Source organism: Nonomuraea sp. NPDC050310 (assembly GCF_040655795.1).
GTDB lineage: Bacteria > Actinomycetota > Actinomycetes > Streptosporangiales > Streptosporangiaceae > Nonomuraea.
In genome coordinates, this window is record NZ_JBFAKP010000033.1 from 1 (window position 1) to 56,221 (window position 56,221).

53 protein-coding genes (1 of these 53 cut by a window edge) are annotated in these 56,221 nt (G+C 72.3%); 30 read left to right on the forward strand and 23 right to left on the reverse strand.

Going from position 1 to position 56,221, the window contains the following annotated elements:
• The 3 genes from AB0I67_RS40110 to AB0I67_RS40120 all read left to right on the forward strand — a co-directional run.
• Positions 1-486 (forward strand): GntR family transcriptional regulator (locus tag AB0I67_RS40110; RefSeq protein ID WP_357935508.1); only part of this gene is annotated, 486 nt, incomplete at its 5' end.
• On the forward strand, positions 483-1,466 hold the full coding sequence (locus AB0I67_RS40115; protein WP_357935511.1) for a DUF1648 domain-containing protein: 984 nt from the start codon (positions 483-485) through the stop codon (positions 1,464-1,466). The genes AB0I67_RS40110 and AB0I67_RS40115, both read left to right, overlap by 4 nt.
• 817 nt (positions 1,467-2,283) lie before the next feature.
• On the forward strand, positions 2,284-3,036 hold the full coding sequence (locus AB0I67_RS40120) for a CPBP family intramembrane glutamic endopeptidase (protein ID WP_357935514.1): 753 nt from the start codon (positions 2,284-2,286) through the stop codon (positions 3,034-3,036).
• Positions 3,037-3,410: 374 nt separating this feature from the next.
• On the opposite strand, the gene AB0I67_RS40125 is transcribed toward AB0I67_RS40120, so the two are convergent.
• Complete coding sequence (locus AB0I67_RS40125; RefSeq protein ID WP_357935516.1) at positions 3,411-4,400, reverse strand: adenosylcobinamide-GDP ribazoletransferase; 990 nt, start codon at positions 4,398-4,400, stop codon at positions 3,411-3,413.
• A gap of 299 nt (positions 4,401-4,699) precedes the next feature.
• Positions 4,700-6,007 carry an aminoglycoside 3'-phosphotransferase gene (locus tag AB0I67_RS40130; protein WP_357935519.1) on the reverse strand — a complete coding sequence of 436 codons (1,308 nt, stop codon included), beginning with the start codon at positions 6,005-6,007 and terminating at the stop codon, positions 4,700-4,702.
• Positions 6,008-6,031: 24 nt separating this feature from the next.
• On the opposite strand from AB0I67_RS40130, the gene AB0I67_RS40135 reads away from it, so the two are divergent.
• Positions 6,032-6,829, forward strand: a complete 798-nt coding sequence (locus tag AB0I67_RS40135; protein ID WP_357935522.1) for an ATP-binding cassette domain-containing protein — start codon at positions 6,032-6,034, stop codon at positions 6,827-6,829.
• Positions 6,830-7,173: 344 nt separating this feature from the next.
• On the opposite strand, the gene AB0I67_RS40140 is transcribed toward AB0I67_RS40135, so the two are convergent.
• Both AB0I67_RS40140 and AB0I67_RS40145 read right to left on the reverse strand, forming a co-directional pair.
• Positions 7,174-8,121, reverse strand: coding sequence for a bifunctional adenosylcobinamide kinase/adenosylcobinamide-phosphate guanylyltransferase (locus AB0I67_RS40140; RefSeq protein WP_357935525.1), 948 nt, complete (start codon positions 8,119-8,121; stop codon positions 7,174-7,176).
• Positions 8,122-8,573: 452 nt separating this feature from the next.
• A complete protein-coding gene (locus tag AB0I67_RS40145) occupies positions 8,574-9,215 on the reverse strand; it encodes an SCO2322 family protein (protein ID WP_357935528.1) in 642 nt (213 codons plus the stop codon).
• An 82-nt stretch (positions 9,216-9,297) separates the two neighbouring features.
• On the opposite strand from AB0I67_RS40145, the gene AB0I67_RS40150 reads away from it, so the two are divergent.
• Positions 9,298-9,504 (forward strand): hypothetical protein, encoded by a 207-nt coding sequence (locus AB0I67_RS40150; protein ID WP_357935530.1) that lies wholly within the window; start codon positions 9,298-9,300, stop codon positions 9,502-9,504.
• Between the two features lie 52 nt (positions 9,505-9,556).
• Here the strand turns inward: AB0I67_RS40150 and AB0I67_RS40155 are convergent, their stop codons facing one another.
• Both AB0I67_RS40155 and AB0I67_RS40160 read right to left on the reverse strand, forming a co-directional pair.
• Entirely contained in the window at positions 9,557-10,555 is a 999-nt protein-coding gene (locus AB0I67_RS40155; RefSeq protein ID WP_357935533.1) for an aldo/keto reductase family protein, read from the reverse strand.
• A gap of 59 nt (positions 10,556-10,614) precedes the next feature.
• Positions 10,615-10,935: a hypothetical protein gene (locus tag AB0I67_RS40160; RefSeq protein WP_357935536.1), complete on the reverse strand. Its 321-nt coding sequence runs from the start codon at positions 10,933-10,935 to the stop codon at positions 10,615-10,617.
• A gap of 54 nt (positions 10,936-10,989) precedes the next feature.
• On the opposite strand from AB0I67_RS40160, the gene AB0I67_RS40165 reads away from it, so the two are divergent.
• Positions 10,990-11,838 (forward strand): hypothetical protein, encoded by an 849-nt coding sequence (locus tag AB0I67_RS40165; protein WP_357935538.1) that lies wholly within the window; start codon positions 10,990-10,992, stop codon positions 11,836-11,838.
• Positions 11,839-11,910: 72 nt separating this feature from the next.
• On the opposite strand, the gene AB0I67_RS40170 is transcribed toward AB0I67_RS40165, so the two are convergent.
• Positions 11,911-12,522, reverse strand: coding sequence for a DUF3043 domain-containing protein (locus AB0I67_RS40170; protein ID WP_357935541.1), 612 nt, complete (start codon positions 12,520-12,522; stop codon positions 11,911-11,913).
• 126 nt (positions 12,523-12,648) lie between these two features.
• Here AB0I67_RS40170 and AB0I67_RS40175 point away from each other — a divergent pair, with 126 nt between their 5' ends.
• From AB0I67_RS40175 to AB0I67_RS40205, 7 genes are read left to right on the forward strand one after another with little or no spacing between them, the layout of a single operon-like run.
• Positions 12,649-13,458, forward strand: coding sequence for a PspA/IM30 family protein (locus AB0I67_RS40175; RefSeq protein ID WP_357935544.1), 810 nt, complete (start codon positions 12,649-12,651; stop codon positions 13,456-13,458).
• On the forward strand, positions 13,455-13,733 hold the full coding sequence (locus AB0I67_RS40180) for a hypothetical protein (protein WP_357935546.1): 279 nt from the start codon (positions 13,455-13,457) through the stop codon (positions 13,731-13,733). Before AB0I67_RS40175 ends, AB0I67_RS40180 begins: the two co-directional genes overlap by 4 nt.
• Before the next feature lie 10 nt (positions 13,734-13,743).
• Positions 13,744-14,595 carry a M48 family metalloprotease gene (locus AB0I67_RS40185; RefSeq protein WP_357935548.1) on the forward strand — a complete coding sequence of 284 codons (852 nt, stop codon included), beginning with the start codon at positions 13,744-13,746 and terminating at the stop codon, positions 14,593-14,595.
• Positions 14,596-14,610: 15 nt separating this feature from the next.
• Positions 14,611-15,171 carry a hypothetical protein gene (locus AB0I67_RS40190; RefSeq protein WP_357935550.1) on the forward strand — a complete coding sequence of 187 codons (561 nt, stop codon included), beginning with the start codon at positions 14,611-14,613 and terminating at the stop codon, positions 15,169-15,171.
• A gap of 25 nt (positions 15,172-15,196) precedes the next feature.
• Complete coding sequence (locus AB0I67_RS40195; RefSeq protein WP_357935553.1) at positions 15,197-16,561, forward strand: alpha/beta fold hydrolase; 1,365 nt, start codon at positions 15,197-15,199, stop codon at positions 16,559-16,561.
• A gap of 20 nt (positions 16,562-16,581) precedes the next feature.
• A complete protein-coding gene (locus tag AB0I67_RS40200) occupies positions 16,582-18,756 on the forward strand; it encodes a protein kinase (RefSeq protein WP_357935555.1) in 2,175 nt (724 codons plus the stop codon).
• Positions 18,757-18,793: 37 nt separating this feature from the next.
• Positions 18,794-19,411 (forward strand): SIMPL domain-containing protein, encoded by a 618-nt coding sequence (locus AB0I67_RS40205; protein ID WP_357935558.1) that lies wholly within the window; start codon positions 18,794-18,796, stop codon positions 19,409-19,411.
• A 21-nt stretch (positions 19,412-19,432) separates the two neighbouring features.
• On the opposite strand, the gene nadA is transcribed toward AB0I67_RS40205, so the two are convergent.
• Positions 19,433-20,563: a quinolinate synthase NadA gene (gene nadA / locus AB0I67_RS40210; RefSeq protein ID WP_357935561.1), complete on the reverse strand. Its 1,131-nt coding sequence runs from the start codon at positions 20,561-20,563 to the stop codon at positions 19,433-19,435.
• Positions 20,564-20,677: 114 nt separating this feature from the next.
• Here nadA and erpA point away from each other — a divergent pair, with 114 nt between their 5' ends.
• Positions 20,678-21,031, forward strand: coding sequence for an iron-sulfur cluster insertion protein ErpA (gene erpA / locus AB0I67_RS40215; protein ID WP_357935564.1), 354 nt, complete (start codon positions 20,678-20,680; stop codon positions 21,029-21,031).
• Positions 21,032-21,155: 124 nt separating this feature from the next.
• The gene (locus AB0I67_RS40220) at positions 21,156-22,142 is read left to right on the forward strand and encodes a carbohydrate kinase family protein (protein WP_357935567.1); all 987 of its coding nucleotides are present in this window, start codon (positions 21,156-21,158) and stop codon (positions 22,140-22,142) included.
• 11 nt (positions 22,143-22,153) lie between these two features.
• Here AB0I67_RS40220 and AB0I67_RS40225 read toward each other — a convergent pair whose 3' ends face one another.
• Both AB0I67_RS40225 and AB0I67_RS40230 read right to left on the reverse strand, forming a co-directional pair.
• Entirely contained in the window at positions 22,154-23,680 is a 1,527-nt protein-coding gene (locus tag AB0I67_RS40225) for a protein kinase (protein ID WP_357935569.1), read from the reverse strand.
• 64 nt (positions 23,681-23,744) lie between these two features.
• A complete protein-coding gene (locus AB0I67_RS40230) occupies positions 23,745-24,164 on the reverse strand; it encodes a CBS domain-containing protein (protein ID WP_357935572.1) in 420 nt (139 codons plus the stop codon).
• A gap of 130 nt (positions 24,165-24,294) precedes the next feature.
• On the opposite strand from AB0I67_RS40230, the gene AB0I67_RS40235 reads away from it, so the two are divergent.
• Positions 24,295-26,493, forward strand: a complete 2,199-nt coding sequence (locus AB0I67_RS40235) for a tetratricopeptide repeat protein (protein ID WP_357935575.1) — start codon at positions 24,295-24,297, stop codon at positions 26,491-26,493.
• Here the strand turns inward: AB0I67_RS40235 and AB0I67_RS40240 are convergent.
• Positions 26,487-26,732, reverse strand: coding sequence for a sulfurtransferase TusA family protein (locus AB0I67_RS40240; protein WP_357935578.1), 246 nt, complete (start codon positions 26,730-26,732; stop codon positions 26,487-26,489). The two genes, AB0I67_RS40235 and AB0I67_RS40240, sit on opposite strands and share 7 nt — an antisense overlap.
• Complete coding sequence (locus tag AB0I67_RS40245) at positions 26,729-27,835, reverse strand: aminotransferase class V-fold PLP-dependent enzyme (RefSeq protein ID WP_357935581.1); 1,107 nt, start codon at positions 27,833-27,835, stop codon at positions 26,729-26,731. Before AB0I67_RS40245 ends, AB0I67_RS40240 begins: the two co-directional genes overlap by 4 nt.
• Positions 27,836-28,024: 189 nt before the next feature.
• Between AB0I67_RS40245 and coxB the strand changes: the two genes are divergently transcribed.
• The 4 genes from coxB to AB0I67_RS40265 all read left to right on the forward strand — a co-directional run bounded on the left by coxB (position 28,025) and on the right by AB0I67_RS40265 (position 32,212).
• Positions 28,025-28,804, forward strand: a complete 780-nt coding sequence (gene coxB, locus AB0I67_RS40250; RefSeq protein ID WP_357935584.1) for a cytochrome c oxidase subunit II — start codon at positions 28,025-28,027, stop codon at positions 28,802-28,804.
• Positions 28,801-30,471: a cytochrome c oxidase subunit I gene (ctaD, locus tag AB0I67_RS40255; protein WP_357935585.1), complete on the forward strand. Its 1,671-nt coding sequence runs from the start codon at positions 28,801-28,803 to the stop codon at positions 30,469-30,471. Before coxB ends, ctaD begins: the two co-directional genes overlap by 4 nt.
• Positions 30,468-30,884 carry a cytochrome c oxidase subunit 4 gene (locus AB0I67_RS40260; protein WP_357935588.1) on the forward strand — a complete coding sequence of 139 codons (417 nt, stop codon included), beginning with the start codon at positions 30,468-30,470 and terminating at the stop codon, positions 30,882-30,884. The genes ctaD and AB0I67_RS40260 overlap by 4 nt, the downstream gene beginning before the upstream one ends.
• A 137-nt stretch (positions 30,885-31,021) precedes the next feature.
• A complete protein-coding gene (locus tag AB0I67_RS40265; RefSeq protein WP_357935590.1) occupies positions 31,022-32,212 on the forward strand; it encodes an Ig-like domain-containing protein in 1,191 nt (396 codons plus the stop codon).
• A gap of 502 nt (positions 32,213-32,714) precedes the next feature.
• Here AB0I67_RS40265 and trpD read toward each other — a convergent pair.
• Together trpD and AB0I67_RS40275 are read right to left on the reverse strand one after the other, a co-directional pair.
• Positions 32,715-33,758, reverse strand: a complete 1,044-nt coding sequence (gene trpD, locus AB0I67_RS40270) for an anthranilate phosphoribosyltransferase (RefSeq protein ID WP_357935592.1) — start codon at positions 33,756-33,758, stop codon at positions 32,715-32,717.
• 8 nt (positions 33,759-33,766) lie between these two features.
• Positions 33,767-34,165 carry a hypothetical protein gene (locus tag AB0I67_RS40275; RefSeq protein WP_357935664.1) on the reverse strand — a complete coding sequence of 133 codons (399 nt, stop codon included), beginning with the start codon at positions 34,163-34,165 and terminating at the stop codon, positions 33,767-33,769.
• 207 nt (positions 34,166-34,372) lie between these two features.
• Between AB0I67_RS40275 and AB0I67_RS40280 the strand changes: the two genes are divergently transcribed.
• From AB0I67_RS40280 to AB0I67_RS40295, 4 genes are read left to right on the forward strand one after another with little or no spacing between them, the layout of a single operon-like run.
• On the forward strand, positions 34,373-35,017 hold the full coding sequence (locus AB0I67_RS40280) for a heme-copper oxidase subunit III (protein ID WP_357935595.1): 645 nt from the start codon (positions 34,373-34,375) through the stop codon (positions 35,015-35,017).
• Positions 35,018-35,030: 13 nt separating this feature from the next.
• Positions 35,031-35,834, forward strand: a complete 804-nt coding sequence (locus AB0I67_RS40285) for a c-type cytochrome (protein WP_357935598.1) — start codon at positions 35,031-35,033, stop codon at positions 35,832-35,834.
• The gene (locus AB0I67_RS40290) at positions 35,831-36,952 is read left to right on the forward strand and encodes a Rieske 2Fe-2S domain-containing protein (RefSeq protein WP_357935600.1); all 1,122 of its coding nucleotides are present in this window, start codon (positions 35,831-35,833) and stop codon (positions 36,950-36,952) included. The genes AB0I67_RS40285 and AB0I67_RS40290 overlap by 4 nt, the downstream gene beginning before the upstream one ends.
• Positions 36,949-38,616, forward strand: a complete 1,668-nt coding sequence (locus AB0I67_RS40295; RefSeq protein WP_357935603.1) for a ubiquinol-cytochrome c reductase cytochrome b subunit — start codon at positions 36,949-36,951, stop codon at positions 38,614-38,616. The genes AB0I67_RS40290 and AB0I67_RS40295 overlap by 4 nt, the downstream gene beginning before the upstream one ends.
• Positions 38,617-38,890: 274 nt before the next feature.
• Here the strand turns inward: AB0I67_RS40295 and AB0I67_RS40300 are convergent, their stop codons facing one another.
• Together AB0I67_RS40300 and AB0I67_RS40305 are read right to left on the reverse strand one after the other, a co-directional pair.
• Positions 38,891-39,178, reverse strand: coding sequence for an Lrp/AsnC ligand binding domain-containing protein (locus AB0I67_RS40300; RefSeq protein ID WP_357935604.1), 288 nt, complete (start codon positions 39,176-39,178; stop codon positions 38,891-38,893).
• A gap of 31 nt (positions 39,179-39,209) precedes the next feature.
• Positions 39,210-40,940 carry a DEDD exonuclease domain-containing protein gene (locus AB0I67_RS40305; RefSeq protein ID WP_357935605.1) on the reverse strand — a complete coding sequence of 577 codons (1,731 nt, stop codon included), beginning with the start codon at positions 40,938-40,940 and terminating at the stop codon, positions 39,210-39,212.
• 93 nt (positions 40,941-41,033) lie between these two features.
• Here AB0I67_RS40305 and AB0I67_RS40310 point away from each other — a divergent pair, with 93 nt between their 5' ends.
• From AB0I67_RS40310 to AB0I67_RS40320, 3 genes are all read left to right on the forward strand, one after another.
• Complete coding sequence (locus AB0I67_RS40310) at positions 41,034-42,512, forward strand: protein kinase (protein WP_357935608.1); 1,479 nt, start codon at positions 41,034-41,036, stop codon at positions 42,510-42,512.
• Entirely contained in the window at positions 42,502-43,923 is a 1,422-nt protein-coding gene (locus AB0I67_RS40315; RefSeq protein WP_357935610.1) for a serine/threonine-protein kinase, read from the forward strand. The genes AB0I67_RS40310 and AB0I67_RS40315 overlap by 11 nt, the downstream gene beginning before the upstream one ends.
• 64 nt (positions 43,924-43,987) lie before the next feature.
• The gene (locus tag AB0I67_RS40320; protein WP_357935612.1) at positions 43,988-45,481 is read left to right on the forward strand and encodes a hypothetical protein; all 1,494 of its coding nucleotides are present in this window, start codon (positions 43,988-43,990) and stop codon (positions 45,479-45,481) included.
• A 17-nt stretch (positions 45,482-45,498) separates the two neighbouring features.
• Here the strand turns inward: AB0I67_RS40320 and AB0I67_RS40325 are convergent, their stop codons facing one another.
• The 6 genes from AB0I67_RS40325 to AB0I67_RS40350 all read right to left on the reverse strand — a co-directional run bounded on the left by AB0I67_RS40325 (position 45,499) and on the right by AB0I67_RS40350 (position 52,237).
• The gene (locus AB0I67_RS40325) at positions 45,499-48,495 is read right to left on the reverse strand and encodes an FtsX-like permease family protein (RefSeq protein WP_357935615.1); all 2,997 of its coding nucleotides are present in this window, start codon (positions 48,493-48,495) and stop codon (positions 45,499-45,501) included.
• Positions 48,492-49,304, reverse strand: a complete 813-nt coding sequence (locus tag AB0I67_RS40330; protein WP_357935618.1) for an ATP-binding cassette domain-containing protein — start codon at positions 49,302-49,304, stop codon at positions 48,492-48,494. Before AB0I67_RS40330 ends, AB0I67_RS40325 begins: the two co-directional genes overlap by 4 nt.
• On the reverse strand, positions 49,285-49,932 hold the full coding sequence (locus AB0I67_RS40335) for an ATP-binding cassette domain-containing protein (RefSeq protein ID WP_357935621.1): 648 nt from the start codon (positions 49,930-49,932) through the stop codon (positions 49,285-49,287). The genes AB0I67_RS40330 and AB0I67_RS40335 overlap by 20 nt, the downstream gene beginning before the upstream one ends.
• Before the next feature lie 127 nt (positions 49,933-50,059).
• Complete coding sequence (locus AB0I67_RS40340; RefSeq protein ID WP_357935624.1) at positions 50,060-51,556, reverse strand: PH domain-containing protein; 1,497 nt, start codon at positions 51,554-51,556, stop codon at positions 50,060-50,062.
• Entirely contained in the window at positions 51,553-52,038 is a 486-nt protein-coding gene (locus AB0I67_RS40345; protein ID WP_357935626.1) for a PH domain-containing protein, read from the reverse strand. The genes AB0I67_RS40340 and AB0I67_RS40345 overlap by 4 nt, the downstream gene beginning before the upstream one ends.
• Positions 52,025-52,237, reverse strand: coding sequence for a hypothetical protein (locus tag AB0I67_RS40350; protein WP_357935629.1), 213 nt, complete (start codon positions 52,235-52,237; stop codon positions 52,025-52,027). Before AB0I67_RS40350 ends, AB0I67_RS40345 begins: the two co-directional genes overlap by 14 nt.
• A gap of 111 nt (positions 52,238-52,348) precedes the next feature.
• Here AB0I67_RS40350 and AB0I67_RS40355 point away from each other — a divergent pair, with 111 nt between their 5' ends.
• Positions 52,349-53,518 carry a histidine kinase gene (locus AB0I67_RS40355; RefSeq protein ID WP_357935631.1) on the forward strand — a complete coding sequence of 390 codons (1,170 nt, stop codon included), beginning with the start codon at positions 52,349-52,351 and terminating at the stop codon, positions 53,516-53,518.
• A complete protein-coding gene (locus tag AB0I67_RS40360; RefSeq protein WP_357935634.1) occupies positions 53,515-54,159 on the forward strand; it encodes a response regulator transcription factor in 645 nt (214 codons plus the stop codon). The genes AB0I67_RS40355 and AB0I67_RS40360 overlap by 4 nt, the downstream gene beginning before the upstream one ends.
• On the opposite strand, the gene AB0I67_RS40365 is transcribed toward AB0I67_RS40360, so the two are convergent.
• Positions 54,156-55,214: a phosphotransferase family protein gene (locus AB0I67_RS40365; protein ID WP_357935637.1), complete on the reverse strand. Its 1,059-nt coding sequence runs from the start codon at positions 55,212-55,214 to the stop codon at positions 54,156-54,158. The genes AB0I67_RS40360 and AB0I67_RS40365 overlap by 4 nt on opposite strands.
• A 101-nt stretch (positions 55,215-55,315) precedes the next feature.
• Here AB0I67_RS40365 and AB0I67_RS40370 point away from each other — a divergent pair, with 101 nt between their 5' ends.
• A protein-coding gene (locus AB0I67_RS40370) for an NYN domain-containing protein (RefSeq protein WP_357935640.1) crosses the window boundary here: on the forward strand, positions 55,316-56,221 show its 5' portion. The gene runs 408 nt beyond the window's last position; only the first 906 of its 1,314 coding nucleotides appear in the window; it begins with the start codon at positions 55,316-55,318; its stop codon lies beyond the right edge, outside the window.

Consider the following 56,221-nt stretch of genomic DNA (forward strand, 5'->3'; position numbering starts at 1 on the left):
TCCAGAGTGCTGGCCACCGCCGGGACCGGCATCGTGAACCGCCGCCTCACCCCCGCCGGGGCTTCGCGTTCGAGCAAGGCGCTTGGTGCTATCTCGATTAGCACCAAGTGGCCCGATGGTGCTATCGTCATTATCACCATGTTGCTCACCCTCGATCTCAACGATCAACGGCCCCTGCACGAGCAGGTCGCCGGCGCCATCCGGCGCGCCATCGCCGAGGGCTCCTACGCCCCCGGAGATCGCCTCCCGCCGGCCCGAGACCTGGCCGATGCCCTGGGCATCAACGCCAACACCGTCCTCCGCGCCCTGCGCGAGCTCCGCGACGAGGGCGTCCTGGAGTTCCGCCGCGGCCGCGGCGTGAGCGTCGCCAGCCTCGTCGAGGGGCGCCTCGCGATCGTCCTGCGCCTGCGTGAGCTGCTGGAGGAAGCCGGTCGGTACGGCTACAGCCGTGAAGACCTCATCGAAATGTTGAAGGAGTTGCCATGAGCCCGCGCACGCGAGCCCTCACCCTCGGCGGCCTCTGGGCCCCGCTGGTCGTCGCGGCGATCCTCATACCGGCCCTGCTGCTGCGCGACCGCCTGCCCGACCCGCTCGCCACCCACTGGAGCAGCGGCGGCCGGCCCGACTCCTCGATGAGCCTCCCCGTCAGCCTGCTCTTCGCCATCGGCATCTTCCTCGTGCTGTGGGCCGTCTCCATGGGCGTGGCCGTCCACGGCCAGGTCTTCGACCGGCGTCTCAGCCGTGGCTACTGGTGGGCCGTCCTCGCCTGGTCCGGCCTGTTCGCCGCCGGCATGGAGCTCTCCACCGTGCTGGCCAACCTCGACGCCCCTGCCTGGACCCAGGCCCGTAGTCCCGTCTGGGCCGCCGTCACCGTGCTCCTCGTCTCCGTCCTGGGCGCGGTGGCCGCCGGCTTCGCCTTCCGTGGCGCCCCCGACCAGCCCGTCCCCGACGGCGAGGCGCCTCCCGCCCTGCGGCTGCGGGCCGGCGAGCGTTCCGTCTGGGTCAGCCGGGTCCTCAACCCCTGGCTTGCGCTCCTCGCCGCCCTGCCCGCCGTCGTCGCCCTCGTCCTGCTCGTCCTGTGGTTCATCGGCGTCCTGCCCTCCGCCACCCTCTGGGCCAGCCTCGCCGGCACCCTCATCGTCTTCGTGGCCGGCATCCTCACCTACACCGTCTCCGTCCGCGTCAGCCCGGCCGGCGTCGCCGTCGGCTTCGGCCCCTTCGGCTGGCCGGTGCGCCGCATCCCCCTCGCCAAGATCGAAACCGCCTGGGCCGAGGACCGCTTCCCCAGCCAGGTCGGCGGCTGGGGCATCCGCGGCGTCCCGGGCATGGCCGCCATCATGATCCGCGGCGGCGACTGCCTCGTCCTCCGCTACCGCTCCGGCGGCCAGTTGATCATCAGCACCGACGACGCCCGCAACGGCGCCTCCTTGATCAACGCCCTCATAGCCGAAACCCCCACCCCCTAGCCCCACCTACAGCCCGCCCCGCCCCCCACCCCAGCCGCCCCGCCCCCCAACCCAGCCGCCCCGCCCCCCAACCCACCCACCAGCCAACCGCCCAACCTGTCCACCGGCCTAACCCGCTACTAGACCCGCCCATCCGCCTAACCCGCCACTAGACCCGCCCACCACTGTGGCCCACCACTCGGTCCGCCACCCTCGTCCGTCCGTCACCGACCGTCACCGTCCGTCCGCTCGGCACCCTTGTCCGTCCGTCCGTCCGTCGCCGTCCGCTCGTCCGTCAGTCACCCTTGTCCGTCCGCCTCGCCCATCACCCCCGGGCGACACCCTCCCAGCGGACACGCGGACTTCGCGGTGAGCATGCAATCCACGACGCCCGGTCAGCCGTCCGTCCCACCGAGCCGTCCGTCCATCCGGTCAGCCGCCCGCCGAGCCGCCCGGTCAGCCGTCCGCCGAGCCGCCCGGTCAGCCGTTCGCCGAGGCTGCCGTCCGCCGGTTCAACTGCCCGTCCCTCCTAGCCAGCCACCTGCCTAGGTCGCGGCCACCGCCGCAGCCCCACCCACCCCGACCCACGTGCCAACACCCTCGGCCCCCAGACAGCCCGTGCCGCCACCGAGCGCGGCCCCTGCCTCCTCCGGAGCCCCCGATGCCCCCGACTCCCTCCCAGCCCTCATCCCCGCCCCTTCCTCAAAACCCCGCCGCACGGAGACGCGACCTGACCGTCTTCCTAGCGGTCGCCTTCGGCCTGTCCTGGCTCATAGCCCTGCCACTCTGGCTGGGCACCGGCCTGAACTCCCCAACAGCCCCGGTCCACGCCGTCGCCATGATGGCCACCCCAACCATCGCCGTACTGGCCGTCTGGGCCGCGAACCGCCGCACCACCCCCTTCCGTCAAATGGCCACCGAAACCGGCCTCACCCTCGGCCCCAACCGCAAACGCACCCTCCTGATCCTCCTCACCGCCTGGCTGGGCACCCCGGTCCTGATCGTCCTGGCCTTCGGCCTGAGCATCGCCCTGGGCCTCCTCCCCACAGACCTCTCGGGCATGGCCGCCAACCTCCGCACAGCCGGCCTACCCGTCCCCGAGAACCTCCCCCTGGTCCTCACTGCCCAGATCATCGGCTCAGCCCTCATCGGCCCGGTCCTCAACGCCCTGCCCTCCCTCGGCGAAGAGTGGGGCTGGCGTGGCTGGCTCCTGCCCCGCCTCGTCGAAACCCGTGGCGTAGGGCAGGCGGTCCTCATCTCGGGCCTCATCTGGGGCGCCTGGCACGCCCCCCTCACCCTGCTCGGCTACAACTACCCGAGCCTGGGCCCGTGGGCGGCCCTCATGTTCACCGGCGCCACCGTCCTCATCGGCGCCCTCTTCTCCTGGTTGCGCCTCCGCAGCGGCAGTGTGTGGCCCGCCGTCATCGCCCACGGCTCCCTCAACGCCGTCGCCCCGATGATCGCCCTCTTCGCCGCCCCGGACACCCCGCCCAACTACGTCCTGGCCGGCATCACCGGCCTCACAGGCTGGGCCCTCATGGCCCTCACCGCCGCCTGCCTCTTCCGCTTCTGGCCAGTACGGCAGGCGTAACGGACCGTGGAGGCTCGCCAAGCGCGACCAGCACACTGGTCGCGCTTCAGCCGTACCTGCGGGCCGCTGTACGCCGGGCCGTACCCGTGGGTCGAGCTGTACGGCAGGCCCTACCCGCGGGCCGAGCCGTACGGCAGGCCCTACCCGTGGGTCGAGCCGTACGGCAGGCCGTACCCGCGGGCCGAGCTGTACGACAGGCCGTACGCGCGGATGATCCATCGACCCACGCGACGAGACGCGGTGAGACCGGACGGGCGAGGCTGGTGCGCTGAGGCCAACCGCGCCTCATCCCACCTCGCCCGCTCTCAAGTCCTCACGCCCTCAGAACACGCCCCTGTCACGTGTCGCCCGCTCCCACTTAGGGGGCTGAGCCCTCAGGCGAGGACGGCGGTGGTGATGAGGGCGGCGGTGGTGGCGGTTTCGACGAGGGCGCCCAGGACGTCGCCGGTGATGCCGCCCAGGCGCTTGACGGACCGGCGGAGGAGGAGCAGCGCGACCCCGAGCCCGGCGAGGACGGAGATCGGGAGAACGACCACCAACGGCAGGCCGCCGGGCAGGAGCAGGGCGGCGGGAGTCAGGGCTGGTGGGGTGGTGCCACCCAGGACCGGGTTGGGGCCGCCCACGGCCGGGTTGGGGCCGCCCACGGCTGGGGTGGGGTTGCCCACGGTGGAGGTGGGGCCGCCCACGGCTGGGGTGGGGTTGCCCACGGCTGGGGTGGGGTTGCCTGCGGTCGAGGTGGGGTTGCTCACGGCTGGGGTGGTGCCCTCTAGAGCGAGGAAGGTGACGGAGGTCAGGGCAAGCAGGGCGGCGAAGGCAAGGACCAGGAGGGTGACGAGGTAGGGCGTGCTGCGCCGTACTGTGCCCGCGACCATGGCGCCGAGGCCGTCGGGGCGGGCGGAGGGGACACCGGACCGGCAGGCCCAGGTGAGGGTGAGACGGCCGGTGAGGGTGGCGGTGATCAGAGCTGCGACGGAGGCTGCGGGCGGGAGGCCAGCCAGGGCGGCGGTCTGGGCGAGGACGGTGAAAATCAAGGTCGCGACGCCGAAGGGGCCGATGTCGGACCGCTTCAGGATGTCGAGGGCTTGAGGGGCGGGTTTGGCGCTGCCCAGTCCGTCGGCGAGGTCGGCGAGGCCGTCCAGGTGGAGGGCCCGGGTGAGGTAGGCCAGGACGGCCAGCGCCAGGACTGCGCCGAGGAGGCCTGGGGCGAGCAGCAGGGGGATGGCGGCGAACAGGCCCAGGGCGATACCGACGACAGGGGCCAGGGTCATGGCCTGGCCTGCGACTTCTCGGTCGACTCGGGTTACGCGGACGCGGAAGATGCTGAGCGTTCCCACCGCGAACTTGGCGCCGTCGACCCATGACATATCGGTTGATCGTATGGGGTGGCCGCGGGTGGGGCTGGGGCGGCTGGCCGGTCGGGGTGGGGGAGTGGCCGGGACTGGGTGGCTGGCCGGGCGTGCGGGTCGGAACTGGGCTCGCGGCTGGTGGGCCAGTCGGGGCGACGGCGTGGGGATGGCCTAGGGACGGGTGGCCGGGGTGTCTTGGGCGGCCGAGCGGGCTGTCCTGAAGGGGTGGCCGGGCTGTCTTGAAGGAGTGGCCGGGCTGTCTTGCAAGTGTGGTGGGGCTGTCTTGGAGGTGTGGTCCGGGGCTTGGAGAGGCGGGGTTAGAAGAGTTCGTCGAGCAGGCGGTAGTACTCCAGGAGCCCCGGGTCGGGGGTGGCCAGGCCGTACGCGGTGAAGAAGGCGGTGACGGCGGCAGGGCCGAAGTCCTCGGTGAGGTCGCGGGCGGCCAGGGCGAGGTCGCGGTGGCGGTCGGCCATGCCCAGGCGGGAGACGTCGAGGATGGTGCCGTCGAGCAGGACGTTCGAGGGGGTGAAGTCGCCGTGGGTCACCACGAGGTCCTCCGCGGGAGGGCGGGTGGTGAGGAGGCGGGTGAGGATTTGGTCCGGGGTCTGGCCCTCGTTGTCGGGGTCGAAGTCGTCGGCGTCGACGAGATCTTCCAGGACCTGGCGGCGGGACTCGTCGAGCATGACGTCCAGGCTGCCGTCGAAGGGGCAGGGCGGGAGCATGTGCAGGGCGCGGAGGGTACGGCCCAGGCGGGCGCCGATCTCGGCCCCAGAGAGGGAGGCGGTGGCGAGGCTGGGGGAGGCGGCGTCGGCCAGCACCAGGAGGGCCGGGGTGAGGGCCGGATCGTTGGGCTCGTAGGCGGCGATCTCGGGGGTGGGGAGGCCTCGGGCTGTCAGCCAGGTCAGGCGGGTGTGTTCGGCGGTGGCGGCGGGGCCGTGCTTGATCCAGAACGTGCCGGTGGTGGCTTTGACGCGGGAGACCGAGCCGCTGAGTCCTTCGTGGTCGTCGGACCAGGTGGGGGAGGGGCCGAGGAGAGCGGCGATGGCGGGCGGGAGGGTCTGGCGGAAGTCGGCGCTCGTCAGGGTGGCCAGGTGGTTGAGGGCGGTTTGTTCCAGGGCGGGGGCGTGGTCGCGGGCCAGGGGGAGGGTGCGGGTGAGGAGGGTGGTGGCGGCGTGGAGGTCGCCGCGGAGGTGGTGGAGGGTGGCGAGGTCGAGGCGGGTCGCGACGAGGTCGGCTGGGGTGGAGGCCAGGGCGAGGGCGCGGTCGAGCAGGTCGCGGGCCTCGTCGTACGCAGCGGGGCCGCACAGGGCAGCGGTCTCGTGGGGCGCGGCGGGGTCGACCGGGGTGCGGGTGTCGTTGTGCGCGGCCTGCACGGAGTCGCCGTGGTCGTGAGCGGCAGGCAGGCCACCGTCGGGACCATGCGGCGTGGGGTCGTGGGGCCTGCCGTACGGGCGCGGGGTGGCGAGGGCGAGGAGGGCTACGGCGGACCAGCGGGCGGTGGTGTGGGTGAGTGGGTTGGCGGCGCGTGCGGCGGCGAGGGCGGCCGTCAGTTCGTCCCGGTCGGTGGGGATCGGGCGGCCGTGGGCGTCGTGGGTGATCAGGTCCTGGATCCTGGCATGGCGCACATTTGGTGACGTTATCGTGGCCGGATGCATGCGATTGAGGTGGCCGGGGTGTCGGTGAAGGTCGTGGGCAGGACGCTGCTCGCGGAGCTCGACTGGCAGGTGAGGTACGGCGAGCACTGGGTGATCCTGGGGCCGAACGGGGCCGGGAAGACGACGCTGCTGTCATTGGCGGCGGCGGTGCGGCACCCGACGGAGGGCGTCGTACAGGTGCTCGGGCATCGGCTGGGACGCGTCGACCTGCGAGAACTGCGCAAGCACCTCGGGCTGGTGACGGCCAGCCAGCGGCTGATCGACGAGGAGCTGCTGGAGGAGGAAGGGGCCACGGCGCACACCGTGGTGCTGACCGGGCATACCGGGACCAGTGCGCCGCTGTGGGATCGGTACGGGCCGGCGGAGCACGAGCGGGCGCATCGGCTGCTGGCGGATCTCGGGTGCAAGGATCTGGCGGATCGGCGGTTCCGGGTGTGCTCGCAGGGGGAGCGGGCCAGGATTCGGGTGGCTCGGGCGTTGATGCCGGATCCGGCGGTGTTGTTGCTGGACGAGCCGTTCGCCGGGCTTGATCTGCCGGCTCGGGAGGATCTGATCGCGGCGGTGGAGGATCTGGCGAACAACCGGCCGGTGCTGACGACCGTGACGGTCACGCACCATCTGGAGGAGATCCCGGCCACTACGACGCACGCGATGCTCATGCGGGATGCGCGGGTGCTGGCTCGGGGGACCGCGGAGGAGGTGCTGACGGCGGAGAACCTGTCGGCGTGCTTTGACCGGAGGCTGCGGGTGGAGCGGCACGACGGGCGCTGGTATGCGCGGCGGGCGGGCTAGCCGGCGGGGGTGAGGGGGTCCTAAGGGCCCACGCGATCAAACGGCCTAGCGATTCAAACGGCCCGAGCGCTCCAAACGGACTAAGCGGTCCAGGTGGCCCGGGTGGCCCGGCTGGCCCAGGTGGCCCAGGTGGCCCAGGTGGCCCAGGTGGCCTAGGTGGCCCAGGTGGCCCAGGTGGCCTAGGTGGCCCAGGTGGTCCAGGTGGTCCAGGTGGTCCAGGTGGCCCAGGTGGTCCAGGGAGCCCAAGCCATCGGGCGGCGGTCGGGTGGGCCGGTGGGCCCGGCCCGGTGGGGCGGGTTGAGTGGGCGGCCGGGTCCCTCTTCCTCGGCTTCGGCGTCTGCCGGTTAGAGGGGCAGGAGGCGGCCGGCGATGACCAGGGCGACCTGTTCGGACTCGGCGGCCAGGCGTTGGTTGAGGCGGCCCAGGGCGTCGCGGAAGGCGCGGCCGGAGGCGGTGGCGGGGATGACGCCCAGGCCGACCTCGTCGGAGACGGCGACGATCGGTTGCGGGGTGCGGCGCCAGGCTTCGATGAGGGCGTCGCAGTGGTCGGCCACGCGGGTGGGTTCGCGCCATTGGAGGGTGGCCAGCCAGGAGCCGATGCCGTCGATCAGCAGGGGCGTGGTGGCCTCGGCGATCGTCTTGGCCAGTTCCGTGGTTTCGGTGGTGGTCCAGTGGGCGGGGCGGCGGGATCGGTGGGCCTCGACGCGGGTGCGCCACTCGGGGTCGTCGTCGCCTGTGGGACCGGTGGCGACGTAGGTGACGTACGGCTCGGCGGCCAGGCGGAGTTCGGCTTCGGCGGATTTGCCGGATCTGGAGCCGCCCAGGAGCAGGGTTCTCAGGGGGAGCGGGGTGCGGGGCGTGGGTGGGGTTGCGGTGTCCACCTCCTGGCCGTCCTGTACGGCTTGCAGGCCCCACAGGATGCAGTGGCGGGTGAGGTCTGCTTCCGAGCGGGTCCGGTGGTCCAGGGCGGCGGCCAGGAGGTGGGTCGCGTCCGAGATGAGGCCTTTGCGGCGGAGGTCGGCCAGCACGTGGGGGGCGGTGGTGGGGTCGACCAGGACGGCGGCGTAACTCGCCTCTGCGGGAGCGGTGTCGGCGAAGGGGGTGGCGTTGAGGAGGAGGTCGCCGGCCGTGCCGGTGATGATCGGCCGGCGGAGGTCGGCGGGGGTGCCGTCCACGAACAGGGCCAGGGGGGCGCGCCAGGCCGACTGGGGGAGGGAGAGGCAGGAGGCGCACCGGCAGCCCGGCTCCGGCCAGCCGTACTGGCCTGCCGTACCGGTGAACAGGATCTTCACCTGACCGAGCGTAGGACACCGGCTGGAAGGGGGTGAGGCCGCCGCCCGGCCGGGGAGGGATCCGAGGCGGGCGGCGGCCCCACCGGGAAGGCCCGGTCACCACAGCGGACGGTCATCCCGGGACCGCCACGGGCAACCGGGCCGGGCCAGAGGCTCGGGCCGCAGGTGCTGGGGCTGGCGAAGTAGCAGGGGAGTGGAAACAGGGGGAGAGCGCGGAACCGCCGGGGAGTCGGCCCAGACCTGCAGGAACCGGTGGGAGTCGGCCTCGACCTGCAGGAACCGGCGGGGGTCGGCCCAGACCTGCAGGAACCAGCGGGCTGCGGCCCCGGCTCGCAGGAACCGGCGGGCGCCCGGCCCCAACCTGCCCAAAACCGCCGGAACCCGGGGCGGCGCTCAACCCGCCGTAACCGGGCCCAACCGGTAAGGGGCCGGCTCAGGCAGCGCTCCGGGGGTCAGGCGGAGATGCGGGAGCGGCGGCGGGTGGCCACCACGGCGCCGCCCGCGAGCAGCGCCAATGCCCCAGCGCCCCCCAGGATCCACCCCGCCGGCACCCCGGAAGCCTCCGGAGCGGCGACGGAGGCGGAAGCCGGAGCAGGCAGGTCGGCGCCCTGGGCGCGGGACGGGTAGCCGTTGACCGAGGTCACCGTCTCCCCCTCCACCTTCACCTTGGCCGCCGCGGCCAGCAACTGCAGGGCGGTGGCGTCCGCGGCTCCCGTGACACAGGTGACCACCTGCTGGGGCGGTGTGTCTCCTGGGTAGGCGTCGAGCTCGGCGTCGCCGAAGTCGATGGCCAGCCCCACCCGCTTGCCCCCCTCGGGCAGGGCGGTCTTCCCGCACAGGGCGGTGAAGTCGGGCACCTCGACGGCGGGCGACTCGAAGTCGGTGGTGGCCGCGAAGCGCCAGCCGAGCACGGTGCCGTCCGCGGGACGTTCGGCGGTGGCGGGCAACGACAACCAGGCGGTGCCGTCGCTCTGCCAGAGGCTCCAGGCCCGCGGCCCGGCCGGATCGCCGGTGGGTGGTGCGGCAAGGGCAGGAGAGGAGAGAGTAAAGGCGGCGGCTAGGGAGAAAGCGGCGACACGAAAGGCGCGCAGCATCGATCGGCCTCCATACTCGGGAGTAGGGTGCAGGCTGTTGAGGACTTCGTGCGTAACCGGTAACGAAAAGGGAGCGTAATTCATGACATGGCGGTGGCGTTATGAAAATGCCAATGGTGGTGAGGTAACAGATCGGCCATTGCCGCGCGAGGTCTTTCCGAGCCAGGCCGACGCGGAGTCGTGGCTGGGCGAGAACTGGCGTGAGCTGCTGGAATCCGGTGTGGAAAAGGTCGCGCTGCTGGAGGATGACCGCACCGAATACACAGGATTGTCACTGCGCTCCGAGTGAAAAAAGAAATCCCCTTGCGCCTCCTGTGGCGCAAGGGGATTTCCGGGAAAGGCTACGGCCGGGTGGCCGGGCTGACCGTCTTGGCCGGGTCGCGCTCCACGACCGGCCCGAGGACGGCGTCGATCCGCTCCATGACGGAGGCGTCGAGCTTGACCCCGGAGGCCTTGACGTTGTCACGCACCTGCTCGGGCCGGGTCGCCCCGACGATGGCGCTGGCGACGTTCGGGTTCTGCAGCACCCAGGCCACCGCGAGCTGGGCCATGGTGAGCCCGAGGTCGGCGGCGATGGGCTTGAGCTCCTGCACGCGGGTCAGCACGTCATCGGTGAGCATGCGGTTGATGAAGCCCGCACCGGCCTCGGAGGTGGCGCGCGAACCGGCGGGCGGGGGCTGGCCGGGCAGGTACTTGCCGGTCAGCACGCCCTGCGCGATGGGCGACCAGACGATCTGGCTGAGCCCCTCCTTCTCGCTGAGCGGCACGACCTCCGACTCGATGACCCGCCACAACATCGAGTACTGCGGCTGGTTGGAGACCAGGCGGTCGAAGCCCATCTCGTCGGCGATCTTGAGCGCCGCGGCGATCTGGTCGGCGGTCCACTCGCTCACCCCGACGTACAGGACCTTGCCCTGCCGTACGAGGTCGTCGAAGGTCTTGAGCGTCTCCTCGAGCGGGGTGAAGTGGTCGAAGCGGTGCGCCTGGTACAGGTCGACGTAGTCGGTCTGCAGGCGGCGCAGCGAGCCGTTGATGGACTCGGTGACGTGCTTGCGCGACAGGCCACGGTCGTTGGGCCCGTCGCCGGTGGGCCAGTAGACCTTGGTGAAGATCTCCAGCGACTCCCGGCGCACGCCCTTCAGCGCCCGGCCGAGGACTTCCTCGGCCTTGGTGCGCGCGTACACGTCCGCGGTGTCGAAGGTGGTGATGCCCTCGTCGAGCGCCGCGTGCACGCAGGCCTTGGCCGCCTCCTCCTCGACCTGGGAGCCGTGGGTGATCCAGTTGCCGTAGCTGATCTCACTGACCAGGAGACCGCTGCGGCCGAGGTGACGAAATTCCATACATCCGACCTTAGGGGCAGTCGGCAGGCGGCCCGTACACGGGCACCGGCGACCGGCGGTCAGCCCGTACACGGGCTCCAGATCATCCCGAGCCCCTTCATGACGCCCACCACGCCCAGCAGGCACGCCACCGCCATCACGGCCAGCGTCGGCGCCTTGCGCGCGTCGGTCCGCAGGCCGGTGGCCACCTCCCAGCCGGCGACCAGCGCCAGGAGCACGCTCAGCCCGCCCAGCCCGATGCCCGCGAAGTCCGTGTAGGAGCACGACGTCACCTTGCCGTTGAGCGACACGGTGCTCAGGGAGCTCAACCGCACCACCAGAGCGAGCAAACCGATGACAAGGGCGCCCCAGGCCTTGGGCGCCACCACGCGAAGATTCATGGCGTGAGTTCTATCGAGATCAACTTGCAAACCACTGAACGGTAGGGTCCCCTCGTGACGAAGCTCCTGCGGACGCTGCTCACCGCGGCCGTGCTGGCCGCGATCGGCGTACGGCTGCGCCGCCGCGCGCGCCGGGTGAAGGCCGAGGCCGGCGGCGGTGCGGCCACCGCCCAGCTCGAACGCCGGCGACCCCTGTGGGGCGCCGTGCTGGCCGTACTGGCCGCGACGGCGGTGACGCTGGCCGTGGCGGTCGTCCCGCTGGTCCCGCGCGCCTCGCTCGGCCAGAGCGCCGTCCGGATGCGCCCGCCCGTCGCCGCGCCGGCCACCGCCCAGAGCGCCCCGTCGCCCAGCGTGACGCCCACTCCGGCGGAGTGCGTACGGCAGGCGGCCCCCGTCGTCCGCCCGCTGAACCCGAGGGTGGTCCGTGCGGTCAACCGCCAGTGGCGGCGCATCGAGAGGTGGCTGGCCGAGAACGCGCCGGCCACCCGCGCCACGCTCGCGCGCCCGGCGAGGGCCCGCACGATCGCCATCGCCGAGGCCCAGATGAACCTGCGCTTCCCCGACGACCTGCGGGCCTCGCTCCTGCGCCACGACGGCGGCCTGCCGACGCCGCTCAACGTGCGGGGGATGCGCGACCGGTGGCGGGCGCAGTGCGTCTCGTGGGGCGAGGAGGAGTTGCGCTACCGCGACCTGATCCCGGTCGGCATCCTGGACGTGGTGCACGCCGAGACCGGCCGGATGGGCGTCGTGGGCAGGATCTCCGGCCCGGCGTTCGAGGACGGCCGCCCGTCCTACTACGCGCTGCTGCGCGACATGGCGGACGCCCTCGAGCGGGGCCGCCCGCTGGACGACCAGCGCCCGGTGGTCCGCTCCGGCGAACTGGAATGGGTGCCGCTGCCCTGACCCTGATCTTTCCCTGACCCGGACCCCGATCTCGGGGGTCCGGACCCTGACCCGACCCTGAGAAAGGGCCCGCTACTTCTTCGGGGGAACCGGCTTGCCGCCGGGCAGCACGGTGGGCGGGGGAAAGCGGAGCTTGCGGATCTGCAGCGCGCGCATGGCGGCGTAGAACCCGACGCCCTTCATGGACTCGTTGGGGAACTTCTCCGCCGCCAGCTTCTTGACCTTCCAGGCGACGAAGATCGAGGTCGCCACCACGCCGACCATCATGACCGGCCAGCCGATCGTGATGACGTAGTAGTAGATGGTCATCTGGGTCTGCTGGTTGCCCCACGGAATCCAGGTCAGCAGCAGGATGAGCAGCGAGAACGGCAGGAAGTACTGGCTCGGCAGCCGGCGGGCGTCGACCCAGTCGCGGGCGAACTTGCGCACCGGGCCGCGGTCACGGACCGGCAGGAACTTCTCCTCGCCGCGCAGCATGCCCTCACGGGCCCGCTGGCGCTCGGCGTTCTGCTTGGCCCGCAGTTGGCGGTAGGCCTCTTTCCGGTCGCGCGGAGCGCTGACAGGCTGGCGCCGACGCCCCTCGGCGTCCCGGCGCTTGGGAGTCGGTCGTCCTTTGCCCTGGGGCTTAGGATCGTCTTCGGGGACGGGGGTGTCCACCGAGGTCTGGGATCGGCGTCGCAACACGACGTCAACCCTACCTGGACTGCAACTTAGTGACGCCCCCGTACGTTATGCGTAGGGTAATCCCAAGGCGGCTGCGCTGCAGTGGGTGACCGACAGCACGACCTAAGAAGGGGATGGCCGACGCGCATGAGCGTGATGAAGAGACTTTCCATGATCTTCAAGTCCAAGGCCAACAAGGCCCTGGACAAGATGGAGGATCCGCGCGAGACGCTGGACTACTCCTACCAGCGCCAGCTCGAGCTGCTGCAGAAGGTTCGCAGGGGCGTGGCCGACGTGGCGACCTCGCGCAAGCGGGTGGAGCTGCAGATCAACCAGATCCGCCAGCAGGCGACCAGGCTGGAGGACCAGGGCCGCAAGGCGCTGTCGGTGGGGCGTGAGGACCTGGCGCGTGAGGCGCTGAGCCGCCGTTCCGGTCTGCAGACGCAGATCGCCGACCTCCAGGTCCAGCACGACAACCTGCAGGCCGAGGAGGAGAAGCTCACCACCGCCTCCCACCGCCTCCAGGCCAAGGTCGACGCCTTCCGCACCAAGAAGGAGACGATCAAGGCGACCTACACCGCCGCCGAGGCGCAGACCCGCATCAACGAGGCCTTCTCCGGAATCTCCGAGGAGATGGGCGACGTCGGTCTCGCGATCCAGCGCGCCGAGGACAAGACGGCGCAGATGCAGGCCCGGGCCGGCGCGATCGACGAGCTGCTCGCCAGCGGCGTGCTCGACGACTTCAGCGGCCAGCGCGGCGACGACATCCAGCTCGAGCTCGACCGCATGGGCGGCGGGCGCGACGTGGAGCTGGAGCTCGCCCGGATGAAGGCCGAGCTGGGCATGGCCCCGGCGCCCAAGTCCGCGATCGAGCAGGGCCAGCCGGCGCCGCAGCAGCAGCCGCAGACCCAGGCGCACCCCACCCAGCAGCACCAGCAGCCGGGGGAGAACTCATGATCATCCGCATCATGGGCGAGGGCCAGGTCGAGGTGGCCCCCGACGACATCGCGACGCTCAACGAGCTCGACAACGAGCTCGAGGGCGCCATCGTCGCCGGTGACGAGGGCGCCTTCCGCGAGCGGCTGCACGCGCTGCTCGACAAGGTCCGCCACGTCGGCAAGTCGCTGCCGGACGAGAGCCTGGAGCCTTCCGAGCTGATCCTGCCGCCCGCCGACGCCTCGATGGAAGAGGTACGGGCGATGCTCGGCGACCAGGGCCTCATCCCCGGTTAGGCGCCCGGCCATGCGCTCGCGGTTCGCCCCCGACAGCCGTCTGGTCCGGCGCATGCTCGTGACCATCCTGCTGCTCGGGCTGCTGTACGCAGCCTTCGTGGCCGCCCTCATCGCCGCAGGCGTGGGGGCGGCCGTCGCCGCGGTGGCCCTGGCGGCCGTCCTGGTGACCCTCCACCTGATGTCGGACCGATTAGTGCTATCGGCGATGGGGGCCAGGGAGGTCACCCCGGAGCAGGAGCCCGAGCTGCACGCGCTCGTCGACCGGCTGTGCGCGCTCGCCGACCTTCCCAAGCCGCGGGTGGCGATCAGTCCCGCCGCGGAGCCCAACGCCTTCGCCGCCGGGCACACCTCGCGCAACGCCGCCCTGTGCGTCACCCAGGGCCTGCTCGACCGGCTCGACCAGCGTGAGCTGGAAGGCGTCCTGGCGCACGAGGTCAGCCACCTCGCCCACCGCGACGTCGCCCTGTCGACCGCGGTCTCCGTCTTCTCCACCGTCGCCGGGCTGCTGTCCGGGCTGGCGCTCTTCCTCGGTCTCGGCGGCCGTCGCCGGGCCCTGGTGCCGCTCGGCCTGCTGGCTGCGCTCGCCTCCGGGGTCGTCTACCTGATCAGCCTCGTCCTCACCCGCGCGTTGTCGCGCTACCGCGAACTGGCCGCCGACCGGGGCGGCGCGTTGCTGACCCAGCGTCCGTCGGCCCTCGCCTCCGCGCTCGGCAAGATCGACGCCGCCGCGGCGGACGGGCCGCGGGTGACCAACGCCCTGATGTTCGCCGGCCAGCGCCTGCCGGACCTGCTGGACACCCACCCGCCCATCCCGCGCCGCCAGGAGCAGTTGCGCTGGCTGGCCACCGAGCTCGGCTCCTGAGCGGCCGGGGCTGACGTGCGCCGGAGGAGATGGCTCGACGCCCTGCTCGGCCGCGCCACCGTGGCCGAGCCCGACCTCGACACGCTCTTCGCGCTGCCGCCGGCCGCCGCGGTGCTCGGCACGGCGACCGGGTTCGCGTCCGCCGGGCTGGCGGGCGTCGGCTTCCGCGCCGCCGAGGGGCGGGCTTTCGCCGGCGTGCACCGGCAGGCCGGCGACCTGCTCGGCGAACGCGAGGAGATCAAGGACGCCTACGACTACACCTGGTTCCTCGCCCGCGACCCGTCGGCGGACGAGCTGGTCAAGCGGGTGCACGGGGTCAACTCCACGCTGGGGGACGCCGGGTTCGGGCCGTCGCTGCTGTGCTCGGCCTTCCGCTTCGAGTCGCGCGGCCGGGGGCTGCTGGTGGTCTACCTGTACAAACGCGGCACCTTCTACCCGTTCGCCCCGCTCGACGGGCACCGCAGGGACACCGTCCTGGAGGACCGCGCAGCCGAGGCGCTGCGTCCCGAACTGCCGGTGGAGCCGGACCGCGCGCGCTGGTTCGCACTCTGGGACATCCCCGCCCTCACCCGATAATCGCCCATAGTGATCTAATGATCACGTGGAGCGAAGATTGAGCGTGGCCGCCGCCGTGGCGTTCGCCCTCGCCGCGGTGCTGTACAGCGCCTGGATCCCGGGGGAGTTCACCACGCCCGCCCTCGACCGGATGCACGGCTACCTCAGCGAGCTGGCCGCGCGTGATCAGCCGTGGTCGGGGCTGTTCCAGCTCGCCGACGCCGGGGCGGGCCTGGCCTGCCTGGCCGGGGTGGCGCTGGTGCCCCGGATCCCGCGCGAGTGGCTGGGCTGGCTCGGCCTGGCCGCCTTCGGCCTGTTCACCGTCGGCGGCGCGCTCCTGCCGCTCGACTGCGCCTCGGTCAGCGACCCGGCCTGCGAACGCGGCCAGCGCTCCCTCGCTCACCACCTGCACGCCGTCACCAGTGCGCTGTCGGTCGCCGGCGTCACCGTCTCGATGGTGCTGCTGAGCCGTACCGTGCTGGCCTGGGTCATCACCGCGGCCTCGCTGGCCGCCACCTCGCTCGCGCTCGCCTCGATGGTCCTCGGCAACCTCGCCGGGCTGGCCCAGCGCGCCCAGCTCGTCCTGATAGCGCTGTGGCTGCTCTACCTGGCCGCCCGGCTGCTGACCCGGTGCCCGCCCGCCGACACCCGGCTCCCGCACGTCCTGCGCGAGGGCGAAGGGCCCGCCGTGCTGCTCTGCGCCGGGCTGGGCGGGGCGTGGTTCCACTGGGACGAGGTGGCCGCCGGCCTGGCGCCGCAGGCGACCGCCATCCGCTTCGACCGCCCCGGGCTCGGCCTGAGCCCCGCAGAACCGCTTCGCCCCACCCTGTACGGCGAAGCCGCCCGCCTGGCCGCGCTGGCCCCCGCCCACCCCGAGCAGGTGACGGTGGTCGCGCACTCGGTCGCCGCCTGGCACGCCGAAGCGTTCGCCCGCCTGCACCCGCTGCGGGTGAACCGGCTCGTGCTGGTGGACCCGAAGTGCCGCTCGGGCCCGCTGCGCCATCCATCGGGCTGGGGGCAGACGGCCGGGCGGTGGCTGCCCGCGTTCGGCGGCACGTGGGGCGCGCACGCGGTGGCGCGCTGCGCGGGACCGGCCGGGCACCGGCTCCTGACCGGCCGGGCGGACCCCGGCGGCGTCTACGCGGAGGGCCGGGTGGCCGCGGCCGTCACGGGGGAGTGGCTGGCCGTCCGGGAGATGGCCGCCGAGCTGCGCACGATCCGCGAGGAACACCCGTTCCCGCCCGTGCCGGTCGTGGTGATCAGCTCCGGCCGCGGCGACGCGTGCCTGGAGGAGCTGGCCGGCCTGCTGGGCGGCACGATGCTCACGCTGCCCGGCGTCGACGTGCTGCGTGAGGACCCGGCGGCGATCGTCAAGGCGTGTCTGGACGAGTCGGAGCCCGGCCCGGGGTAACGGACTGCCAGAATAGGGGCATGCTGGACTTACGGTCAGGAGATCCCGCCTGGGTGGGGGAGTACGCCCTGACCGCGCGCCTGGGCGAGGGCGGGCAGGGCACCGTGTACCTCGGGCAGAGCCGCGCCGGGGCCAAGGTGGCGATCAAGCTGATGCGGGCCGACCTGGCCGGCGACAGCGAGGCCTCCCAGCGCTTCGTGCGCGAGGTCTCGCTCGCGCGGCGCGTCGCGCCCTTCTGCACCGCGCAGGTCATCGAGACCGGGCTGCTGGGCGAGCGGCCGTTCATCGTGAGCGAGTACGTGCCGGGGCCGACGCTGTCGGAGGTGGTCAGGACCGAGGGGCCGCGCACCGGCTCCTCGCTGCACCGGCTGGCGGTCGGCACGGTGACCGCCCTGGTCGCCATCCACCAGGCCGGGATCGTGCACCGCGACTTCAAGCCGTCCAACGTGGTGCTGGCCGCCGACGGGCCGCGGGTGATCGACTTCGGGATCGCGCGGGCGCTCGACCTGACCTCCTCGCTCACCGCCTCGGCGATCGGGACGCCGTCCTTCATGGCGCCCGAGCAGCTCACGGAGGGGCAGCCGGGGCCGGCGGCGGACATGTTCGCCTGGGGCTGCACGTTGCTCTACGCCGCCTCCGGGCACCTGCCGTTCGCGGCGGACAGCCTGCCGGCGCTCTTCCACCGGATCATGTCGGCGGACGCGGATCTGTCGGTGCTGGAGGATCCGGCGTTGCGGGCGCTGGTGGGGGACTGCCTGGCCAAGGATCCCGCCCGGCGGCCCACCGCGAGCCAGGCGCTCATGCGGTTGCTCGGCGGCGGGGCGGCCTCGCCCGCACCGGTGCTGCTCGCGCAGGGCAGCGCCGCCGCCACTGGCCACCCCTCCCAGCCGCAGTCTCAGCCCCACTCCCAGCCGCAGTCTCAGCCGCAGTCCCTGCCTCCGCACGCGATGCCCGCCACGCCGCAGCCGCACGGGATGCCCGCCAACCCGCTGCCGCCTCCGCTGTATCGAGCCGCTCCGCTCCAGCACGCCGCCCCGCCGCACCAGCCCGCTCCCCACCAGTCCGCCCCCCACCAGGCCGCTCCGCCGTACCAGGGGCCGCCCTACCAGGGGGCCGGCGGCCAGACGCGGCCGGCCGGGCCGCGGCGGTCGGGCCCGTGGGTGGCGGTGGCGGCGACGGCCGCCGCGCTCGTGGTGCTGGCGGCCGCGGTGATCGTCGGCCTCCAGCTCGCCGACCCGACGAAGGGCACCGCGGGGACCACCACGCCCACCGCCGGCACCCGCTCCTCCCAGCGAACGACCCCGACCGCGACACCGACCGCGACCCCGACGGCGACCCCGAGCCCCACCACCGCCGGCCAGTTGCCCGGCACCGCGGTCACCCTGACCGAGGAGCCCGGCGACGCGCTCAAGCTGGCCTCCTACACCGTGGACGGCGGCAAGCGGATGTACCTCCGCCGGGGCGACACCTTCCACCTGGACGAGCGCTACTTCGAGTACATGCCCAGCCCCGACGGCAGCCGCGCCCTGGCCACCGAGGTGAAGTACAGCGTCGACAAGTACGCCCAGGTCTCCCTGATCGACGTCCGCAGCGGCGAGACCTACTCCACGAAGATCAGCGCCGCCCCCGTCTACCCGACCACCCCGCGCTGGTCGCCGGACGGCCGGTTCGGCCTGTTCACCCTCTACCGCGCCGAGGGCGGCACCAGCGTCACCCACGGCTTCGCGCTCGTCGACGCCGAGCGGCGCACCAGCCGGGCCTTCGAGGTCAAGGGCGACGGCTGGCGCTTCTTCTGGGTGGACGACGACACGGTCGGCACCTGGGTCGGGGGTCGTATGCAGCTGCACGACCTGGGCGGCAAGCGGATCCGCACCTTCGACGACGCCGGCTCCCCGGTCTGGGTCGAGGGCGACGACGTCTCGCCCGCGCGCACGCACTTCCTGTCGCACTGCGACCGGTCGGCGACCACCGTCTGCGCCCAGCCGCTGACCGGCTCGGCGAAGAAGATCACCATCCCGTTCACCAGCTCCCGGCTGATCGGCTGGTACGACGACCGGCACATCGCCGGCTGGGTGACCAAGCTCGGCGGCTACGAGGCGGTCGTGGTCGATCTGAACGGCAAGGTGGTGCGCAGGCTCGCCGCCACCACCAAGGTGGCCGAGTTCGGCAAGATGAGCTTCCGCTTCACTCCCTAGACGTTTCCGGAGCTCTCCCCAGGAAACGGTCACCAGCGTGGAACACACGGACGAGCGGATCACCGTCGTCGGCGAGGGCGCGGTCTCGGCCGCCCCCGACCTCATGCGGCTCCTGGCCGGGGTGGAGGTGCGCAAGGCCGGACCCGGCGAGGCCTTCGCCGCCAGCAGGGAGGCCGCCGCCCGGCTGACCCGCACGCTGCGCGAGGCGGGCGTCGCCGAGGAGGACCTGCGCACCAACGAGCTGTCCCTCGGTCCCGAGTACGAGGCCTACCCCAAGGTGGCCGGTTACCGCGCCGCGCAGGGCGTCGAGGCGCTCGTGCGCGACCTGAGCCGCGCCGACGCGGTCATCGACGCCGTGGCGGCGGTGGGGGAGGAGATCCGGCTCAACGGGCTGGTGTTCGAGGTCTCCAAGCCGGACCAGGTGCTGGAGGCCGCCCGTGCCCGTGCCTTCGCCAACGCCGCCGCCAAGGCCGCGCAGTACGCCGGGCTGGCCGGCCGGGCGCTGGGCCGCGTCGTCGCGGTCAGCGAGGAGGTCTCGGCGCCGCCCCAGCCGCTGCTGGCCGCGGCCGAGGCGATGGACGCCAAGAGCTCCGTGAGCCCCGGACGGCAGACCGTCTCGGTCACCGTCCGGGTCGTGTACGGCTTCGCCGACTGAGCCGGTTTCGGCAGAGCCTCGTTACGGCAGGGCGAGCATGCGGTCGAGGGCGACGCGCGCCCAGTGGGCGGTGTCCTCGTCCACGGTGATCTGGTTCGGCACCTCGCCCAGCAGCAGCGACTCCAGCGCCCACACCAGGTGCGGCAGGTCGATGCGGTTCATGGTCGAGCAGTAGCAGACCGTCTTGTCCAGGAACGAGACGTTCTTGTCCGGGAACTGCTGCGCCAGGCGCTTGACCAGGTTGAGCTCGGTGCCGATGGCCCAGCTCGTCCCAGGCTCGGCGGCCTCCAGCTTCTTGATGATGTACTCGGTCGAGCCGACGAAGTCGGCCTTGTTGACCACCTCGTGCCGGCACTCGGGGTGCACCAGCACGTTGACGCCCGGGACGCGGCGCCGTACGTCGTCGACCGACTCGGCCGTGAAGCGGCCGTGCACCGAGCAGTGGCCCTTCCACAGGATCATCTTCTTGCCGCGCAGTTCCTCGGCCTTCGGCGGCCGGTGCGGGCTGTACAGGACGCAGTCGTCCAGCGACATGCCCATCTCCAGCACCGCGGTGTTGCGGCCCAGGTGCTGGTCGGGCAGGAAGAGCACCTGCTTCTTCTGTGAGAAGGCCCACTCCAGCGCCCGCTTGGCGTTGGAGGAGGTGCACACCGCGCCGCCGTGCCGGCCGCAGAAGGCCTTGATGTCGGCGCTGGAGTTCATGTACGTGATGGGAATCACATCGTCGGCGATGCCGGCCTCCTCCAGCGCCTCCCACGCCTCCTCGACCTGGTCGAAGGTGGCCATGTCGGCCATCGAGCACCCGGCCGCCAGGTCGGGCAGGATCACCCGCTGCGCCGGCGAGGTCAGGATGTCGGCCGACTCGGCCATGAAGTGCACGCCGCAGAAGACGATGAACTCCGCCTCCGGCCGGGCCGCGGCCTGCTGCGCCAGCTTGAAGGAGTCGCCGGTCACGTCGGCGAACTGGATGACCTCGTCACGCTGGTAGTGGTGGCCCAGCACGAACACCCGCTCGCCGAGCGCCTCCTTGGCCTTGCGGGCGCGTTCCACCAGGCCGGGGTCGGAGGCCGCGGGCAGCTCGCCCGGGCAGTCGACGCCCTTCTCGCTGTGCCGATCGGTGTCCTGCCCCAGGATGAACAGCGGAATCGTCATGCCGAACCCCTTATCGTCGAAGTGACGAGTATGGAGTCTACAACCCCGGGGAATGTGTGGCATCGGCGCGGTGTTGGTAGCGTCTTAGTAGGACCTCAGAACGGGAGTCAGCACATGACGGTTGAGAGCAGCGAGACCACGGCGCAGGGCCTGAACCTGACCGACGCGGCCGCGGCCAAGGTCAAGAGCCTGCTCGAGCAGCAGGGTGAAGAGGGTCTGCAGCTCCGTGTCGCCGTGCAGCCGGGCGGCTGTTCGGGCCTGCGGTACCAGCTCTTCTTCGACGACCGGTCGATGGACGGCGACGTCGTCACCGACTTCGGCGGCGTCGGCGTGGTCACCGACCGGATGAGCGCCCCCTACCTGATGGGCGCCACCATCGACTTCGTCGACACGATCGAGAAGCAGGGGTTCACCATCGACAACCCCAACGCCACCGGCTCCTGCGCCTGCGGCGACTCGTTCAACTAGCCGGAAAGGCCGCCCCGGCGGCCCCAAGGCGCGGAAGGCCCCGTCCACGTTGGCGTGTGCGGGGCCTTCGCATATCCTCGTGTGGCTTCAACTTGGCCTGCAGACAACGAGGAAGAAGAATCCCGTGCGCATCGCCGTCACCGGCTCCATCGCGACCGACCATCTGATGACCTTCCCCGGCAGCTTCGGGGATCAGCTCATCGCCGAGCAGCTCGACCGGGTGTCGCTGTCCTTCCTGGTCGACGAGCTCCAGATCCGTCGCGGCGGGTGCGCGGCGAACATCGCCTTCGGCATGGGCTGCCTGGGGCTTTCGCCGATCCTGGTCGGCGCCGTCGGCAACGACTTCGCCGACTACCGCTCCTGGCTGGAGCGCCACGGCGTCGACTGCGAGTCGGTGCACACCTCCGAGGTGCACCACACCGCGCGCTTCCTGTGCACCACCGACGAGCACCACAACCAGATCGCCTCGTTCTACACCGGGGCGATGGCCGAGGCCCGGCTGATCGAGCTCGACCCGATCGCTCACCGCGTCGGCGGGCTCGACCTGGTGCTGGTGAGCCCGAACGACCCCGACGCCATGCTCCGGCACACCGACGAGTGCCGCCAGCGGGGCATCCCCTTCGCCGCAGACCCCTCCCAGCAGCTGGCCCGCATGGGCGACGAGCAGATCCGCAAGCTCGTCGACGGCGCGGCCTACCTGTTCTCCAACGACTACGAGAAGGGGCTCATCGAGCAGAAGACCGGCTGGTCCGACGAGGAGGTCCTCGACCGCGTCGGCGTCCGCGTCACCACGCTCGGCCCCAAGGGCGCGCGCATCGACCGCAAGGGCGAGCCGTCCATCCACGTCGTGCCCGCCCCCGAGCTGGGCAAGGCCGACCCGACCGGGGTCGGCGACGCCTTCCGCGCCGGCTTCCTGGCCGGGCTCGGCTGGGGCCTGACCCTGGAGCGGTGCGCGCAGATCGGCAACCTCACCGCCACGCACGTGCTGGAGCGCGTGGGCGGCCAGGAGTACGAGCTGTCGCAGCGGACCTTCCTGGAGCGTTTCGGGGCCGCCTACGGCGCCGAGGCGGCGGCCGAGGTGGCCGAGCACGTCCGCTGCCACTACGCCTGAGCCTGAACCGCTCAGGCCGGTTTGCAGGTGAGCGCGTCGTTCATGCCCGTGGGGGCGGCTGCCACCGTCCCCGGGTACTTCCACCGGCACACCGCCGAGCTCTCGACGAAGTACATGCCGGGCGAACCCATGCAGGCCAGGTTGTACCACGACCCGGCGGCCGAGCTGGCGCCCTGCGACTGGCAGTAGGCGTGGGCGTCGTCCCAGGTGACCTGGCCGCCCGACGCGTTCTGCGGCTGCGTGGTGGGCGGCGGGTCCTCGGCGGGCTTCGTGGCCGGTGGTTTGCTGACCGGCGGCTTCTGCACGGGCGAGTTCTGCGCCGAGGGCTTGGTGCCCGTCTGGGATGACTGGTCGTCCCTGGTCGGGGCCGGCGTGGACTGCGGCGTGCTCCTGGGCTTCGGCCTGGCCGTCGGGGTGGTGCTCGCGCCCGTGCCCTTGGCCGGGTCGCGGCGGCCGGGCGGCTTCTTGGCGGTGCCGGGCGTGACCGCCGGCGTCCCGCTCGGCATCGGGCTCACCGGCGCGCTCGCCACCGGGCTCATCACCGGGCTCACCACCGGGCTCGTCGTCGACAGGGCCGTGGCGCCCTGACCCTGTCCGGCCGGCCACAACGCGTACCCGGTCCCCGCCGCCGCGGCCACCAGCACCGCCGCCACCCCGGCCCAGGTGGTACGGCGCCGCCGCCGGTCCGGTCCCGTGGCGGGCGGCTGCGTCTGCCAGGCGGGCGCCGGCAGGCTGCGCAACCGCTCGACGACCGCCGCCGAGGTGGGGCGTTTCGCCGGATCCTTGGCCAGGCACTCCTCCAGGAGCCTCCGGAGCGGACCGGCCAGCGGGCCGAGATCCGGCTCGCCGTACACGATGGCGTGCATGATCATCGGGATCTGCGTGCCGGGGAAGGCCGGCCGGCCGGTGGCGGCGAAGGCCATGGTGGCCGCCCAGGAGAACAGGTCCGCCTCCGGCCCCGCCACCTCGCGCGCGAACAGCTCGGGCGCCATGTAGGCGGGCGTGCCGATCGTCTGGCTGCGTACGGCCGAGCGCCCCAGGTCCACGGCCCGCGCGATGCCGAAGTCGATGACCACCGGCCCGTCCGGGCTCAGCAGGACGTTGCCCGGCTTGAAGTCGCGGTGCACCACGCCCGCCGCGTGGATCGCCGCGAGCGCGGTGGCGGTGTTGACCGCCAGCCGCTGCAGCGCGCCCCCGCTGCGCGGCCCGCTCTCGCCCACCGACCGCTGCAGGGACGGGCCGTCCACGAACTCGCTGACGATGTAGGGCCGCGCCCCGTCGAACCCGAAGTCGAGCACCTGGGCGGTGCAGAACGGCGCCACCCGCTGCGCGAGCGCCACCTCGTCGAAGAACCGCTCGCGGTCACCGGGAAGCGGAGGCCCGAGCACCTTCAGCGCCACGAGCACGCCGTCGCCGCGGCGGGCCGCGAACACCGTGCCCTGGCTGCCCGCCCCTAACCGCCCCGTCAGCCGGTACCCGGCCACGCTCTCCGGGTCGTCGGGAAGCAACTGCGAGATCACCGGCGAGGCCTGTATCACCGCGAGATCGTATCCCGCCCCCACCGCCTCGCCGTAAGGGGGTGGGGGCCGGTGATCGCCGGCGTCAGCCCGCGTAGACCCGGTGGACGAAGTCGGCGAGCTGGTCGTCGGGCAGGTGCCGGGCCAGGTCCGCCTCGCTGATCATCCCGATGCAGCGGTGGTCGCCGTCCATCACCGGCAGCCGCCGGATCTGGTTCTCCTCCATCCGCTGCAGCGCCTCCTCGGCCGTCGCGTCGGCCGGCACCCACACCAGGCGGGTGGCAAGCTCGCCCGCGGTGACCCGCGTGACGTCCTTGCCGGCCGCCACGCACTTCACCACGATGTCGCGGTCGGTGATGATGCCCTGGATCCGGTCGTCGGGCCCGCACACCGGCAGCGCGCCCACGTTGTGCTCACGCATGAGCTGGGCGGCCCGGTCGAGCGACTCGTGGAACGGGATGCACTCCACACCCTCGCTCATGAGATCCCGTGCGGTTCCGGTCATGTCGTCTGTCCCCCCGAAAGTCGACGTTGTTCCGTGACGCTTCGTACCCAGTTTGGCCTTGTCACGACCCTGTGACACTTTTCCGGTACGGCAGGCGTTGCCGGGGATGAGAGGCCGGAGAGGACGGGACATGCCGCGCTGGTTGAAGATCGCCCTGGCCGCCCTGCTGCCCAGCGTGGCCGGTGCGGTGGTGTGGGGGCTGGGCGAGCGGCTGGGGGCCGACCTCGACCGGGTGGGCATATTGGTGGGCCTGGTCGGCTCGCCGCTCGGCTTCGTACTGGGCTGGTGGACCTCGCGCGAGACGCCCCAGCCTGTCGAGACCTCGCCCGCAGCGCCCTCCACGCGGCCGATGGCACCGGTGGCCAGGCCGCCGCTCTGCCTCGGTGAAGTCCCCCGCGCTCCCAGGGCCTTCCAGCCGCGTCAAGCCCTGCGCGCCCGCATCGACGCCGTCTTCGCCGCCGGCGGCCGGGCGGCGGTGTGCTCGCTGGCCGGGGCCAGGGGCGTCGGCAAGACCCACCTGGCCGCCGCGCTCGCCCGCGAGAGCCTCGACGCCGGCCGCCCGGTCGCCTGGCTCGGCGCCGAGACCCCCGGCCAGTTCCAGAGCGGCGTCGACCTCATGGCCCGCGAGCTCGGCCTGCTGCGGGAGGGCGACCCTCCGGAGGAGACCGTCCGGCGGGTGCGCGAGTGGCTGACCGCCCGGGCCGAGCCGTACCTGCTGGTGCTGGACGACGCGGCCGACCCCGACCTCGTCGGCCCGCTGCTGCCGCCGAGCGGCGCGGTCCGGGTGCTGATCACCACCAACGACCGCGACTTCGGGCACCTGGCCGAGCTGGTCGACGTCGAGCGCTTCACCGTGACCGAGGCGCTCGCCTACCTGCGTGAACGCGTCGGCCCCGGCGACCGGGGCGGGGCACGGCGGCTCGCCGAGGAGGTGGACCGGCTGCCGCTGGCGCTGTCCGTCGCCGCCGCCGACCTGGCCGGGCCGCCCCGGCTGGCGTACGACGACTACCTGGCCCGGCTGCGCGCCACCCCGGTCGAGGTGGCGCTGGAGCGGCCCAGGGGCGAGCCGTACCCGCGCGGGGTCGCCCAGACGATCCTCCGGGCGGTCTCCGGCCTGGACGAGACGGCCCACCGGCTCCTCGGCGAGCTCTCCGTCCTGTCGGCGTCGGGCGTCGAGGTCTCGTTGCTCGGCGAGGAGGCCAGGCCCGCCCTCGCCGACCTCGCCCGCACCTGCCTGGCCTCCTTCAGCCGGGACGGCTCCGTGGTGCTGGTGCACCGGCTGGTCGGCCGGGTGGTCAGGGAGCGGGCCGAGCGGGAAGGCACGCTCGCCGCCCTGCTCGGCCGGGCGGCCGGCCGCATGGACGAGATCTTCGAGCTCGGCCACGCCGACCTCTGGCACCGCCTGCCGTACCTGCTCATGGTCGCCGAGCAGAGCCAGGCCCTGTGGGAGCACGCGCGGCCGTTACGCGAGGACCCGGCGGCGGCCGAACCGATCGTCGAGCTCATGCACCACGCCGGCTTCTGCCTGAACGAGCTCTACGACGGGCGGCGGGCGGAACCCCTCTACACCCAGGTGGTGGCCGCCCGCGAACGGCTGAACGGACCGGACGACCCGGCCACGCTCACCGCGAAGCACAACCTGGCGCGCGCCCACTGGTCGGCCCACCGCTTCACCGAGGCGATCACGATCCTCCAGGACGTCGCCGAGGCCCGCGCCCGCACCCAGGGCCCCACGCACGCGGACACCCTGCTCGCCCGGGTGGCCCTGGGCCAGCTCCACCGCGACGCCGGCCGCTACGACGAGGCGATCGCCATGATGGAGAGCCTGCTGCCCGAGTGCGCCCGGACGCTGGGGGAGACGCACGAGCTCACCGTGGCCGCCGGGTCGAGCCTGGCGATCGCCCACGCGCTGGCCGACCGCCCGCAGGTGGCGATCGTCATCCTCCGGATGATCCTGGCGCAGGACCTGGCCGACCCCCGGCTCCGGGCCGCCACCCAGGGCGTCCTGGCCATCGCCCACCAGCGCGCCGGGCACCTGGACGAGGCGATCGAGCTGTACGAGGAGGTGCTGGAGGGACAGACGCGGGCGCTCGGCGACGACCATCCGGAGGCCGTCATCACCCGGCACGAGCTGGCCCTGGCCTACCAGCAGGCCGGCCGGCTGCCCGAGGCGATCGCCCTGCTCGAGCACGTGGTGCGCGCCGACGAGGCCCTGCACGGGCCCGACCACCCCACGACCGTCGAGGCCCGCGACGCCCTGGCGGCGGCCCGCCGTACGCCGGACGGCTCCTTGGCCGCGGCCCGCCGTACGTCAGGGGAAGATCAGTAGTTGCGCCGCACGTGGATCGCCCACCCGCCCTGCGGCAGCTCGTAGGTGCCGACGTGCGGGTGCGACTTCAGCCGGCACCACGCGGGCACGTCCGTGTACGCCGCCGGATCGTCGGCCAGCACCGCGACCACCGCGTTCAACGGAACGGCGTTGATCTGCTCGGCGAGCATGATGATCGGGATCGGGCACTTCTTGCCGAGCGCGTCGATCGTCAGGGCGGGCGTTACGGGAGCGTTCACGAAACTCCTGCGTCTAGGCGGATCCGGCGCACCACCTCGGGAAGCGAGGCCAGGAAACGCTCGACGTCGTCCCGGCTCGCCCCGCGGGGCAGCGAGACCCGGACGTTGCCGTGCGTGAGCACTCCCATCGCCTCCAGCACGTGCGATGGTCGTAGCGTACTAGCGGTGCACGAACTGCCTGACGAAACGGCGAACCCCAGCCGGTCGAGCTCGGTCAGCAGCGCCTCGCCGTCCACGTAGAGACACGAAAAGGTCACGATGTGCGGAGCCCGCTCCACCGGCTCGCCGATGACCTCGACGTCGGGAATGAGCTTCGGCACCCGGTCACGGATGAGGTCGACCAGCCCGGCCAGGCGCGCGTTCTCGGCGGCGGCCTCGGCGCTGACCGCCCGCAGGGCCGCCGCCGCCGCGGCGACCGCCGGGACGTCGGGGAAACCGGGCACGCGGCCCCGGTCGTCCTCCGGGTACGGCGAGCGGAACCGGGTGCCCTTGCGCACCGCCAGCACGCCGACGCCCGCCGGCCCGCCCCACTTGTGCGCGCTGGCCGCCAGCACCGACCACCCGGCCGGGATCGGCAGCCGGCCCGCGGTGACGCAGGCGTCCACCATCAGCGGCACCCCGGCGGCCCGGCACGCCTCGGCGACCTCGGCGACCGGCTGCAGGGTGCCCACCTCGTGGTTGGCCGTCTGCAGGCAGGCCAGCGCGGTGCCCTCGACCGCGACCGCCTCGGCGAAGGCGGCCACGTCGGCCCGGCCGGTGAGCGAGACCGGCACGAGCGCCGCCTCTGGCGCGGCGTGCAGGACGCTGGAGTGCTCGACCGCGGAGGCCACCACGCGCTCACCCACCCGGCGGCGACCCGCCAGCGCCCCGAGAATGCCCAGGTGGACGGCGTGCGTGCCGGATGATGGGAAGGAGAGCTCGTCCGCACGGGCGCCGAGCAGCTCGGCGATCTCCGCCCGAGACTGCTCCAGGAGCAGCCGGGCCCGCCGGGCCGGGCCGTACAATCGTGCCGGGTCAGCCCAGCCCGCGCCGAGGGCGGACAGATAGGCCTCTCGGGCCGCCGGGTGCAGCGGCTCGGTCGAGGCCGCGTCGAAGTACGCCACGATAGTTATCGTCCCATCGAGGGGTCGCGCGGGAGGCCGGGGGGCCCTAGCGCTAATGTGTCTGCAATCAAGCTGTGCATATGGAAATACGAGCACCCAGGAGCGACTCCTGGGCTTCATCTGTGGGGTAGGCGATCCGTGAGTCCGACCCGCCGTTCGATGCGGCGTCCGTGGGCCCGGCGTGGAGTGATGAGCGCCGCCGCTTTGGCGTTGCCGCTGGTCCTCGCGACGGCGTGTAGTAGTGAAGAGCAGCCGTTCCTGAGCGACTCCGCCGGGCAGAGCTTCCTGCCGCCGGACCGCATCACGGCGGAGGGCGGCATCGTCAAGTCCCTCTGGGACGGCGCGTGGATCGCCGCGCTGGCCACCGGCCTCGTCGTGATCTTGCTGATCATCTGGGCGTGCCTCTTCCACCGGCGGCGGAAGAACTCCTCCGCGCTGCCGCCCCAGGTGCGCTACAACCTGCCGATCGAGATCTTCTACACCCTCGTACCGCTGGTCATGGTCTCGGTGTTCTTCTACTTCACCGCGCGCGACCAGAACGCCCTGATGAGGGTCGAGGGCAACGCCACGGTGAAGGTGAAGGTCGAGGCCGTCCAGTGGAGCTGGCGCTTCACCACCGACTCCGGCGGCAAGAAGTCGGTCGTCATGGGCAAGCCGGTGAGCGACTACCGCCAGGGCCCGCAGCTCGTGCTGCCCGTCGGCCAGAAGGTCGAGTTCCAGCTCGAGTCGCCCGACGTGATCCACTCGTTCTGGGTGCCGGCCTTCCTGTTCAAGCGTGACGTGATCCCCGGCATCAAGCCGGAGAAGAACCGCTTCGAGGTCACCACCCTGGACAAGCCGGGTGTCTACGCGGGCCGGTGCGCCGAGCTCTGCGGCACCGACCACAGCCGGATGCTCTTCAACGTCAAGCTCGTGTCCAAGCAGGAGTTTGACCAGTACCTCGCGACCCAGGCCGGGAGCGCCCAGTGACCGCCATCCAGCACCCCATCACCTCCGTGCCGGTCCGGCCGACCAGCAAGGGGAAGACGATCGCCAAGTGGCTGTCGTCGACCGACCACAAGATCATCGGCCACCTGTACCTCATCACCTCGTTCATCTTCTTCCTGATCGGCGGCGTCATGGCGCTGATCATGCGAGCGGAGCTGGCGGGTCCCGGACTGCAGTTCGTCAGCAACGAGCAGTTCAACCAGTTGTTCACCATGCACGGCACGATCATGCTGCTGATGTTCGCGACGCCGCTGTTCGCCGGCTTCGCCAACGAGCTCATGCCGCTGCAGATCGGCGCCCCCGACGTCGCCTTCCCGCGGCTGAACATGGTGAGCTACTGGCTCTACCTGTTCGGCAGCATCATCGCGGTCTCCGGCTTCTTCACCCCGGGCGGCGCGGCCAGCTTCGGCTGGTTCGCCTACGCCCCGCTGTCGGACGCGATCTACTCGCCCGGCATCGGCGGCGACCTGTGGATCATGGGTCTGGCGCTGTCCGGCCTCGGCACGATCCTCGGCTCGGTGAACTTCATCACCACGATCATCTGCATGCGCGCGCCCGGCATGACGATGTTCCGGATGTCGATCTTCACCTGGAACGTCCTGCTGACCTCGATGCTCGTGCTCATGGCCTTCCCGGTGCTGGCCGCCGCGCTGCTGGCGCTGGAGGCCGACCGCAAGCTCGGCACGCACATCTTCGACTCCGCCACCGGCGGGGCGATGCTCTGGCAGCACCTGTTCTGGTTCTTCGGCCACCCCGAGGTGTACATCATCGCGCTGCCGTTCTTCGGCATCGTGACGGAGATCCTGCCGGTCTTCAGCCGCAAGCCGATCTTCGGCTACATCGGCCTGGTCGGCGCGACCATCGCCATCGCGGGTCTGTCGATCACCGTCTGGGCGCACCACATGTACGCCACCGGCCAGGTCCTGTTGCCGTTCTTCAGCTTCATGACCTTCCTGATCGCCGTCCCGACGGGTGTGAAGTTCTTCAACTGGATCGGCACCATGTGGCGCGGCCACCTGTCGTTCCAGTCGCCGATGCTGTTCTCGGTGGGCTTCCTCATCACCTTCCTCCTGGGCGGCCTGACCGGCGTCATCCTGGCCTCGCCGCCGCTGGACTTCCAGCTCTCCGACTCCTACTTCGTCGTCGCCCACTTCCACTACGTGGTCTTCGGCACCGTGGTGTTCGCGATGTTCGCGGGCTTCTACTTCTGGTGGCCCAAGTTCACCGGCAAGATGCTCAACGACACGCTGGGCAAGCTGCACTTCTGGCTGCTGTTCATCGGCTTCCACGCCACCTTCCTGGTGCAGCACTGGCTCGGCGCCGCGGGCTTCCCGCGCCGCTACGCCGACTACAGCGCGATCGACAACTTCACCTCGCTCAACCTGTTCTCCTCGGTGGGCGCCTTCCTGCTCGGCGCCTCGACGCTCCCGTTCTTCTACAACGTGTGGAAGACCTGGCGGTCGGCGCCGAAGGTCACGGTCGACGACCCGTGGGGCTACGGCGGATCGCTGGAGTGGGCGACCTCCTGCCCGCCGCCGCGGCACAACTTCACCTCGCTGCCGCAGATCCGTTCCGAGCGCCCCGCGTTCGACCTGCACTACCCGCACGTTTCCGCCAAGCGCCCCGCTGTGGAGGGTGAGGTCCGATGAAGGTTCAGGGTTGGCTGTTCCTGCTCTGCGGCCTGTTCTTCGCCGCCGTGGACGTGGCCTACTGGTTCTGGACGAAGGCCGAGAACAACGGCGTCGGCGAGCCCGTCGGCACGACGGCCATGGCGATCTCGGTCGGCTTCGCGTTCATGATCGGCTACTACCTGATGTTCACCGCTCGTCGCATCGGCGACCAGCCGGAGGACAACAAGATGGCCGACATCAGCGAGGGCGCCGGTGAGATCGGCTTCTTCAGCCCGAGCAGCTGGTGGCCGCTGTTCGTCTGCCTGGCGGCGGCCTTCGCCTTCGCCGGCTTCGCGGTGGGCCTGTGGATGTTCATGATCGGCACGGCCTTCGTGATCATGGCGATGGTCGGCTTCGTCTTCCAGTACTACCGGGGCCACTTCGCCCACTGAGTACTGAACGGACAAAGCGGGTGTCCCCTCCCGGGGCACCCGCTTTTTCGTGTTTTTACCGCAGCGAAGCTGTGGCCGGACGATCACTGAGGGTAGTAAGAAGGTGTCAAGCTGGATCTTTCGGTAGGGGAGTACCCATGGTGCGCGGCTCGGTCGGCCTGCTGGCCCTGTCCTCGCTGGTCGCCTGCTCGGCGGTCAGCGCCGCCGACGAGGCGGGGAGCGCGGCCCCGGCGGTCGCCGAGGCGAAGCTGACCGTCTTCCCGTCCGACAAGGCCAAGAACCTGCCGACCGACCAGCTCGTGGTCGTCGGCGCCAGCGGCGGCACGCTCAAGAGCGTGAAGGTACGGCACGCGGGCGGCGAGCTGCCCGGCGCGATCAGCGCCGACGGTACCCGCTGGCGCAGCACCCGCCTGGCCAGGCCCGGCACGACCTACACCGTCACCGCGACCGCGGCCAACGCCAAGGGCGCCACCACGCAGACGACCAGCACGTTCAGCACGGTCAAGGCCGAGCGCACCTTCGACATCGAGCGCATGCTCCCCAACAAGAACGACACCGACCTCACCGTCGGCGTCGGCATGCCGATCATGATCGAGTTCACCCGGGACGTCACCGACCGCGTCGCCGTCGAGGCCGCGCTGCACCTGCGCACCTCCAAGCCCATCGAGGGCGCCTGGCACTGGTTCGACGACCGCCACCTCGACTTCCGGCCCAAGACCTACTGGCCCGCGCACACCAAGGTCCACCTGGAGGCCCGCCTGGCCGGCGTCAGGGGCGCCGAGGGCGTGTACGGCAAGCGCGACCACGTGCTCGACTTCAAGATCGGCCGCGAGCAGATCACCAAGGGCAGCACCGACACCCACCACCTGACCGTGCGCCGCAACGGCAAGGTCATCAGGCAGATCCCGATGAGCGCCGGCCAGGGCGGCACCTGGAAGTACTACACGACCTCCGGCGTGCACCTGGCCATGTCGCGCGAGCCCGTCACCATCATGATCTCGCCCGGCATCGGCCCCGGCCAGCCCGGCTACTACCGCAAGACCGTCTACAACACCGTGCGCATCTCCAGCTCCGGCGAGTATGTGCACAGCGCCCCGTGGTCGGTCGGCTCCCAGGGCTACGCGAACGTCAGTCACGGCTGCGTCAACGTCAGCCCATCGAACGCCTCGTGGTTCATTAGGAACACTTTGATCGGAGACCCGATCATCATCACGGGTTCACCGCGTAAGTTGGAGCCGACCAATGGTTGGGGGCACTGGCAGGAGGACTGGAAGCAGTGGCTCAAGTGGAGCACCACCAAGTCCTTCGGCACCGACCCGCTCGCCTGACGCGCTCCTGCGGCAGCGTCCGCACCGGCCTGCCCGGCCGCTGCGCCACCGCCCGCCGCGCGTTCCCCCTCCGGGGGACGGCGAGCGTAGGCCGTACCTGGTTCGGGTACGGCGACGCGGAGGCTCCCGACGGGGCTCACGCCGCGCCTGAGGCCTCATCGGGACAGAGCGGGGAAGTGGCCGAAGCGACGGCCGCCTCGGGCCCACTCGCCTTATTAGCGGGGCCCGGAGCCTTATACGACTACGACCTCTTATTACCCAGCCCGCCCTAAGGGCGGGCACCCCCCAGAACCGCGGCTAACGGCCCCCCACCGCCACGACCACCCCCCACGGCCACCGTCCACCAATGCGGCGAGCACCCCAGCCGAGGATCATGCCCCTGTGAAGAGGCCAGCCGCCGTCGGACATGGCCCAATGCGGCGAGCACCCTAGCCGAGGACCATGCCCCTGTGACCGGGCCACCCGCCGTCGGACATGGCCAACACGGCGAGCACCCCTCGGCTTACCGCCGAAGCGACCGGCTGACCTCGATCCACCGATCCAGCGTCGCAGCCGCCCGCCCCGAGTCAACCGCCTGAACCGCCCGCGCATACCCGTCGATCATCGCCGAGTCCAGGTCATCCCCGGCCCCGTCCAGCGCCACCAGCGCCGCAGCCGCGTTCAACAGCACCGCGTCCCGCACCGGCCCGTGCTTCCCCCGCACCAGGTCATGCACGGCCTGCGAGTTGAACTCCACGTCCCCACCCCGCAACGCCCCCACGTCCGCCCGCGCGATCCCCAGCACCGCCGGGTCGAACACCGTCTGCGTGGCCGACCCCTCGCTCACCACCCACACCGTGGACGTGGTCGCGATGGTCAGCTCGTCCAGCCCGTCGTCCCCGCGGAACACCAGCGCCGACACGCCGCGCTCGGCGAACACCCCGGCCAGCACGGGCAGCATGCCCGGGTCGTACACCCCGATGGCCTGCGCCGCCGGCCGGGCGGGGTTGGTGAGCGGCCCGAGGAAGTTGAAGACCGTCGGCACGCCGATCTCCTTGCGCGGCGGCCCGGCGAAGCGCAGCGCGGGGTGGTAGACCGGCGCGAAGCAGAACGCGATGCCCGCCTCGTCGGCCACCCGCGTGGTCTGCTCGGGGGTCAGGTCGAGCACGATGCCGAGGTGCTCCAGCACGTCGGCGGCGCCGCACGAGGAGGAGGCGGCCCGGTTGCCGTGCTTGACGACCTTGGCGCCCGCGGCGGCGGCCACGATGGCGGCCATGGTGGAGACGTTGACGGTGTGCGCGCGGTCGCCGCCGGTGCCGACCACGTCGACCACGGGCCCGCGCACGTGCAGCGGGGTGGCCAGTTCGAGCATGGTGCGGGCCAGGCCGGTGACCTCGGCCACCGTCTCGCCCTTGGCGCGCAGCGCGATCGCGAAGCCCGCGATCTGGGCCGGCGTCGCCGTACCGGACATGATCTCCCGCATCGCCCAGGCCGTCTCGTCCGCGGTGAGATGCTCACCGGCGAGCAGGGCGGACAGCAGGGCGGGCCAGGTGGTGCGGGAGTCCATGGCGGTACCTACTTCGCGTTGAGTCGGGAGGCGGCGCGCCGGCGCATCAGGCCGGCCACGGCGTCGGCCAGCGCGACCGGCTCGATCGGCTGCGGGACGACCGCGTCGGCCTTGGACCAGTCGGCCAGCCAGCGGTCGTCGCGGCGGGCGATGATGAGGCAGATCGGCGGGCAGTCGTAGACCTCGTCCTTGGCCTGCTTGGAGACGCCCATGCCGCCGGCCGGCTGGGTCTCGCCGTCGAGCACGGCCACGTCGATCTCGCCCGAGGCCAGCCACTGGTGGACCTTGGGCTCGGTGGCGCACTCCACGATCTCCACGAGGGGGACGTCGGCGGCGGGCCGCCGGCCGATCGCCAGGCGCACCTTCTCCCGGGTGTTGGCGTCGTCGCTGTACACGAGGACCCTCATCGTGTCGTTGGCGGTAGCGCTGCTCACGTCACGGGCTCACTATCGGTCGAAGCTTGTATGGTCAGACAGGATCGTACCGGTCGGCCTGCGCAGGTACCGAGGGCGGCGGCGCCGGTGGGGGAATTATTCCCAAAATCCCTGCTTGGTGGGACCTATGTTGTCCCTATCGGGGGGTCGAGGGGCGACCCGACCATGGGAACCGCAATAATGCTGCCCGTGGCGACAGCATCCGCAATAACTTCGACGACAGCACACTCGTCGCGCCGGCCGAACCTGGTCAGCGTGGGGACGATCGTGTGGCTGTCCTCTGAGCTCATGTTCTTCGCGGCGCTGTTCGCGATGTACTTCACCATCCGGTCGGTGAGTGTCGGCGAGGGCTTCTCGTGGGAGCCCTCGCTTCCGCCCGAGGGCGTCAAGGGCACCGCTCACCTGAACATCCCGTTCGCGACGGCCAACACGATCATCCTGGTCCTGTCCTCCGTGACATGCCAGCTCGGCGTGTGGGCCGCGGAGAAGGGGCAGGTCGGCAAGCTCCGTTTCTGGTACATCGTCAGCTTCCTGATGGGCGCGGTCTTCGTCGCCGGTCAGATCTACGAGTACATGGAGCTGGCGCACGAGGGCGCGACGCTGTCCGCGAACGCCTACACCTCGGTGTTCTACCTGACGACGGGCTTCCACGGCCTGCACGTGACCGGTGGCCTGATCGCGTTCCTGTTCATGCTGGGACGCACGTACGCCGCGAAGCGCTTTACGCATGAGCAGGCCACCAGCGCGATCGTCGTGTCCTACTACTGGCACTTCGTAGACGTCGTCTGGATCGGTCTTTTCGCGACCATCTACATCATTCGATAGGGACGGGATCTCTGTGACTAGGATCACCGCTCGACGGCGGCATCCCCTCGCGAGATACGCCGTCCTGATCTTCGCCTTGGCGATTTTCGGTGTGGGCTACACCGCGATCGCCAAGTTCTCGCGTCCGGCCGAGGCCACGCTCGCGACCAGCCAGGACCCGGTGGCCGAGGGCAAGTCGCTCTTCCAGGCGCACTGCTCGAGCTGCCACGGCCTCAACGCCGAGGGCACCTCGACCGGCCCGACGCTCGTGGGCGTCGGCGCGGCCGCGGTCGACTTCCAGGTGAGCTCCGGCCGCATGCCGGCCGCCAACCCCGGCGCCCAGGCCCCGCGCAAGCCGGTGGCCAAGTGGGTGACCGAGGAGAAGATCGCCGCCCTGGGCGCCTACGTGCAGTCGCTCGGCGGCGGGCCGACCGTGCCCGAGGCCAAGTGGACGGACGCCTCGCAGGGCAACCCGGCACGTGGTGGCGAGCTCTTCCGCGCCAACTGCATCCAGTGCCACAACTGGGCGGGCGCCGGTGGCGCGCTGACCCTGGGCAAGTACGCGCCGAGTCTCAACCACTCCTCGGAGAAGCAGATCTACGAGGCCATGGTGACGGGCCCGCAGGCCATGCCGGTGTTCAACGACACCACCATCCGGCCTGAGGAGAAGCGCGACATCGTCGCCTATGTCAAGACCGTCCGTGAGCAGAAGGACCCCGGAGGCTTCGGCCTCGGGCGCATCGGCCCCGTGACAGAAGGCCTCGTCGCGTGGATCGTAGGCATTGCCGCCCTCTGCCTGGCCGCCATCTGGATCACCGCGAAGAAGCGAAAGTCATGACAGACAACGAGCACGAGATCGAGCAGCCGGAGAGTCGCGTACCCAAGCGCGTCATCGGCACCCCAGCGCCGGGCACCTCGATGCTCGGCGCCACGGCGCAGCAGCAGGAGGAGGACGCCGACGTTCCCGGCGTCATCCTGCCGGACGAGGCCAAGGCCCGTAAGGCCGAGAAGATCGTGGCGCTCTGCTTCACGATCACCTTCCTGGCCGCCATCGGCTTCCTGGTGTCCTACGTGGTCTTCCAGGTCGGCGACATCGACAGCACCGGCGTGTCCAACTTCGCGCTGGGCGGCACGCTGACCCTGGCCCTGCTGGGCCTGGCCGTCGGCATCGTGGTCTGGGTGCGCGGGCTCATGCCCAAGTACAACCTGGTCCAGGAGCGCCACGAGATGGCGACCGAGGCCGGCACCCGCGAGTACGTGGCCGACACCTTCGTGCAGGGCGCGCGCGAGAGCGGCTTCGTCAAGCGCAAGCTGCTCCGCCGTACCCTGCTGCTGGCCTCGGCGCCGCTGGGCCTGCTTCCTCTGGTCCTGCTGCGTGACCTGGACAACAACACCGACAAGCCGGCCTCGCAGTTCCACAAGGAGCTGCGGCACACGGTGTGGGGCGCCAAGACCAAGGAGGGCACCAACCTCCACCTGGTCGTCGAGGGCACCAACCCGCCGCAGCGCATCCGGGCGGCCGACTTCAACTCGCCCGGCGGCATCCTGTCGGTCGTGCCCGAAGGCTACGAGCACGACCTCAACGCCCTGGCCAAGGCGACGCTGATCCTGATCAAGTTCCGTCCCGAAGAGCTCAAGGCGGGCGTGAACAAGAACTGGACCGTCGACGGGATCGTGGCGTACTCCAAGATCTGCACGCACGTCGGCTGCCCCGCGGCCCTGTACGAGCAGACCACGCACCACATCCTGTGCCCCTGCCACCAGTCGACCTTCGACGCCGCCGACGGCGCCAAGGTCATCTTCGGTCCGGCCGCCCGGCCGCTGCCGCAGCTGCCCATCACCGTTGACGGTGAGGGCTACCTCATCGCGCAGGGCGACTTCGCGGTCCCGGTCGGCCCCAGCTACTGGGAGCGCGGCGACGCCGAGCAGCTGGCCCGGGAAGGAGGCAAGGCATGAGCGACATCACCACCGTCCCGAAGCCGATCGCCGGCACGTCCAACTGGCTCGACGAGCGGCTGGGCGCGGGGCAGTTCATGAAGCGCAACCTGCGCAAGGTCTTCCCCGACCACTGGTCGTTCCTGCTGGGCGAGATCGCGCTGTACTCCTTCGTGATCCTGCTGCTCACCGGAACCTTCCTGACGTTCTGGTTCCAGCCGGGCATGGGCCACGTGATCTACGACGGCCCGTACGCCCCGCTCAAGGGCGTCATGATGTCCGAGGCGTACGCCTCGGCGCTGGAGCTCAGCTTCGAGGTCCGCGGCGGTCTGCTCATGCGGCAGATGCACCACTGGGCCGCGCTGCTGTTCGTCGCCGGCATGACGGTTCACATGCTCCGCGTGTTCTTCACGGGTGCCTACCGCAAGCCGCGCGAGATCAACTGGATCATCGGTGTGCTCCTGCTCACCCTGGCTCTGGCCGAGGGTCTGACGGGCTACTCGCTCCCCGACGACCTGCTGTCCGGCGCCGGTCTGCGCATCACCGAGGGTGTGGCGATCTCGCTGCCGATCGTCGGCACGTACATCACGTTCTTCCTGTTCGGCGGTGAATACCCGGGTGAGGATGTCATCGCCCGGTTCTACTCGCTGCACATCCTGCTCATCCCGGGCATCATCCTGGCGCTGGTCTCGGCCCACATGGTCCTCATGTGGGTGCAGAAGCACACCCAGATGCCCGGCAAGGGCCGGACGAACCAGAACGTGGTCGGCGCGCCGTTCTACCCGGCCTTCATGCTCAAGGCCGGCGCGTACTTCCTGTTCACCTTCGCGGTGATCGCGGGTCTGGCGACCTTCGCCCAGATCAACCCCATCTGGATCTTCGGGCCCTACAACCCGGCCGACATCTCGGCCGGTTCGCAGCCCGACTGGTACATGGGCTTCCTCGAAGGCTCGCTGCGCCTCATGGTGCCCTGGGAGATGAACCTGGGCGGCACCTCCATGTGGGGCACGCTGCCGATGAGCGTGATCATCCCGGCGCTGGTCCCGATGGGCATCATCATGACCGGCCTGGCCCTCTACCCGTTCATCGAGCAGTGGGTCACCGGCGACCGGCGCGAGCACCACGTCGCCGACCGGCCGCGCAACAACCCGCACCGCACCTCGATCGGCATGGCCGCGATCAGCTTCTACGGTGTGCTGTGGCTGCTGGGCGCCAACGACGAGCTCGCGGCGAACTTCCAGGTGAGCCTCAACTGGACCACCTACGTGGGCCGCGTCGCGGTCTTCCTGGTGCCGGTGCTCGCCTACATCATCACCTACCGCGTCTGCCTCGGCCTGCAGCGTTCCGACGCCGCGATCATCGGGCACGGCGTGGAGTCGGGCGTCATCAAGCGCCTGCCGCACGGTGAGTTCATCGAGGTCCACACGCCGCCGTCGGAGGACATCGAGGCGCACCTGCGGGGCAAGTCGGCGGTCCCGACCGTCGACGTCGACGCCGACCAGGCGGGCATCCCGCCGAAGGGCATGCGTGGACCGCTCGGCAAGCTGCGTGGGCGGATGTCCAAGGCCTACGGCGGGGAGAAGATCCCGCTCGACGACGGCCACGGGCACGGTGACGGGCACGGTCACGACGACGGGCACGCCGCCATCGGCACCGACAGCGACGACAAGTCGATCACCCACTAGCGGGGTGAAGGAAAGGCCCGGACGGGTTTCCGTCCGGGCCTTTTCGTGTTCTCGAGGGGAGGCGGCGTAGGTGGGGCATGGTGGGGTCCTGCTGGGCTCACCCTCCAGGGTGCTCCCAGGGCTCTCGACCACCCACCTGTACGGCGGAGCCCTCCCGACCGCCGGCGGGTTCGGAGGAACCGGGCGGGCCGGGGGAGGCTGGTCGGCTCCGGTTCGGAGGAACCAGCCGGGGCCGTAGGAGGCTGGCCGGCTTCGGTTCAGAGGAAGCGGGAGGCTAGTCGGCTTCGGTGAGGCCGATGGAGAAGGCGGCGTCGAGGTCGTGCTTGGAGTAGGCGCGGAAGGCGATGTGCGTCTCGGTGGCGAGCACGCCGGGCACCTTGTTGATCCGCCCCGGGATGACCTCGGCGATCTGCTCGTAGTTGGGCACCCGCACCATCGCGAGCAGGTCGTACTCCCCGGTGATCGAGTAGACCTCGCTGACGCCGGAGATCTCGGCGATCGTCTGGGCGACCTCCGGAATGCGATCCACCTCGGCGCTGATGTGAACGATTGCCGTGACCATGGGCCCACTGTAGCGCCTCGCCCCGGCCGGCTCAGCGCAGCGGGCGGCCTTCGCGGGAGCGGGAGCGGTCCAGGTCGAGGCCACGGTAGGCCTGTTCGATGCGGGCCTTGACGCGGGCGGCGCCGTGGACGGGGAGGGTCCAGTCGCCGTCGACCTGGACGAGCCGGACGCCGGGCGATTCGAGCCAGCGCAGGATGCACTCGGTCTCCTCGGCGCTGGCGGCGTGGACCGGGCCCGGGCCGGGCTGGACCTGCTCGGCGGAGGTGACGAGGGACTCGACGAAGGGGGTGGGGTGGGCGCCGCGGGGCATCACGCCGGCCGCGGCCAGCCTGCCGTACCGGATGACGTGCAGGTCCCAGCCGCCGTCGAAGGCGGGGGAGGCGGCGACGAGGTGGGGCAGGCGGGTGAGGGAGCTGAGGCGCTGCATGCGGGCGGCGGCGCGGACGAAGACGGCCAGCCGGTCGCGGTCGACGGAGGCCTCCTCGTAGCGCTGCTCGACCGACAGGCGTTCCATGCGCGCCGAGATGGCCGAGTAGACCGGGCCGACGTCGGTGAGCATGGCGCGGCGGGCCAGCTCGGCGTGGACGGAGTAGTCGGCGCTGGACTCGAGCCCGGCGCAGGGCGCCCCGCACCGCCCCATCTCGTACAGGGCGCACGCGGGGCGGCGGGTGGTCAGCGAGATGCGCTCGGTGCACTGGCGCAGCGGCACGGCGTCGTACAGGGCCGTGCGGGCGTCGTCGGCGGCCCGCTGGGAGGAGAAGGGGCCGAGGTAGGTGCCGTCGTCGGCGCGCAGCTCGCGCACGATGGACAGCCGCGGGAAGGGCTCGTCGGTGAGCTTGAGCCAGACGACCTTCTCCGGGAAGCGCGAGCGCCGGTTGTAGCGGGGTTTGGCGCCGCCGATCAGCCGCAACTCGCGAACCTCGGCCTCCAGGTTGGTGGCGCAGACGACGTGGCGCACCCGGTCGGCGATGCCGATCATCTCGCGGATGCGGGGCCGGGTCTCGCTGGCGGTGAAGTAGGAGCGCACCCGGTTGCGCAGGTTGGTGCTCTTGCCGATGTAGAGCACCTCGCCGCGTTCGTCCTCGAAGAGGTAGACGCCCGGCGCGTGCGGCACGTGCTCGGCGAGGTGGCGCTTGCGCTGCTGCTCGGGCGTGGGCGCGCGGACGAAGGACTTGAGCTCCTCGAAGGTGTGCACCTGGAAGGAGCCGGAGCGGCCGATCAGCCCGTGGAGCACGTCGACGGTGGCGCGGGCGTCGTGCAGCGCGCGGTGGATGGGCTCGGTGGAGCTGCGGAAGAAGCGGGCGAGGGTGCCGAGCTTGGCGTTGGGGATCTCGTCGCGGGTCAGCACCCGGCGGGCCAGGTCGACGGTGTCGAGCACCGCGTTCTTGGGCGGCGGGTAGCCGTGGGCCTGGCAGGCGGCCTTGATGAAGCCGGTGTCGAAGCCGGCGTTGTGCGCGACCAGCACGCTGCCGGTGATGAACTCCAGGAAGGCCGGGAGCACCGACTCGATGCGCGGCGCGGCCACGACCATGGCGTCGGTGATGCCGGTCAGCACCGAGATGAACGGCGGGATCGGCCCGCCGGGGTCGACGAGGGTGGCGAACTCGCCGAGCACCTCGCCGCCGCGCACCTTCACCGCCCCGATCTCGGTGATGGCGTGTTCGGCGGGCGAACCGCCGGTCGTCTCGAGGTCGAAGACGACGAAGGTCACCTCCTGGAGGGGGGTGCCCAGCTCGTCGAGAGTGCCTTGAACCGCGTCCACGTCCAAGACCATAGAAGGCGCGACCGACAGTTGGCGGCCCGAGGAGGCGGACTCAGATCTCATTTCGGGGCATTATTCGTTACTCTCCCCTTTATGTCTGGGGGACGCCTAGCCGGGCGCTACACCCTCATCCGCCAGCTCGGGAGCGGCGGCATGGGGACGGTCTGGCATGCCCGGGACGAGATGCTCGACCGGGACGTGGCCGTGAAGGAACTCACGCTGCCCGACGGGCTCGACCACGCCCTGCGGGCCGAGATGCTGACCAGGGCGGTGCGTGAGGCCCAGGTGACCGGGAGCCTGCGCCATCCCGGCATCGTGGCGTTGCACGACGTCGTCGAGGAGCACGGCCGCCCGTGGCTGGTCATGGAGCTGCTGCGCGGGCGCACGCTGGGGGAGACGGTCCAGCAGTTCGGCCCGATGCCGCCCGAGCACGCCGCCCGCATCGGCGCCGACGTGCTGGAGGCGCTGACGGCGGCGCACGCGCGGGGGCTGCAGCACCGCGACGTCAAGCCGGGCAACGTCTTCCTCACCGACTCCGGCCGCGTCGTGCTCACCGACTTCGGCATCGCCCGCCAGGAGGGCCAGGTCACCCTCACCCAGGCCGGGACGATGATCGGCTCGCCCGGCTACATCGCGCCGGAACGGCTCGAAGGCGAGTCCGGCGGTCCGGCCGCCGACCTGTGGTCGCTGGGCGCGACGCTCTACTACGCGGTCGAGGGGCGCTCGGCCTACGAGGGGCCGCCCGGCGACCGGATCAGGGCCACGCTGGCCGCGCCGCCGCCGCCCACCCGGGTGCCGCTGATCGCCGCGATGATGGCCCGGCACCCGGCCGCCCGGCCCGACGCCCAGACCACGCTGGCCGCCCTGCGCGCGCTCGCCGCCGGGCAGCCGGTCGAGCTGCGGCTGCCGGACGTCACCCAGCCCGCGCGGCGGCCCCGCCGGACCAGACCCCTGCTGATCGCCGGGGCGGTGGCGCTGGTGGCCCTGGCGGTCACCGGCTTCCTGGTGATCCCTCGTGAGCCGGCCAAGCCCGAGCTCTACGCCACGCCGCTGGACCTGTGCACGCTGCTGACCGTGGAGGAGGTGCGCGGTCTCCTCGGTACGGCGAAGCCGCCCGCGGGCGTCGCCGGCGCCGACGAGGAGGGCCCGGTCTGCGGCTGGACCATCCGCGACACCGGCATCCAGGTGCAGGTGCAGCACGACTCCGACACCCCCAGCCCGTGGGCCATGCGGCCGGAGCGGGCCCACCAGCTCATGGCGGCGCAGGACCGCGCCTGGCAGCGCCGCACCGAGCTGCGCTGGAAGTGGCCCGAGATCGGCCTCGCCGGCGGCGTGGACGCCAAGCGCGGCCCGCTGACCTGGCTGAGCGGGCTGGGCGAGGAGGCGTTCACCTTCCAGCTCACCGGCCCCGAGGGCCGGGTGCACACCACGACGCACTTCTTCCGCGTGGCGAATCTGGTGGTCAAGGTGGACTACACGACCCTGTCCAGCCGGCCCACCGACCAGGACATCAAGGACACCGGCCTGCGGGCCGCGCAGCTCACCGAGCGCGGGCTGACCCGTGCACGGTGAGGCGCCCGTGCTGGCCGGGCGCTACCGGCTGGCCCAGCGCCTCGGCGAGGGCGGGGCGGGCACCGTCTGGCGGGCCTTCGACCTGACGCTGGGCCGCGAGGTGGCGGTCAAGCAGGTGCGGATGCCGCAGGACCCGGCCCGGCGCGAGGCGTTCGCCCGCCGGGCCATCGACGAGGCGCGGGCGGCCGGCCGGCTGCGCGACCCGGCCATCGTGCTGGTGCACGACGTGGTCGTCGACCACGGCCAGCCGTGGATCGTCATGGACCTGGCCACCGGCCGCTCCCTGGACAAGGTGATCGCCGAGTACGGCCCGCTGCCGCCCGAGCACGTGCGGGCGATCGGCCTGCGGGTGCTGTCGGCGCTGGAGACCGCGCACGCGCACGGCCTGCTGCACCAGGACGTCAAGCCGGGCAACATCCTGCTCGACCTGGACGGCACGGCCATGCTGACCGACTTCGGCATCGCCACCCCCATGCACGGCGCCGACGACGGCCTCGGCAGCGCCGGCTCGCCCGCCTACATGGCGCCGGAGCGGTTCAACGGCCTGCCCGCAGGACCGCCCTCCGACCTGTGGTCGCTCGGGGCGAGCCTGTACGCGGCGGTCGAGGGCCGCTCGCCGTTCGAGCGCCCGCACACCGCGGCGGTGGCGGCGGCCGTGCTCATGCAGGAGCCGCCCTTCCCGCAGCGCGCCGGGCCCGAGCTCGGCTCGCTGATCATGGACCTGCTGGCCAAGGACCCCGCACGCCGTCCGGCCGCCGCCCAGGTGCGGGCCCGGCTGGCCGGGGCCGTCACCGGTCCTGTCGCCGTGCCGAAGAGCCGCCGCCGGCTCCTGCCGCTGCTGGCGGCCCTGCTGCTGGTGCCGGTGATCGCCCTAGGCGGCTGGTACGGCTACCGCGCGCTCAACCCGCCCCCGGAGCCGGGCCGGTTCGCCGCCGCTCCGGCGCCGTGCGGCCTGCTCACCGACGAGCAGGCCGTGGAACTGGTCGGCGGCGACGGGCGGCGCGAGATGGTGGGCGCCGAGGGCTGCCGCTGGCAGGGCTTCCAGGGCGCCTCCACGCCGCCCAGGACGGTCGTCGTGCGGCTGTACCCGCAAGCACCCGGCGAGGACCTGAGCGGGCCGCAGCGCGCCCAGCGGCTGTTCGCCGGCGAGCGCGCGACGCGGATCACCCGGGCCGGCGAGCGGAGCGGCACGGTCACCTCCGAGGTCGTCGACCTGCCCGGACTCGGCGAGGCCGCCTTCGTCCAGGACGAGCGCAACCTGCGCACCTGGCGCGGTTCGAGCACGGTGTACTTCCGGGTCAGCAACCTGCTCGTCGAGGTGCAGATGCAGGTGTACCGGAAGGGCAGCCTCACGCCCGCCGACCGGGACGCCGCGCAGCGGGCCGCCCATAACGTATCCAAAGCGCTTTAAAGCATCCTGCAAGAGACCCTTCTAGCATGGGTCACCGTCTTGCCAGGCGACACCAGGAGCACCCGTGACCGAACCGCCCACCAACCCCTACCGGATGCCGCCGGGCCAGCCGTACACCCAGCCGGTGCGGACCGGGCGGCCCTGGATCCTGCCGGTGGTGGCGGCGGCGGTCGTGGTGCTCCTCGGCGCGGGCGTCGGCGGTTACCTCTACTTCGGCAGGACGTCGGCGGCCGGTGCGCTGCCGAAGGTCACCGAGATCAAGCCCACCGGCTCCTCGGCGGCCTCGGCCAGCCCGGCCAAGCCCGCCGCGCCCCAGGTGTGCTCGATGCTGCCCAAGGAGGAGGTCGACCGGCTGGTCCCCGAGGCCAAGGTCCTCCCCTACTCACGGGACAACGGGTACGCCGGCATCTTCAAGTGCTCCTGGGAGAACCACCGCATCTCCTACGGCGAGTGGTGGCGCCAGCGCGAGATCGAGGTGACGATCTCGCAGTACAAGGCCGAGGGCGCCGACACCGGCCGGGCGCTGGCCCAGCGCTCCTACGACCTGGACTACACGCAGGCGCGTTTCCGCGCCACCTCCAAGCCGAAGCTCGACCCGGACGAGCGAGAGAAGATCTCCGAGGTCAAGGACATCCCGGGCGTGGGCGAGGGCGCCTACGCCCAGTACACCTGGCGGCGCTCCGGCACCACGACCTGGTACTCCTACGGCGAGGCCTGGACCCGGCTCGGCGACATGGTCGTCGAGGTCAAGTACGACGCCAGCCAGCAGCGCAAGGACGCCCAGATCCTGTCCAACGAGACCACCCAGTCGATCACCGAGGAGAACGCGCTGCGCGAGGTCACCCTGCTGGTCACGCAGGTCGCCAAGAGCGTGGCCGACTGGCAGGCCCGCAACCCCGGCGTCGTCGCCGAGGCCACGCCCACGCCCACGTCCACCGCCCCGCCCTCGCCGGTGCCGACGCCCACCTTCACCACCCTCGCCGCGATGCCGCCGCCCTGCCAGGCCGCCGACCAGGCGGCCACCGCGCTGGTCCCCGGGCCGATGAAGCGCACCCGGCAGACCGCGCAGGGCAACGACACCCAGACCGAGTGCCGCTGGCTCAACCTCGAACTGCCCGGCGGCGAGGGACGCAAGAAGATCCGCAGCGTGCTGATCACCCTGCACACCTTCACCAACCGGGCCGGGCAGGCCGACCCGACCTCCGCCAAGGGGCTGTACACCCAGAAGTTCGGCAGCGCCAAGCTCATGCAGGACTTCGAGCCGGGCGACATCTCCTGGGGGCCGCCGGTCGAGCTCAAGGGGTACGGCGAGGCCGCCTTCCTGCAGTACGTGGCCGACCGCAAGAACGAGGTCTTCAACGGCGGCACCAGCCTGTGGATCCGCCAGGGCGAGGTCGTCGTGGAGGTCTCCTACGCCGGGGCCGATCTGCCGGTCGGCGAGAAGACCAACGGGTCCAAGGTGAAGCTGATGACCCGCCAGGAGACCGGGGAGGGCGCCAAGCAGGTGGCCAGGGCGGTCGCCGACGCCCTGACCGGAGGCTCGGCCACCGGGAGCTGAGCCGCGCGGCCCGGGCGTCAGGCCTGGGCCTCGCGCAGCCGGTCCACCTGGATGCCGCGCAGCAGCACCTCGCTGACCGCCATCGTGGCCAGCAGGCTGACCACGACCCCGGTGCCGAGCAGCAACGCCAGCGGCCCGGGCGCCAGGTCGAAGGGGAGCGGCGGGGTGGGCGGCGCCTCGGCGAACTGCGGGATCCGCGCCAGCGCCACCCGGGCCGCCAGCAGCCCGGCGACCAGCCCGGTCGCCATGCCCGCGCAGACCACGACGAGCTGCTCCATCAGCAGCGAGCCGCGCAGCGCGCCCAGCCGCGCCCCGGCGGCGGCCAGGGCGGCGAGCTCGTAGCGCCGCCGCCGGGCCGCGGTGTAGAGCGCCAGGACGGTCCGCCCGAGCGCGAGCGCGGCGGCGGCCAGCGCCGACACCAGCATGAGCAGGAGCGCCAGTCCGGGTCCCTCCCCGGCGTAGCGCCGCTCCAGGTCGCCGACCCGCTGAGTGGCGATCACCTCCAGCCCGGCCGCGGCCAGCGCGCCGGCGATCGGCGCGGCCCGGCCCTCGCGCACCCACACCTCGAAGCGCGCCTGCGGGGCGATGCCGAAGGCGGCCCGGTCGGCCAGGTCGAGGTCGACGACCGCCCCCGTGTCGCTCAGCCCCGGCGCGGCCGCGCTCGGCACGGCGGCCTCCACGCCGACCCCGGCCAGCAGGTCGAGGCCGGGCAGCGCCTTCGCGCCCACCTGGCCGGTGGTGATCGCGGGCAGCGGGTCGGGGTAGGTGACCAGCCGTACGCCGGAGCCGGAGTTCTCGACGAGCCGCAGCTCCAGGCCGTACTCGTCGGCCTGGACCGGGTCGCTGTCGTCGACCGGGGCCCACCGCGCGGGATCGGTCAGCCCCGCGTCCACCTCCTGCCACCGTCCGCCGGACAGCACCTCCAGGCGGTTGACCGCGACCGGCAGGACCACCGGGTCGAACTCGTCCTCGCCCGCCACGGGCAGCACCATCTCGCCGCGCAGGCCGCGCAGCTCGCAGGCCTCCTTGTGGCAGCCGGCCGGCAGCCGCCACGTGTGCCGGGTCACGCCCTTCTCCAGCCGCGCGATCGGCAGCGACACCGGTCCGACGCGCCCCGGCACCCGGATGGTCAGGAAGAACCGGACCGTCGCCTTCGGCGGGATCCGGCCGTGCGCCACCGTCATGCGCACCTGCTCCCCGCCGAGCATGGCCCGGGGCGCGCGCTGCGCCTTCATCCGCGCGGCGGCCTCGCGCAGGGCGATCCCGCCGGCGTGCCGGGGATCCCAGGAGGCGACCTCGGCCAGCCGGGCCGGGTCGGCGGCGACCATCTGCGGGCTGCCGGGCACCCGGATCACCGGCGCGGCCTGCCGGCCGGAGGGATCGGCCTTGGCGACCGCCGCGGCGAGCTGCTCCGGCGTCACCCGGCCCACCTCGATCACCGCGGGCGCGCCGAGGTGGAAGCGGGCGGTCTCGGCGTAGTTGCCCAGCGTGGCGGTCCAGGCGGCGACGGCGAAGGTGGCCAGGCCGAACGCGGTGGCCAGCACGATCATGCTGCCCGCGGTCACCGGCCCCCTGGCCACCTGCCGCAGCGCCAGGAAGGCGCCCAGCCCGCCGCGCCGCCGGGTCCGGCCGTAGCCGAGCCTCGCCAGGCCCGGCAGCGCGCGCCGGGCGAGCAGGGCCAGCGCCAGGGCGATCAGCCCCGGTACGGCCAGCGCCCCCGTACGCTGACCGGACGCGTCGGTGATCACCCCGGCGCCGAGCAGTTCGACCAGTCCCATCCCGGCCAGCGCCAGGACCACGGCGTCGAGCACCCAGCCCCGGCCGGCCCGGCGCGGCGTCCTGCGCCACTCCTCGGTGACCGGGCGGCGGGCCGTACGCCAGGCGGCGACCGCGGCGGCCAGCAGCCCGCCGGCCAGCGCGCCCGCCCCGGCCCCCAGGGCGGCGGGCGGCCACTCGGCCGGCACGTGGCGGACCACGGCCTGCGCCACCGCGCGGCCGGTCAGGACGCCGAGCGGGTAGGCCAGCGCGAGCAGCAGCAGCGGCTCGGCCAGCGCGAATCGCCAGACCCTGGGCAGGGAGTGGCCGCGCAGCCGGGCCAGCGCGATCTCGGGGGAGCGGGCCCGCACCAGGTCGGCGACGGTCTGGAAGAGCAGGAGCCAGGCCAGCGCGACGAGCTGGCCGACCACCACGTAGGTCGGCACGGCCAGCGCCCCGGCCTGGCGGGTCATGGTCCGCAGCGTGTCGCCCATCCGGGTGAAGACCGCGGCCGAGCTGACCCGGCCGACCCGCTCCACCCGGGCCTGCATGACCGCGATGGTGTCCAGGTCGCCGCCGGTGATGCGCTCCGGGTCGGCGAAGACGAGCGCGTAGTCGGTCCACTGGCCCGAGCCGAGCAGGTAGCCCTCCGAGCGGGTCTCCGGGGTGATGAAGAACGGCTCGGCGCGCTCCAGCCGGCCCTCGGTGGCCAGCGCGGCGAACAGGCTGCGGTTGAACCAGAACGGGTCGGCCGGGCTGTTGGCGCGGTAGACGCCGACCACCTTCAGCGGCCTGGCGACGAACTGGTTGGTCTTCTTGTCGTGGGCGGCGAAGGAGCTCAGGATCACCTCCTCGCCGAACCGGCCGGCGAAGCCCTCGCCCACCATGACCTCGAACGGCGCCGTGGGACACCGGCCCTCCAGGAGCGTGACGTGCTCGCACTGCCCGTCCTGCCACATGAGCGAGACGATGGTGTCCTGGCGGGCGACCTGGCTCTGCGCCTCGAAGCCGCGGATCGGCGCGCTGAGGAAGTCCGCCCCCGCGGTGAACTCCCGCAGCCCCGACTCCATGGCGACCGGGGTGGTGTAGCGCCAGCCGCGGCCGTCGGTCGGCGCCGCCCGCAGCACGTCGCGCACGATCGTGGTGCGTGAGGCCTCGGCGTACAGCGGGCCGATGCTCGCCGCGCCGACCGGGACGATCGCGACGATCAGCACGATGAGCGCGAGCGCGCGGCGCTCCCACAGGCCAAGCCAGATCATCGCTCCGCCCTCCGCAGGACCACGCCGTCCTCGATCGCCTCGATCCTGGCCATGGAGCCCGGCGGCAGCAGGTGGTGGTACTCGGGCGGCACCTGGATCGCGCCCTCCCGGCCGACCACCACGAAGTCCTCGCCGCGCCGGCCCTCGGCGCCCACCCGGCCGTCCCGGATGGTCACCGTACGGCCCAGCCCCTCGCCGACGGCCTGGTCGTGGGTGACCACGACGGCGGTCGTGCCCTCCTCGGCGGCCGAGCTGCGGATCAGCTCGACCACGGCCCGGCCGCTGTCGCCGTCGAGCTGGCTGGTCGGCTCGTCGGCCAGCAGCAGCCGGGGCCGGTTGGCCAGCGCCACCGCGACGGCCAGGCGTTGCTGCTCGCCGCCGGACAGCCGGCCCGCCGGGCTGCCGCCGAGCGGCTCCAGGCCGACGCGGCGCAGCAGGTCGCGCACGCGGCGCCGGTCGCGCCGCACGCCACGCTGGGCGAAGGCGACGTTCTGGGCCGCGCTCAGGTAGGGGATGAGGTTGCGCGCCGGGTTTTGGAGCACCACGCCCAGGTTGGCGGCCCGTACCCGGTCGAGCTTGCGCTGGTCGAGCGCGCCCAGGTCGGCGCCGTTCACCACCACCCGCCCGGCGCTGGGCCGCAGCAGCCCGGCCAGCAGCCAGAGCAACGTCGTCTTGCCCGCGCCGGAGGGGCCGAGCAGGGCGACCGTCTCACCGGCCTCCACCACGAGGTCCACGTCCCGCAGCGCCACGACCTCGACGTCCTGCGCCTTGTAGATCTGGACGACCCCGTCACACCGGACGACGCTCATGCGACCTCCCCACGTGGATCACCCGGTCGCAGCGCTCGGCGACCTCCGGGTCGTGCGTGGCCACCAGCAGGGCGGTGCCCTCGGCGGTGACGTTCATCAGCTCGTCCAGGACGACGGCGCGGTGGCCGGCGTCCTGCTCGGCGGTCGGCTCGTCGGCCAGCAGGACGGCCGGGCGCAGGGCCAGCGCCCGCGCGACCGCCACCCGCTGCTGCTGGCCGCCGGACAGCTCCTCCACCAGGTGGTCGGCGAACCGCTCGACCCGCAGCCGGTCCAGGGCGTGCGCGGCGCGCTCCATCGCCTCGGCCGGCGGCCGCCCGGCGGCGCGCAGCGCGACCTCGACGTTCTCGGCCGCGGTGAGCAGCGACAGCAGGCCGTAGGACTGGAAGATGAGCGCCAGGTCGGCGCGCAGGGCGGGCTGCTCGTCGAGGGGCACGCCCCGGACCATCACCCGCCCGGCGGCTGGAGGCAGCAGCCCGGCGAGCGTGGTGAGCAACGTGGTCTTCCCCGACCCCGACGGTCCCATCAGCGCCACCCGCTCGGCGGGCCGCAGGTCGAAGGTGAAGTCGGTGATGATCTCCCTGCCGCCCGCCCGGCAGGTCAGGGCGTGGCAGGACAGCGCGGCAAGCACGCTGCGAGCATTGGCGCATCCCTCCTGAACGGCAACATCGGTGTCTAAAGCGTTGCAAGTAAGTTGCAAGGTCCCCCGATAGCGTGAAAACGGATCACCCAGCACAGGGGCCTGGGTGATCCGTTCGTTATCGTTTCGTGAGGAACTTGTCGAGCAGGCCTGGTACCGTCCGCGCCGCCAGGTCGAGCCCGGCGGAGCCGTCCAGATCGGGCACGTCGTAGTGCCCGGGGCCGGCGGCCGTGGTCGCGGTGAGCGTGATCAGGCCGAGCCGCCGCTGGAAGTAGCTCTCCTTGATCCGCCAGCCGATGATGCCGCGCCGCTCCAGCGCCACCGTCCGCCGCGCGGCCACGCCCTGGCGCGAGACCAGGTGCCGCTCGCCCAGCGCGTGCCCCAGCGCCCGGTACTCCGCCCGGGCGTACAGCAGCGCGATCGGCAGGTTCACCAGCGGCAGCAGCCAGATCCAGGCCGGCAGCCACCACAGGTCCAGCAGCCCGGCCACGCCGGCCAGCACGACCGTCTCCACCACGCCCAGCCGCAGCCGGCGATGGAGCGCCGCCTTCGGCCGGCCGTGCAGCCGGGCCGGCAGGGCGGACCCGGAGACCTGACCGGCCAGCTCCAGCGCGCCGGCCAGCGGCATCGGCGGGGTGAGCACCGAGACGTCGTCGGCCTCCTTCTCCTCCCGCTTGCGCAGGCCGGTGGTCACCACCTTGACCCGCGCGCCGCCGCCCAGCCGCAGCAGCAGCGGCTCGGCCAGCTCCACGCCGCGCAGCCGCCGCTCCTCCAGCGTCATCGAGCGCGTGGTGAGCAGCCCCCGGCTCAGCCGCAGCCGCCCCGGCTCGCGCTCCAGCCGGTAGCGGCCCCACGAGGTCGCGAAGACCGCCGCCGCTCCGGCCGCGCCGGCCAGCACGTTCACCGCGAGGATCAGCGGGACCGCCCTCCACGGGTCGCCGGTGACCCACTTCCAGGCGGACTCGGCCAGGCCCTCGTCCAGGCCGAGTGCGTCCAGCGGCTTGTAGGCCGCGCCGAGCACCAGGGCGGCGCCGATGAACGACCACACCGTGAGCGGCGCGTACCGCAGCCACGACCAGTCGAGCACGGCCAGCGCCGGACGCTCGTGCTCGGCGGCCCCGGCCGCTCCCGTGGCCGGGGCGCGCAGCAGCAGGGCGTGCCGCAGGTCCTCGGCCTCCTGCCGGGTGAGCGGGTCGAGGGTCAGCTCGGCGTGCTCGCCGCCCGCCTGCTCGCCGGTGCCGACCTTCACCACGGCCAGGCCCAGGGCCCGCCGTACCGGGTCGGCTTTGAGATCGACGCTGCGCACCCGCTCGCGCGGGATCGAGCGGTGCTGCCGTACGGCGACGCCGCTGCGCAGCTCCAGCCGCTCGCCGGTCAGCCGCCAGCTCGTCGTGCGCAACCGCAGCAGGTCGTAGACCAGCGTGCCCAGCACGATGAGCACGCCCGCGCCCGCGCAGGCCAGCACGGTCGGCGTGACGCCCCAGTCGTTGGCCGAGGCGATGCGCACCAGCACCAGCACCGCCGGGGCGACGATGGTGAAGGAGAGCACCGCGGAGGCGGCCAGGCTGCGGCGGTCGAGGCCGCGCCAGTCCGTGCCGGCGACCTCGGCGCTCACGTGGCGTCACCCGGCGTGGCCTGGGTGATCGCGGTCAGCCGCTCGGCCAGCTCGGCGGCCTGGGCCGCGTCGAGCGCGTGCAGGGTGATCGCCCCGGCGGAGGAGGCCGTGGTGACCTTCACGTCGGCCAGCCCGAACAGGTTCTGCAGCGGCCCGCGACGGGTGTCGACGGTCTGGATCCGTGACATCGGCGCCACCCGCCAGACCCGCTCCAGCCAGCCGGTGCGGGTGTAGACGGCCTCCTCGGTGACCTCCCAGCGCTGGAAGCGGTAGAGCATGCGCGGCCCGATCACCGACATCGCGCAGCAGGCCAGCAGCACGGCGGCGGTCACCGCGCCGAGCCAGAGCGGCCGGTCGGTCAGGAACCAGTACGCCGGCACGACCACGGCGGCCAGCACGGCGGTGAGGATCAGCCGCTCGGCGGTCCAGCACGCGACCGCGCGCGGGTCGGGGGCGTGGCGCGGCGGCCTAAGCGTCGTCACCGGCGCTCCGATCCACCAGCACGATCAGCACCACCGCGAGGACGCCCACGATGAGGTTGGCGAAGACCTCGTACCCCTCGAAGAGCGCCAGCCGGTTGACCAGGGAGAAGCCGTCGCCGCTCCACCAGATGGCGTTGGCGACGCCGCCGACGCTCTGGATGATGAGGATCACGCCGATGATGTTCAGGACCTTGCTCATGGCCTCCACGATGGCCGCCCGGGGGGACGCCCCGCGTCGGCCACCGGTCGGGAGCGACACCGACTTTGGTCGGTGTTCAGCGGGGCCCGCCACCCCCTAACCTCGGAGAACGTGACGGAGTATCGGTGGCTGCTGCCCTCGGTCCTGCTCGGCGACGGGCGGGAGGGCCGGCCGGTCAAGCGCTCGACGCGGGACTGGATCGTCGACGTGGCCCTCTTCGTGCTGGCCGCGCTGGCCACCCTCTTCGTCATCGAGGACCTGCGGCTGGGCGACCGGCCCATCGACGTGGTCGAGCAGGTGCTGGCCGCGCTGTCCTGCATCTCGCTGTGGCTGCGCCGCCGCTGGCCGGTCACGCTGTGCGTGGTGCTGACGCTGGTGTCGGCCTACTTCATCCTGGTCGGCGTCGCCGCCGCGATCCTGCTGTTCACCGTGGCGGTGCACCGGCCGTTCCGGATCTCCGGCCCGCTCATGCTGCTCAACGTGGCCACTCTGTTCCCGGCCGGCGCCTGGCGGCCGGATCCCGATCTGGGCTACTGGGGCGCGTTCTGGTTCGGCACCGGCCTGGTGCTGGTCTTCTCCGCCTGGGGCATGCTCGTGCGGGCGCGGCGCCAGCTCGTCTGGTCGTTGCGCCGCCAGGCCGAGGACTCGGCGCAGGAGGCGCGCCGGCTCGAACGCGAGCGCATCGCCCGCGAGATGCACGACGTGCTGGCCCACCGCATCTCCATCCTGAGCCTGCACGCCGGGGCGCTGGAGTTCCGGCCGGACGCCTCGCCCCGGGAGATCGCCCAGGCGGCCGGCGCCATCCGGGCCAGCGCGCACCAGGCGCTGCAGGACCTGCGCGAGGTGATCGGCGTGCTGCGGGCGGGCGGCGAGGAGGCCGCGCCCGAACGTCCCCAGCCCACTCTCGACGACATCCAGGAGCTGGTCACCGAGTGCCGGCAGGCCGGGATGCTCATCCGGCTGTCGGTCGAGGCGGGCGAGGTGCCCGAGCGGCTCGGGCGCGACTCCTACCGCATCGTCCAGGAGGCGCTCACCAACGCGCGCAAGCACGCGCCCGGCGCTCTCGTCACGGTCCGCGTGTGGGGCGCACCCGGCGAGGGGCTGAGCATCCGGGTGCGCAACCCGCAGCCGGTGCGCGCCGGCCGCTTCCCCCTGCCGGGCGCGGGCTCGGGCCTGATCGGCCTGGCCGAGCGCGTCTCGCTGCTCGGCGGGCGCCTCACGCACGGCACCGCACCCGGCGGCGACTTCGACCTGGAGGCCTGGCTACCGTGGAACGCGTGATCCGTGTCCTGATCGTCGACGACGACGCCCTGGTCCGCGCCGGGCTCTCCATGATCCTGGCGGGCGCCGGCGACATCGAGATCGTGGGCGAGGCCGCCGACGGCGCCCAGGTGCCGCCGCTGGTCTCGAGCCTGCGGCCCGACGTCGTCCTGATGGACATCCGCATGCCGCAGATCGACGGCCTGGCGGCCACCGAGACGTTGCGCGCCGCGCCGGAGCCGCCCGAGGTGGTCGTGCTCACCACCTTCCACGCCGACGCCCAGGTGCTGCGCGCGCTGCGGGCCGGGGCGGCCGGCTTCCTGCTGAAGGACATCCCGCCCGCCGACCTGGTCGCCGCGATCCGCCGGGTGGCCGCGGGCGAGCCCATCCTGTCGCCGGCGGTGACCCGCCAACTGATCACCCACGTCTCCGACGGCGCGGGACCCGACCGGCGCACCCGTGCCCGCGGCCTGCTGGAACGGCTCAGCGAGCGCGAGCGCGAGGTGGCGATCGCGGTCGGGCAGGGCAAGTCCAACGCCGAGATCGGCGGCGAGCTCTACATGAGCGTCGCCACGGTCAAGGCGCACGTCTCGCGCATCCTGACCAAGCTCGGGCTCAACAACCGGGTGCAGATCGCCCTGCTGGTCTACGACGCGGGCTAGCCCAGCATGGCCTCCAGCCGCGCCCGGTGCATGACCAGGTCGTCGGGGTCGTCCGGCATGGCCTGCTCGCCGAAGTGGATGCGGCGGTGCCAGACCCTGGCCATGATCACGCCGTGCCGCAGGGCCGCGTAGGTCTCGTAGAAGTCGAGGTCGCGCGGCTCGTAGCCGCTCGCCTGCCGGTAGGCGGCGCAGACCTGCTCCCGGGTCAGGAAATCGGGCAGCCCCGGCAGCCCGAACACTTCGGCCACGTCCTGGAAGAAGCGGTGCAGGAAGATCATCCAGCCGAGGTCGAGCTCCGGCGGGCCGCAGGCGGCCATCTCCCAGTCGAGCACGGCCACCGGCTCGAAGTCGCGGTACATCACGTTGCCGATCCGGGCGTCGCCCCAGCTCAGCACGTCAGGCCCGGGTTCGGCCGGCCAATGGTCCTCCAGCCAGGCGAAGGCCCGCTCCAGCAGGGGGACGGGCAGCGCGCCGTGCGCCCAGTCGTAGTAGCGGCGGGTCGCCGTCACGTGCGCGCGCAGGCCGGGCGGCCCGAGGAAGTCCAGCCGGCCGGGGGACAGGGGCGCCGTGTGCAGGGCGGCCAGCAGGCCGACCGTGCGGTCCTGCAACCGCCGCAGGTCGGCCGGGTCGGCCTCCAGCAGCCAGCCCTCGAAGGTGTACGGCATGACGTCCGGCGGCACCAGGCCCTCCTCCCGCGCCATGACCAGGAACGGCACGCCCAGGTGCGCCGGATCGGGCTCGAACCACAACGGGCGCGGGGCCGGCACGTGCCCGGCGGCCAGCCGCATCACCTCGAACTGGGCGCCCAGGTCGTAGCTGGGGAAGACCGGGACCGCCTCGGGAGCCGGGGCCAGCCGGGCCACGCACCGCTGCTCGCGGCCGTCCGGGGCGAGCCTGGCGGTGAAGAAGAGCGTCTCGCTGGACAGGCCGTTGCCGGTCGGGCGCTCCAGCTCGGAGACCGCCGAGCGCTCGCCGGTCCGGCCGCGCAGCCAGGTCTGGACGCGCAGGCGCAGGTCGTCGAGGTCGCGGGTGGAGGTGCGCAACTGCTCCGGCATGGCACAGTCGTATACCCCTACCAAGCGCTTGTCCAGGTTCGGTCACGGGTGCGGCAGCCGTACCCTTGTGAAAAGAAAGACAACCTGACGGAGGCGTAAGGATGAGCTCAGCCGGCGAAGGCCTGTCTCGTCCGCTTCCCGAGCAAGTCCGGCTCAACGTCGTGGATCTGGCCGCCCAGGTGCTCGGGTCGGCGCCCGCTGCCGCCATTCCGCCGCCGCTGCGCGGCATCGCGCGCTTCGATCCGCGCAAGCGCGCCAAGCTCGGCGGCGCGCCGATCGCCGCCCAGCTCGAGAACGACAAGGAATTCCGCGAGCTGGTCGCCGAGGCCGTCGAGAAGGGCTGGCCCGAGCTCGCGGCGAGCCTGGCCGAAGGCACCGTCCCGCCCGCGGCCGACCCCGTGCTGGTGGCTGCCGCTGCCTATCTCATCCGCCCGCCCGGCTGGCCGCAGATGGTGGAATCCGCCCGCGCCGACCTCGAACAGGTGGCCGCCGCCGCCGAGGGCAGCGCGCAGGAGCAGACCGTCGTGCGGCTGCGCGAGCAGGTCGCCGCGCTGAAGAGCGCGGCCAAGGAGGAGGCCGAGCGGCTGCGCGAGCAGCTCAAGGCGGCCCGCGCGGAGAACTCCGACCTGCGCCGCAAGCTTCACGAGTCGCGCGAGCGCGCCAAGGCCGCCGACCGGCGCGCCGAGGAGCTGGAGCAGGAGGCCCAGGAGGCCCGATCGCTGGCCGCCAGCGCGGGCAGCTCGGGCGAGGCCGAGCTGCGCCGGCTCAAGGAACGGCTCCACGACGTCGAACGGCAGCTCGAAGCCTCCCGCCGCGCCGCCCGCGAGGGCCGCAGCATCGAGGACGCGCGCATCCGCGTGCTGCTTGACGCGCTGCAGGACGCCTCGGCCGGGCTGCGCCGCGAGCTGGCGCTGCCGACCACCATCCACCGGCCGGCCGACTCGGTCACCGGCCTGGCCCCGGGCACGCCCAAGGTCGCGGCGCGGGCGCTGGCCGACGACGACCCG

What these genes read in the sequence shown, in the direction of transcription:
- AB0I67_RS40295 (WP_357935603.1), top strand. Translation starts at nt 36,949, where the DNA reads ATGAGCGACATCACCACCGTCCCGAAGCCGATCGCCGGCACGTCCAAC.
- AB0I67_RS40125 (WP_357935516.1), bottom strand. Translation starts at nt 4,400, where the DNA reads ATGTCATGGGTCGACGGCGCCAAGTTCGCGGTGGGAACGCTCAGCATC.
- AB0I67_RS40290 (WP_357935600.1), top strand. Translation starts at nt 35,831, where the DNA reads ATGACAGACAACGAGCACGAGATCGAGCAGCCGGAGAGTCGCGTACCC.
- AB0I67_RS40200 (WP_357935555.1), top strand. Translation starts at nt 16,582, where the DNA reads ATGCTGGACTTACGGTCAGGAGATCCCGCCTGGGTGGGGGAGTACGCC.
- AB0I67_RS40300 (WP_357935604.1), bottom strand. Translation starts at nt 39,178, where the DNA reads ATGGTCACGGCAATCGTTCACATCAGCGCCGAGGTGGATCGCATTCCG.
- AB0I67_RS40175 (WP_357935544.1), top strand. Translation starts at nt 12,649, where the DNA reads ATGAGCGTGATGAAGAGACTTTCCATGATCTTCAAGTCCAAGGCCAAC.
- trpD (WP_357935592.1), bottom strand. Translation starts at nt 33,758, where the DNA reads ATGGACTCCCGCACCACCTGGCCCGCCCTGCTGTCCGCCCTGCTCGCC.
- AB0I67_RS40280 (WP_357935595.1), top strand. Translation starts at nt 34,373, where the DNA reads ATGCTGCCCGTGGCGACAGCATCCGCAATAACTTCGACGACAGCACAC.
- AB0I67_RS40115 (WP_357935511.1), top strand. Translation starts at nt 483, where the DNA reads ATGAGCCCGCGCACGCGAGCCCTCACCCTCGGCGGCCTCTGGGCCCCG.
- AB0I67_RS40350 (WP_357935629.1), bottom strand. Translation starts at nt 52,237, where the DNA reads ATGAGCAAGGTCCTGAACATCATCGGCGTGATCCTCATCATCCAGAGC.
- AB0I67_RS40145 (WP_357935528.1), bottom strand. Translation starts at nt 9,215, where the DNA reads ATGCTGCGCGCCTTTCGTGTCGCCGCTTTCTCCCTAGCCGCCGCCTTT.
- AB0I67_RS40180 (WP_357935546.1), top strand. Translation starts at nt 13,455, where the DNA reads ATGATCATCCGCATCATGGGCGAGGGCCAGGTCGAGGTGGCCCCCGAC.
- AB0I67_RS40150 (WP_357935530.1), top strand. Translation starts at nt 9,298, where the DNA reads ATGACATGGCGGTGGCGTTATGAAAATGCCAATGGTGGTGAGGTAACA.
- AB0I67_RS40155 (WP_357935533.1), bottom strand. Translation starts at nt 10,555, where the DNA reads ATGGAATTTCGTCACCTCGGCCGCAGCGGTCTCCTGGTCAGTGAGATC.
- AB0I67_RS40265 (WP_357935590.1), top strand. Translation starts at nt 31,022, where the DNA reads ATGGTGCGCGGCTCGGTCGGCCTGCTGGCCCTGTCCTCGCTGGTCGCC.
- erpA (WP_357935564.1), top strand. Translation starts at nt 20,678, where the DNA reads ATGACGGTTGAGAGCAGCGAGACCACGGCGCAGGGCCTGAACCTGACC.
- AB0I67_RS40120 (WP_357935514.1), top strand. Translation starts at nt 2,284, where the DNA reads ATGATGGCCACCCCAACCATCGCCGTACTGGCCGTCTGGGCCGCGAAC.
- AB0I67_RS40365 (WP_357935637.1), bottom strand. Translation starts at nt 55,214, where the DNA reads ATGCCGGAGCAGTTGCGCACCTCCACCCGCGACCTCGACGACCTGCGC.
- nadA (WP_357935561.1), bottom strand. Translation starts at nt 20,563, where the DNA reads ATGACGATTCCGCTGTTCATCCTGGGGCAGGACACCGATCGGCACAGC.
- AB0I67_RS40330 (WP_357935618.1), bottom strand. Translation starts at nt 49,304, where the DNA reads ATGAGCGTCGTCCGGTGTGACGGGGTCGTCCAGATCTACAAGGCGCAG.
- AB0I67_RS40160 (WP_357935536.1), bottom strand. Translation starts at nt 10,935, where the DNA reads ATGAATCTTCGCGTGGTGGCGCCCAAGGCCTGGGGCGCCCTTGTCATC.
- AB0I67_RS40325 (WP_357935615.1), bottom strand. Translation starts at nt 48,495, where the DNA reads ATGATCTGGCTTGGCCTGTGGGAGCGCCGCGCGCTCGCGCTCATCGTG.
- AB0I67_RS40230 (WP_357935572.1), bottom strand. Translation starts at nt 24,164, where the DNA reads ATGACCGGAACCGCACGGGATCTCATGAGCGAGGGTGTGGAGTGCATC.
- AB0I67_RS40235 (WP_357935575.1), top strand. Translation starts at nt 24,295, where the DNA reads ATGCCGCGCTGGTTGAAGATCGCCCTGGCCGCCCTGCTGCCCAGCGTG.
- AB0I67_RS40185 (WP_357935548.1), top strand. Translation starts at nt 13,744, where the DNA reads ATGCGCTCGCGGTTCGCCCCCGACAGCCGTCTGGTCCGGCGCATGCTC.
- AB0I67_RS40260 (WP_357935588.1), top strand. Translation starts at nt 30,468, where the DNA reads ATGAAGGTTCAGGGTTGGCTGTTCCTGCTCTGCGGCCTGTTCTTCGCC.
- AB0I67_RS40310 (WP_357935608.1), top strand. Translation starts at nt 41,034, where the DNA reads ATGTCTGGGGGACGCCTAGCCGGGCGCTACACCCTCATCCGCCAGCTC.
- AB0I67_RS40135 (WP_357935522.1), top strand. Translation starts at nt 6,032, where the DNA reads ATGCATGCGATTGAGGTGGCCGGGGTGTCGGTGAAGGTCGTGGGCAGG.
- coxB (WP_357935584.1), top strand. Translation starts at nt 28,025, where the DNA reads ATGAGCGCCGCCGCTTTGGCGTTGCCGCTGGTCCTCGCGACGGCGTGT.
- AB0I67_RS40275 (WP_357935664.1), bottom strand. Translation starts at nt 34,165, where the DNA reads ATGAGGGTCCTCGTGTACAGCGACGACGCCAACACCCGGGAGAAGGTG.